This window comes from Marinomonas sp. S3726 (assembly GCF_000967665.1).
Classification (GTDB): Bacteria; Pseudomonadota; Gammaproteobacteria; order Pseudomonadales; family Marinomonadaceae; genus Marinomonas.
Genome location: NZ_JXYC01000041.1, coordinates 1 through 57,671 on the forward strand (window position 1 = coordinate 1; position 57,671 = coordinate 57,671).

Consider the following 57,671-nt stretch of genomic DNA (forward strand, 5'->3'; position numbering starts at 1 on the left):
TAATTCAAATAAATAGCAAAACGTACATTTTCTGATCTTTATTTAGTCAAATCGACAATTCTTAACTCTTTTGGAATAGAAAAGGAGACATTCTCTTCTTGGCCAGCCAATTCTTTCGGGCTTTCGCCACCTTCTTCCTCCAATCGCGCAATCACTTCTTGGACCAAGACTTCAGGCGCCGATGCACCAGCAGTAATACCGATACTATCTATACCTTTTAACCATTCGCATTTAATTTCAGCTGCATTATCGATTAGGTAGGCAGTTGTTCCCATACGCTCAGCCAATTCTTTTAGTCGATTCGAGTTAGAGCTATTTACCGAGCCAACGACCAATACTAATGACGACTCTTCTGCCAACTTCTTAACCGCATCTTGACGATTTTGAGTTGCATAGCAGATATCGTCTTTCTTAGGGCCGCGTATTAAAGGAAAATGCTCACGTAAAGAGTCAATAACAACGGATGCATCATCCATAGATAGCGTAGTCTGAGTGACAAAAGCTAACTTCTCTGGATTTTTAACTTTAAGCTTAGCAACATCTTCTGGGCTTTCTACCAAGTAGATATGCCCACCTTTACTATAGTCATACTGCCCCATGGTACCCTCAACTTCAGGGTGCCCATCGTGCCCAATAAGCACGCACTCCATACCATCACGAGAATAGCGCACTACTTCTAGGTGTACTTTAGTTACTAACGGGCATGTAGCATCAAACACTTTAAGGCCACGATTTTCAGCTTCAAGCCTCACAGCCTTAGATACACCATGAGCACTAAAGATAACCAAGTTATCATCAGGCACTTGATCCAGCTCATCAACGAAGACAGCTCCGCGCGCCTTTAAAGACTCAACCACAAATTTGTTATGCACAACTTCATGGCGAACATAGATAGGTGCCTCAAATAAATCTAGACAGCGATTAACAATATCAATCGCGCGATCCACACCTGCGCAAAAACCTCTCGGGTTTGCTAGCTGGATAGCAAAGCTCATACAGACTCCGATACAGATACTATTTTAACTCGATAAGTAAGTGTGCGACCTGCTAAAGGATGATTAAAATCTACTGTTACTTCATCTTCAGCAATTGAAGCAATCACACCAGGTAATTCATTCTTACCCACATCAGCAAAAGACACTATCATGCCTTCTTCAAGATCCATATCGAATTGGCTGCGCGGCATTGTCTGAACATTATTTGGATTATGCTGACCAAACGCTTTTTCAGGAGGCATGGTGAATTCACACTCATCACCTTCTTTCAAACCAAGCAAAACATCTTCAAATGCTTCCAGCAAGCTGCCATCACCAAACTTAAATTCAGCAGGCGCTTTATCAAAATTACTGTCAACTAACTGACCATCTTCTAATGCCAACTCAAAATGCATTGTGATCTGGCTTGTTTTTGAAATCATTATCATTTGCTCTTGTTCGTAAATTTTTTATTCAGATAGCCTTCTAGCAACATCACAATTACACCTAAAGTGATGGCCGAATCGGCAATATTAAAAGCGGGAAAGTACCAGGTTTGTTGCCAATGGAATTGTAGATAGTCAACAACATGACCGTAGGCAAGTCGATCATAAAGATTTCCTATCGCACCACCCAATATAAGAGTTAAAGATAAGGCCTCCCAGTAATTGGATGAGGCAATCTTTACTAATCGCCAGCTAATTCCAATCACAACCACAATAGCAATAATAGAGAAGAACCATCGCTGCCAGCCTCCAGCATCTGCAAGAAAGCTAAACGCTGCACCAGTATTGTACCTCAGGGTAATATCAAAAAAAGGTAGGACAGGAATTTCCTGCCCATATCGCAAGCTAGTATCGACCCATTGCTTAACCAGCCAATCTAAGCCAAAAATAACTAACGCCAGCGCCCACCAGCGCTGGAGTTGTTGCCATACAAAAGACTTGGTCATTAAGCGTAAAGGCGTTTTTCACCTTCTCCATCAGGCAAGTTACTGATACAACGATCACAAAGCTCAGGATGTGCCTCACGTTGACCCACTTCTTCCCTATGGTGCCAGCAACGCACACACTTCGCTTTTTCACTTAGCTGAACACTAACTTTAAGACCTTCCATCTCTGATGCGACAGCGTCATCACCACCTTGATCCAGTGGCTTCACAGTGACATTAGATGCAATCAATACGAACCTTAATTCTTCACCCAATACATTCAAGTTAGTCGTTAGTGCATCATCACAGTAAAGGGTAATTTCAGCACTCAAGCTTGCTTTGATCTTACCTTCACTACGAGCAGCTTCCAATACCTTATTAGTCGCCACTTTCGCTTCAAGGATCTGCTTCCAGAATTCTCGACCTTGCGCTTCACTACCGTCTAACTCAACTAAACCTTCATACCAAGTTTCTAAGAACACAGATTCGGCACGCTCACCAGGCATAGAGCGCCAGATTTCATCAGCAGTAAAACTCAAGATTGGAGAAATCCAACGAGTGAAGGCTTCCATAACATGGAACAAAGCCGTTTGCGCTGAACGACGGGCAAGACTGTTTTCTTGAGTTGTGTATTGACGGTCTTTAATAATATCCAAATAGAAACTGCCAAGATCTTCTGAACAGAAGTTCTGGATCTTTTGGTTTACTGTATGGAATTGGTAGTCGTTATAAGCCTGATCAATCTCTTTTTGCAATTGTGCTGCACGATCAACTACCCAACTATCCAAAGACAGCATATCTGCAGGCGCGACCATATCAGTAACAGGGTCGAAACCATTCAAGTTTGCCATCATGAAACGAGCTGTATTACGAATACGACGATAAGAGTCAGCAACACGCTTAAGAATCTCATCAGACACTGTCATTTCAGTTGTGTAATCTGTTGCAGCAACCCAAAGACGAATGATGTCAGCACCTAGGCTATTCATCACCTTCTGAGGAGATAAAACATTTCCTAAAGATTTAGACATCTTACGGCCGTCACCATCAACGGTGAAACCATGAGTCAAAACTTGTTTGTATGGTGCCACGCCACGAACAGCGATAGATGTCTTCAAAGAAGATTGGAACCAACCACGGTGCTGGTCAGAACCTTCTAAATAAAGATCAGCAGGGAAAGTTAGCTCGTCGCGTTGATCAATCACTGAATAGTGAGTAACACCAGAGTCAAACCAAACATCTAATGTGTCAGTAACCTTGCTGTATTTATCTGCATCGTCACCTAGCAGTTCCGCCGCATCTAAATCGAACCAAGCATCAATACCTTCTTTTTCTATACGCTTAGCAACCTCTTCAACTAGGCGAGTTGTTTCAGGGTGAAGTTCTTGTGTATCTTTATTGATAAACAAGGTAATTGGCACACCCCAAGTACGCTGACGAGAAACACACCAATCTGGACTGTTTTTTAGCATACCTTCAATACGATTCTGACCCCAGCTAGGCACCCAGCTTACGCCTTCTACCGCATCTAGCGCTTTATCCTGTAAACCTTCTTCGGTCATACTGATAAACCACTGTGGCGTTGCACGATAAATTAGCGGTGTTTTGGTACGCCAGCAATGTGGATAACTGTGGAAGATTTTATCTTGCTTAACTAATGCTTTGTTTTCTTCTAGGGCTTCAAGGATAGCGGCATCAACTTTATAAACATGCTGACCTGCAAAAGCACCCGCTGCATCAGTATATACACCACCATCATTGACTAGGTTAAGTGTGCCTAAACCGTTAGCACGACCAACATTAAAGTCATCTACACCATGATCAGGCGCTGTATGCACTGCACCAGTACCCGCTTCAGTGGTCACATGATCACCTAAAATCACAGGCACTTGGCGACCAGCAAATGGATGCTGCATTAACGTGCCATTTAGCACATCACCTTTAGCACGACCAACGATACGATATTCTTCAACACCGTAACGACCCATTATGCCTTCAACCATGTCTTCAGCTAGGATAAGACGCTCTTTACCAGTGCCAAGGTCAAGCTCAACCAAAGCATAGTTAAACTCTGCATGTAGAGAAACTGCTTGGTTGGCAGGTAATGTCCAAGGTGTTGTGGTCCAGATAACAACCGATACCTGACCTTCACCTTCAACATCTGTAAATTTAGCCAATACAGCATCTTGATCAGCAACAACAAAACGAACATCAAGAGATAAGGATGTTTTGTCCTGATACTCAACTTCAGCTTCAGCCAATGCAGAGCCACCAACCACACTCCAATAAACTGGTTTAAAACCTTTTACTAGGTGGCCATTATCAGCAATCTTGCCAAGCGCTCTTACTATATTAGCTTCCGTCTCAAAGTTCATGGTTAGATAAGGTTTATCCCAATCACCCATAACACCAAGACGAATAAAATCTTTCTTCTGTCCATTCACTTGCGTCAAAGCATATTCGCGACACTTAGCGCGGAACTCTTTATGAGTCACTTTAGTGCCAGCCTTACCTATCATTTGCTCAACTTTGTGCTCGATAGGCAAACCGTGGCAATCCCAGCCTGGGATATAAGGCGCATCAAAACCACTTACTGTTTTAGATTTAACAATAATATCTTTGAGGATTTTATTAACTGCGTGACCAATATGAATATCGCCATTCGCATATGGAGGACCATCATGCAAAATAAAAGATTTACGACCTTTACTGGTATCTCGAATTTTCTGATACAGGTCGATATCCTGCCAATGCTTAAGCATAGCTGGTTCACGTTTTGCCAAGTCTCCACGCATAGGGAAGTCAGTATTTGGCAAATTCAGAGTTGGTTTATAATCACTCATGGTTTTTCGATTTTTCCTCAAAGATCATCAGGGTGCTGATTATCAGGTTACTGATTTGCAAAGAAGTGCTGAGCGGCTTCTTTGTCACATTGAATTTGTTTAACTAGCTCATCTAAGCCAGACATTTTTCGCTCTTCTCGAATATAGTGGCAAAAATGCACCAACACATAATCATCGTATAAAGAGCTTTGATATTCGAATAAGTGCACTTCTAATATTGGTGTCACACCATTTACCGTAGGCCGACAACCTATATTGGCAACACCGTTATAAGCAACACCTTGTTTTACAAGCTGTACTGCATAAACCCCACTCATGGCAGGGCTCGCAATTTTCAAATGTACATTAGCCGTTGGAAAGCCGAGTGTACGACCTAACTTCTGACCATGAACAACACGCCCCGATAAAATGACAGGATGCCCCAATAAAGCTTCGGCTTTCACCATCTGCCCATGAGCCAAACTCTCTCTCACCAAAGAGCTGCTAATTCGTTCACCTTCATCAGACAAGACCGAAGGTGTATTTTCAACAGCAAACTGATGTCGCTGACCGAATTCATTTAAATAACTAAAATCACCTTGGCGATCACAACCAAAACGGAAGTCATCACCTACAACCAAATGTTGCACTGCCAAGCCGTTCTGCAAAATAGTCTGACAGAATGCTTCAGCATCTAATTCTTGAATCTTTTTATTGAAAGGCATGCACAGAACGTAATCTATACCTTGCTCTTGCAAAAAACGTAATTTATCCCGTAAACGGCTAATCCTTCCCGGTGCTTTCATACCGGCAAAGTATTCTCTTGGTTGAGGCTCAAAAATCATAATGCAAGATGGCACTTGATACTTTTGCGCCAACTCTTTTACTCGTTTGAGAATCGCTTGATGCCCAAGATGTACCCCATCAAAATTACCAATGGTCAATACACACTGACGATGTTGTTGTCGGATATTATGAATACCCCGAATTAACTCCATATTGCCCCATCAAAGAGAAAGACGTTTCGCTGAAAAAATAATCGAGATTATATAGCAGTTAATTGAGAGACGATAGCCATGCCCCGAAATCCTATTAGTATATAGGGACTGTTAGGCCAAATTACTCAAAAATCATTAGAACTAAGCGATAGCAAAGGATTAGGCTTTTAGCATTCTCGGCCTAAAACCACCTAAAAACAGTCCAGCAAAATAAACCAACACACCAACAATAACCACTAACGCAATTCGCCATACTCGCTCCAAATCAGGCAATTGAGTCCAATCAACTGCTAGAGCGTTGTGCCACAACAAAAGACCCGCCAAACAAGAAACGCCCAACAAAATAGCGAAACAAGGTTTAATCCAATCTGAGTTAAACTGATGCAGCGACCTTTTTCTCAAGCCGTGCCACAAAAGAAACGCGTTTAAAGCAGCAGACAGCGTTGTGGCCATAGCCAAACCAACATGCCCAAAAGGCCCAACCAAAATAAGGTTAAAAGCCATATTAGCCACCATAGCGATAATACCAATCTTCACCGGAGTTTTTGTATCTTGCCTTGCATAATAAGCTGGCGCCAGCACCTTAATGAGCATCATAAACACCAAGCCCACCGAGTAAGCCTGCAAACTCACTGCTGCCATAGAGACATCATGAACCGTTAGCGCACCACGATAGAAGATTGTCGCAATTAGAGGCTCAGCCAAAAGATAAAGCGCAAGCGAAGATGGCACAGCAATAAGTAGCACAGTCCTTAACCCCCAATCTAGAGTTGAGGTAAAGCGTTCAGATTCCTCACCAACAAAACTGCGAGATAACGAAGGCAAAATAACTGTACTTATTGCGATAGCAAAAATCCCAAGTGGCAATTCATATAAACGATCAGACAAGTACAACCAAGTAATACTGCCTGTTTGCAGAAAGGAGGCCAAAATTGTATCTAATAACAAATTGATTTGACTAACAGACACGCCGAACAAAGCAGGTAGCATAAGTTTAAAAATGCGCTTAACACCTGGGTGAGAGAACCCCAAGCTAGGCATAGGTAACAGATTAAGCTTAGCCAAGAAAGGCAACTGAAAAGCAAGCTGCAAGGCGCCTGCAGCAAACACACCCCAAGCTATCGCAGTTTCTTTCTGCAAAGCGTTATTTGCAAAAAACACAGTCGCAACAATCAAGGACAAGTTTAGAAAAATGGGGGTAATCGCTGGAATAGCATACTCATCATGACTATTTAGTATCCCACCTGCTAAAGCTGTTAAGGAAATAAACATGAGATATGGAAACGTAATAGTCAAAAGATCAGACGCTAAAGCTAGCTGCTCAGCATTATCAGCAAAACCAGGAGCAAATACATAAACCACCCAAGGGGAGAAGGCCATAAACAAGGCACTGACCAACAACAAGACCAAACCTAAAGAGCCAGAAACAGCAGAGACCAGCTCCTTTACGGCGGCCTGCCCTTGATTCACCTTATAGTCACTTAATACAGGTACAAAAGCTTGCGCAAAGGCCCCCTCTGCAAATAAGCGGCGCAGGAAGTTTGGAATTTTAAACGCGACATAGAAAGCATCAGCACTACCACTTGCCCCCAATACAAATGCTAAAGCAGCATCTCGCACCAAACCTAATACGCGCGACAGCATGGTACAGATGGAGACAAGAACACCAGATCTAAGTAAGGAAGCGCTTTTTTTAGCCACTTTTGATCCTGGCTTTTTTTCGAGGTTCGGTGATTCCATATCCATCCAAAACATGATTTTTTAAAATTTCAGCAAGGATAACACCTCAACACCAAAGGGAATAAGCAAAAAGCCACGCTAAATGTGATAAAAAGTACTCAACAGGGGGTTGTGGTAAAGTGAAAAGCTGGTAAAATTCGCCGCGAGATTTTCAAGTATTACTTGACATTTATTCCTCGAAGACGCAGAGTGCGTCTTCGTTTCATTTTAAAGAATTCAAAGGAGCCAGACAGTGGCAAATTCCGCCGGATCAAAAAAACGTGCACGCCAGGCTATCAAGCGTCGCGCTCACAATGGTGGCCTGCGCTCTATGGTGCGCACATACCTGAAAAAAGTAGATGCTGCTATTGAAGCAGGTAACCAAGCGGACGCTCAAGCAGCATTCGTTGCAGCAACGTCTCAAATGGACAAAGCTGCTGGTAAAGGTCTTTACCACAAAAACAAAGCGTCTCGTCATAAGAGCCGTTTAAGCGCAAAAATCAAAGCACTAGCTGCTTAATTGATTTTCAAGTCGCATTAAAAAAACCGGCATCAGCCGGTTTTTTTATGTCTGAAATATATGGCTAAGCCATATATTTTGGTACCAATACTAGCAACCATACCGAACCCGCTAATACCAAAGCTAAAAATACAGCAGCAGAGCCCATATCCTTCGCCCTTCCAGAGAGCTCGTGATACTCATCTCCCACACGATCAACAACAGCCTCCATTGCTGAATTAATCGTTTCAACTATGACCACAAGCCCAACTACAAAAATCAATAAAGCACGCTCAAGCCCAGTTTCACCAAAATACAAAGCGAATGGCAACGCAAGCAAGAATAGACAAATCTCCTGCCTAAAAGCCGCCTCATGCTTCCACTGAGCCTTCAATCCCTGAAACGAATAACCTGTTGCATCTATCACTCTCGTCAACCCAGTTTTACTCGGCTTTGCCATGCCTATTCCCCATTTAATTTAAACAATAACTAGATCATCACGATGAATTAACTCTGGCTCACCTTCATAACCCAACACTTCACCTATCTTAGAAGATGGCTTTCCTAGTAGCTTCAAAGATTCAGCCACAGAATAGTTAACCAATCCTCGCGCCACTATCTCACCCACCTCACTCACACAAACAACCATTTCACCACGAGTAAAGTCACCTGATGCGTCTTTCACACCTACAGGCAATAGACTACTCCCACCTGACTTCAGTGCCTTAACAGCCCCTTTATCTAGCGTTAGCGTCCCACGCGCCTTAAGGTGCCCAGCCAACCACTGCTTACGAGCAACCAACCTTTCTTGCTCAGGCTGCAACCAAGTACCCAGCAACTCTGCCTGCATCAAACGAGCAACCACATTCTGCTCTCGCCCAGAAGCAATCAAGGTATCTGCACCAGAACGTGCAGCCAAACTTGCCGCTTTCACTTTAGTTAGCATGCCACCACTCCCCAAAACACCAGCACCACCACTAGCCATAGACTCTAGTCTTTCATCAGACGCTAATGCATGTGAAATTAATGTCGCATCAGCATGATCTCTTGGATTTTTATCAAACAAGCCCTGCTGGTCAGTCAGTATAATCAAAAGGTCTGCCTCAACAAGATTGGCAACCAAAGCACCCAAAGTATCATTATCACCAAAGCGGATTTCGTCCGTCACAACAGTATCGTTTTCATTGACGATGGGGACTGCCCCTAAACTCAACAAGGTTCGCAACGCAGACCTAGCATTCAAATAACGACGACGATTAGACAAGTCATCATGCGTTAACAAAATTTGCGCTGTATGCAGGTCATGCTTCACAAAATGAGACTCATACACACCAACCAACTCCATCTGCCCCACCGCTGCAGACGCTTGTAACTCATTTACCTGAGTCGGCCTCTTCGTAAAGCCTAAGCGCCTCATACCAGCCGCGATTGAGCCAGACGAAACCAATACAACCTCTTTACCCATAGCGCGCAACTGAGCTATCTGCTCCACCCAATCACCAATTCGCCCTACATCTAAACCTTGCCCATCATTGGTCAGCAAAGCACTACCAATCTTCACTACAATACGCTGAGCTTGAGCAATTTTTTCTCTTGAAATATTTTGTGACATTCTCTTTTCGCCTTCCCCACCAAAGGACCAAAAAATAAGGCACCTTAACCAAAATCAAGATGCCTTATTTTCAAAACTTAATATCGAGCGAACACACCCTTAACGGACATATTCCACATCAACATCGTAATCATCATCATCGAAGTCGTCATCATCCTCTGCCGCCTCTTTAGCTGCATGCGCCTCGGCACGCTTAGCCATACGGTAAGAGTTAATTCGCTCTCGACCTTCTTCATCAATTTGCAAACGCATAGCTTCTTCTGCTTCACGCGCTTCTTCACTGTCTTCTAGCAACTGACGCATTTCATCCAGCTTCGTCATCAAATCCAAACACAGAACTTGAGTACCTTCCCCTGAAATTGCTGAAATACGATAGGTTTTGCCTTCCCAGCCCAATGCATCGATGACCGCCTGACAACGCTCTTCTAGCTCTTCAGCCGGCACCATATCGATTTTATTTAGTACCAACCAACGCTCACGCCCAGCCAATACAGGGCTAAACTGATGTAATTCATTCACTGCAACCTGAGCAGCTTGAGCAGGCGTCACTTCATCCCAAGGCGCCATATCAACCAAATGTAACAAGATACGGTTACGCACTAGATGCTTCAAGAATCGAATACCTAAACCCGCACCATCAGCAGCACCCTCAATAATGCCGGGGATATCCGCAATAACAAAACTTTGATGTTGCTTTACTTTCACAACACCCAAGTTAGGCACAAGCGTCGTAAAAGGGTAATCCGCCACTTTAGGCTTAGCCGCTGAAACAGAACGAATAAAAGTAGACTTACCCGCATTTGGCAAACCCAGCAAACCAACATCAGCTAAGACTTTCATCTCAAGCTTAAGGTTACGTTCTTCACCTTCAGTGCCTTTCGTTGTTTGGCGTGGCGCACGGTTAGTACTGGATTTAAAGCGTACATTACCCAAACCTCTATGGCCGCCTTGAGCCACACAAAGCGTTTCGCCATCATGAGTCAGGTCACCAAGAGTTTCACCTGTGTCTTCGTCAATAATAGTAGTACCCACCGGCACCTTTAGCGTCAAGTCAGCACCTTTGGCACCAGTACAATCTTGACCCTTACCACCTTCACCAGTTTCAGCTTGGTAGCGACGAGTGTAGCGGTAATCAATCAAGGTATTGAGCGCAGCATCTGCCTCTAAAAGCACACTACCACCATCACCACCATCACCGCCGTCAGGGCCACCTTTAGCAATAAATTTTTCACGCCAAAAGCTTAAACAACCGTTTCCACCTTTGCCCGCCCGTACATAAATACTGGCTTCATCAACGAATTTCACAGAATCACCTCTTAGGTGTGTATTACAGTATCAGTGATGCAAACAAGCTCGCACCACTCAAAAAATCTATTATATAATTTTTCCAAAAAAAAAGCCCCGCCACAGCGGAGCTCTTTCTTACTCGGTCGAGTATTAAGCTGCTACTACAGAAACTGTACGACGCTTAAACTTACCTTTCACTTCGAACTTCACTTGACCTTCAGTCACAGCGAATAAAGTGTGATCTTTACCGATCTTAACACCTGCACCAGGGTGGAATTGAGTACCACGCTGACGAACAAGAATGTTACCTGGAATCACAACTTGGCCACCGAAACGTTTAACACCTAATCGTTTCGACTCCGAGTCGCGACCGTTACGAGTACTACCACCCGCCTTTTTATGAGCCATAATCTACCCCTTAATTTTGAATTTGTTACGTATTAGCCAATCGCTGTGATTTTAACTTCAGTAAACCACTGACGGTGACCTTGACGCTTCATAGAGTGCTTACGACGACGGAATTTAAGAATCTTAACTTTGTCACCGCGGCCATGAGATACAACTTCCGCTGCAACTTTTACGCCTTCAACAACTGGTGCGCCAACTTTAACGTCGTCGCCATTGCTAACTAGTAGTACTTCGTTGAAATCAACGCTACCACCAGCTTCAACTGCCAGTTTTTCAACCTTAAGGACTTGGCCTTCTTGAACACGGTATTGCTTACCGCCGGTTTTGATCACTGCAAACATGTTTTTCTCCAATTAGATTTATCCGGCTACTGGATTTTATTTGACCTACTTCTAGTGGCCTAAATTTCAAAAAGCTCATGAATTGAGACTCAAGAACTCACCAAAATTTAATCACCATATGATAGGGAGCAAAATGTGGATAAATCGGACGCAGGATTGTACAAAATCACACCAGTAAAAACAAGACATATAGACATTTATCACGCATATTTTGAGATTTGGGTTGACCCTTTCCCCCTCCTTACCTAGCATGTGGCAATCTTGCGGTTTTCAGACCGAAAACTCGCTAGGAAAATAGCCAGCTTGGAAAAAATTTAATGTCGTCCAACTCTATACATGCGGTCGTTAATAACGAATTTAGTCTTGTTAATGACCACATTTTATCCCAGTTAAAAAGTGAAATTCCGCTCATCGAGCAAATTGGTTATTACATTATTAGCAATGGCGGTAAGAGATTACGTCCATTATTGGTGTTAATGGCTGCCCGCGCTTGTGGTAAACCTAATGACGCTAGCTATCAAGACAATATGGTCAAGATGGCAACCATCATAGAGTTTATCCACACAGCAACCTTGCTACATGATGATGTAGTCGATGAATCCGATATGCGCCGTGGTAAAAAAACAGCGAACGAAGAATGGGGCAACGCACCTAGCGTTTTAGTCGGTGACTTTCTTTATTCTCGCGCCTTTCAGATTATGGTTGAAGTTGGCAGCATGCAGTGTATGCAAATCTTGGCAGAAACGACCAACATCATCTCAGAAGGCGAAGTCCAACAGTTAATTAACTGTGGAGACCCTAGCACATCAGAAGAGAGCTACCTTAAGGTAATCCAATATAAAACGGCGAAACTGTTTGAAGGCGCAGCACTTTGTGGCGCGATAGTGGCAGATGCGAATAAAGAGCAACAGCAAGCTTTAGCGAACTATGGCACTTATGTTGGTACTGCTTTCCAACTTATTGATGACGTAATGGATTACACCAGCACAGCTGAAGAGATGGGTAAAAATGTTGGAGATGACCTTGCTGAAGGTAAACCAACACTACCTCTGATCTACACTATGCGAACAGCACCGACAGATGCAGCCAACAGAGTTCGTAATGCAATAGAAACAGGTGGCTTAGAGCAACTGGATGCCATCATTTCTGATGTGCAAGCATGCGGTGCTATTGAGTACACAGAGAAAGCAGCGCAAGCCCAAGCACAATTGGCAATCGATGCACTAGCTCCTCTTGATGACTCGCCATATAAAGTAGCTCTTATCGACTTAGCAAAAGCATCCGTTAATCGTCGTAACTAAGAAGATACTGCAAGGTTAAAGCCCAAAGAGCCAGCATACATTATGCTGGCTCTTTTTTATGCTCATTCAAAAGCACGTATCAAACCTGCCCAATAAGTGATTTCACTAGGGCTGCTATTTCATCTGGCCGTTCCAGCATAAAACAATGACCACCTTCAACTTCAAGCAAGTCAATATTCCGATTCACTTTTGCCGCATGGGCATAAGACTGCTTAAAAAAAGGCAAAGTATCTTTCCCTGCGATAATGGTTGTTGGTACTTGTAACTCTGTCAGGCTTTTCCAAAGACGTTTAGGGTAACTGGCAAAGATGGCAGATTCCATCCAAGGAGGACAAACCAAGCGACTACAGCCAGCTCCATCAACTTTGAGTGAGTTATCTAAATAACAAGACAAACTCTCGTCGGTCCAGCCTTTGAATGTACCTCGCCCAGTAAAGTACTTACGTGCACTTTCAATATTAGGCCAACTGTCCTTGCGCCTTTTAGCTTGTTTCACCATAGGTACCTGCGTCATTAAACCAGAGAAACGCATCCCTCTAATTAACCAAAGCATTTTTGGTGGAAAAAGAGCAGGATCAAGAATAATCAAACGATCAAAATAGTCAGGTAATTGAGCGGCCATTAGCATAGTCAGGCAACCACCAAAGCTGTGAGCAAAACCTATTTTGGGCTGACTCTTTGGCAAATGTTGTTGTGCTGCTTGCAAGCATCTTTCAGCTGTTTTATTCCAACCAACAAAACGCTTATCTACACCACTTAATCCATGCCCAGACGCATCTTGGGTAAAGATCTTATATTCACCCGCAAGCGGCATAAGCAGTTCAGCATAAGTTAAAGAAGCAAAGCCATTTCCATGTAAGAAATGTAATATTGGCTTACCGTCATCAACCTCTTGATCATTCTCACCATTTCGAACTAGAGACGTTTTTCCACGCAAAGACATATTCGCATCTATCTTATATTCCCATTGCATTAGCTCTGCTTGCCACGCTCTGATTTGGGCCAGTTTTGTACTCTCCATCTTCAACTCCAGCATCAAAAATAAGCCTAATCAGTACAATTTAGTGTCTAGATAAGGTAAAAAAACATCACAAAGTGAAATAACAAAAGAGAATGTAACATAAAACACTTTTGACAAAAAAGTTATATCAAAAAGAAAGGCGCACCCCTTAAAGATCAAAAAACACACACTAGTAAACCTCCATAAACATTTAATTCAGTAGTTTTTTTAACGAAATTGGTTTTTTTGCACTCAAACATTCATATTTTCGCCCTTAACCGATATAATTTGCCCGATTAAAAATTGATAACTGAACTACTGAAAAGTGGATAGACACTTAGGTCAACCTACTTAAAGTAGCAATAGGAATATAATGACTACTCAATCATCGTTTGAGAAAGACGAACTTTTAAAGTGCGGCCATGGCGAAATGTTCGGCGCAGGTAATGCACAACTACCTGTTGGCAACATGCTAATGATCGACAGAATCACCAACATAACCGTTGATGGCGGTGAATTTGGTAAAGGTGAAATCATTGCTGAGCTAGACATCAATCCTGATCTTTGGTTTTTCGATTGCCACTTCCCAGGTGATCCAGTAATGCCTGGTTGTCTAGGTCTTGATGCCATGTGGCAGCTAGTTGGCTTCTTCCTTGGATGGAAAGGCAATAAAGGACGTGGTCGCGCTCTAGGTTCAGGTGAAGTTAAATTCACAGGTCAAATCCTACCTACAGCAAAAAAAGTCACTTTCCGCATTACTTTAAAACGTGTTATCGAGCGTAAACTAGTAATGGGAATCGCAGATGGAAGCGTTTGTGTTGATGGTCGAGAGATCTACACAGCAACTGATTTGCGTGTCGGTTTGTTTACTTCAACTGACAATTTCTAAAGATTAAGAATAGAGAGGCACACCCTATGCGTCGCGTAGTTGTAACTGGTCTTGGTATCGTAAGCTGTCTTGGTAATGACAAAGAGAGCGTTTTAAACTCTTTGCTTGAAGGCAAATCTGGCATTCGTTTTGCGGATGATTACAAAGAAATGGGCTTCCGCAGTCACGTATGTGGCCGTATCGACCTAGATTCTGATGAAATGATCGACCGTAAAACTCGTCGTTTCATGGGCCCTGCTGCCACTTATGCTTATGTATCTATGCAACAAGCAATCACAGATTCTGGCCTAACAGAAGAACAAGTATCTAATGTTCGTACAGGTTTGATCGCTGGTTCTGGTGGTGCGTCCGCTGGTAACCTAGTTGATTCAGCAGACACATTACGTAATAAAGGCGTTAAACGTGTTGGCCCTTACCGTGTTACTCAAACTATGGGTAGTACAGTTTCTGCTTGCCTTGCAACACCATTTAAAATTAAAGGTGTTAACTACTCAATCACTTCTGCTTGTTCTACTAGTGCTCACTGTATCGGTAACGCTATGGAACTTATTCAGCTAGGCAAACAAGATGTTGTTTTTGCTGGCGGTGGTGAAGAAGAAAGCTGGACTCAAACCTGCATGTTTGATGCTATGGGTGCACTATCTTCTAAATACAATGACACACCAGAAGTTGCTTCTCGTGCATATGACGCTAACCGTGATGGTTTCGTTATCGCAGGTGGTGGCGGCATGCTTGTTGTTGAAGAACTAGAACACGCTAAAGCTCGTGGCGCTAAAATCTACGGTGAGCTAGTGGGTTACGGTGCAACATCTGATGGCTACGACATGGTTGCTCCATCTGGTGAAGGCGCTGTACGCTGCATGCAAATGGCTATGAGCACAACTGAGGGTGATATTGATTACATCAACACTCACGGTACAAGTACTCCTGCTGGCGACATGAAAGAGCTTCAAGCTGTGAACGAAACTTTTGGTGGCGACATCCCAAAAATCAGTTCAACTAAATCACTATCTGGCCACTCTCTAGGTGCAGCCGGTGTACACGAAGCAATTTACAGCTTACTTATGATGGAAAATGACTTCATCGTAGCGTCAGCAAACGTTGATGAGCTTGACGAAGCTGCTGGTGATATTCCAGTTGTTACTAAGCGCATCGATAATGCTAACCTTAAGCAAATCATGTCAAACAGCTTTGGTTTTGGCGGCACAAATGCCAGCCTAGTATTCAAGAAATACGAAGACTAATTCTGTAGTAGGCTTATACCTACACAATAAAAAAGCCGCTTATGCGGCTTTTTTATTGCTCGGATTTTATCAAACCAAAATTCTAGATAAGCATAATTAGCAGATATAATAAAAGGGAGTGACCCACTAGGTTCACTCCCTTTTTCTTATCTTGACGACAATCGCTAAATAAACCTACTTTGTCGTTACCTTAGCCATATTTTCTCGCATCCAGACTTCCATCTCTTCATGCATATCGCCAGTCTTTTTACCTTCTACTTCAATTGATTCACCTATGATGACATTGATAGTACCTGGTTGTTTTAGCCACTTCTTACCCGGCCAAATCTCACCCGCATTATGTACGATAGGTAAAATAGGTTTGCCCGCAGAAGTCGCTAGCATGGCAGCCCCCTTATTAAAGCTTTTCTCTTCGCCTGCTTTTACTCGCGTTCCTTCTGGGAAGATCAATACAGAACGCCCGCCCAATAGTCGCTCTTTACCTTGTTTCAAAATCTGCTTTAACGCATTTGATTTCTGGCTACGATCTATCGCGATTGGCTGAACCATACGTAAACCCCAACCAAAAAACGGCACCGACAAAAGCTCTTTCTTGAGTACCGTAGAAAGTGGCGTAACGAGTACTTGAAGAAAATAGGTTTCCCACTCACTTTGGTGATTCGCAACTATCACATAGGAACGACCTTTAACCAAATTCTCACGTCCCTGAACATTCACTTTCACACCGCAAAATATACGAAAGGCGAAGAGCAAAATAGCATTGTGAACATTCAAGACCTTTTGTCTATGTATACCTGGAAAGCACAGTGCAATCGGCGGAGCCACAACACCTGCAATCACGGTAGAGACAACATAGCTGATACCAAACAGCGTCGAGCCAACCCACGAACGAATGGATACACCTAAACTCATTCTTTGTAATACTCCTTACAGAAATCAGATCCTAACTCAGCAGCACCAATTATTAATGATGGTTAATCTACCAGCTGATTTTTTTGAATCAATGGGTTTGCATACATTTGTAGTAAAGTTTGCTTCAATTCAGGCGGACAATTAGCCATATAATCTGCAAATTCTTGGTCATCTATTGATTCACCATTTAGCATGGCGAGAGCACTCTTGTTACTAGAGTGAATTTCATAGTTCGCTATGATTTGACGATCAATTTCAGCCACTAAATCATCTGGGGTTTCAAAGTCTTCGGTAATTTGATCACCAAAGGTAATCACTACTTTCCCCTTTTTCCCAACAATACCGTTCTTAATACTGTCGATATCTTCGAATTCAGACTTTTCATAATTACCGGTTTCAGCTTTCTCATGAAGCTCGCCCGCTTTATCTAGACCGCAAGGATCATATTCATAAGAAATAGACACTGGCACAATATTCAAAGATTTCATTGCCTCAGCAAAGCTCATCTTTTTCTTCTTGCTCATGTAGAACATCTTAATGATGGCAGGGTCGGTCTTATCCAAACCATCTTTAGCACGCCCTTCTTTTTGTGCTATCCATAGGTTACACAAATCACTTTCAACCGAGTGATTGATGTAACCAGAAAGCTGAGTAAAAGCCGCCATCATTTCACGCACACCATTTGCTGAGCGTTTTACAATGAAGCTTTTGTTCAAACGCATCAGATCAGAGACAAATGGTCGACGCAGCAAGTTATCACCAATCGCAATACGCACTGTGCTTAAGCCATTTAAGTACAGGCCATAGTTCACAAACGCAGGGTCCATTGCTATGTCCCTGTGATTAGAAACAAATAAATGACCTACGCTTTTGTCTAACTTTTCAATACCGCGATATTCAACCTCAGTTGTGGTTGTTTTAATCATTCTATCCATGTATCCCTTCACGATGGACTGGAAATCATGAACATTGTGGATTTTTGCCATTTGCTTTTTAAGGGCAAGTTTGACAAAGAATGACAAAGGCCCTTTAAACATTGCAGGCCAGTGCTTAAACCTAAAACCTATAATCGTATCGATAAAATCTTGTGTGTTAACTAAATTTGCCAGTACCTTAGCGACTTCATCGTCGTTATACGGGCGAATATCTTGAAACTGATCCATTAAGTTTTCCGCTAGTTGAAATGTTTATTAAAGAGTTTGAATGTCAAAATTTAACTCTTGTAAAACATCCTTGTTATTAGGTGAGCTTATGACAGCCACACTCTCATTTTCTTTTATCAAATAGGTTTTCGCGACTTCTTTTAGTTGCGCAATGCTAACGTTAAGAATGTCGGACCTAAAGGCTTCTCTTTGTTCTTTAGTACGTTTATGTAGCGCTAAGAAGTAGTCACCTTGGGCTTCGCCTGCTGGCGAGCCTGGCTTATCCATAGAACCGATCACACCTAAAATAGCTTCTTCTAAGGCAAGGTCTGAATGTTCTTCATTCAACAGCCATTCAATTGAAGCATCAAAGTCATCTAAGGTCTCAACTAAGCGAGGATCTCGATAGCTATAGAATTTAAACGCACCAGATGTCGGGTCAAAACTTGCGCCACCACCGTAAGCACCACCTTGCTCACGAATAACCCTATGTAAGAAGCCATTACGTAAGAAGCCGCCTAATACAGTCAAAGGCGCAATATGTGGGTGGATACCAGATACGGTTGCAAAAGACTTAGCACAGAAGTTAACCTGCGACGCAGTAAGCCAAGCGACCTTTTGGTTTTCATCAACAGCAGGAATAGAGAAACCTTGTTCGCACGCACCCGCATCAACACCTTGCCAGTTCGCCTTTAAAGACTCTAGCAAGGTGCTTTCATGTTGAGCTTCAGCCACCAGCAATAACTGCTTAGATGAGGTTAAAAGTTTTGCATGAATAGAAGCAAACACATCCATCATAGCCTGAACATTTGCTTCATCGTTCAAGGAATCATCTAGCGCTTTTAGTGCACGAATTCCTGTCATTCCACCCCAAGACTCTTGCTGCATATTGAAACCACTGGCACCACTTGATGCAGCCATCATGGCAAAAGAGTGACCTTGTCCCGTAATAGATTGTTCACGACGAGCACGACGCTGAGCAACAAGCTCACGTAAACGAGGCAACTCATCAAAGCGAGGCGCTAAGAAAGTCTGCTTTAAGATGTCACTCATATCAGAGAACTTATTAACCAGCGCTTTACTTGATAATACAAAGTAAGCGCCCACTTGCTGCTTATCATCTAGTAATGGGCGTATTGAGTTAGATGCTCCAATGCCACCACATACTTGCGCTTGCGCTTCTTGCACGGCAAGGTAGTTCTGCTCTCCAGAACCTAGCTCTGCAAGGGCATAAGAGAAGAGAGGCAACAGGTCTCGTTCTTTTTCAGTTAGTTCTGGCAGGTCTATAACCAATTGTTCGTACACAAGACCATTTGTACCCTGCGGATAAAAGGTCACAGGGATATCGGCTGAGATTTTTTTGCTTTCGTAACTAGGAAGCTCTGCTGGCACATCCTCTAGACCAACCTTAGGCAAGATGCTCATATCATCTACTTGTGATTGCCTTGCTTGAAGCGCCAAACTCAAATCAATCACATCTTGCTTATCTTGATCACTTAAAGACGCTTTGATTAAAGCAAGACGATCTAATTCGGCTTGGTTACGACGGCCTTCCAATTCAGTATCTGGGCTTAAGGTCAGAGTTACTCTATGCGCATTACTTAACAGTAGATCTTTAATTAATTGGCCAATATAGCCAGGAGATTGAATACGCTCACGTAATTCACGAATCACTGGCTCAACATCTAACTGAGCAATGACATCACCTTCATGCACCGCTGTTGAAAGCCCTGACAAGATGATTTGCAGACCATAAGGATAACTATCACCACCGATTTCACGTTGATGTAGTTCCAATTGATGCAGCATGGCTTCAACCATTTCTTGAGCAACACCCTCTTCGGCAATTTGCTCAAGCGCATCTAAAACAAGCTTTTCAACTTTAGCGTTATCTTCTTTACGTACACCTTCAAGGCCACACATAAAGCTCATTTCTTTATTGCTATCTTCTAAGCCACAAAGAGGAGAAGGCGCATTACCTAAATCCGTATTTTCTAAAGCACGGCGCAAAGGTGAAGCACTGTTATCTAATAAGACATTAGATAAAAGCTCAGCTTCATACTGTTGGCTCAAGTCTGTACTTTCACCTAACAACCAACCTACAACAACATGGCTAGCATCTTCTTTCGCTTCATCAGCAGCATAGCCCTCTTCAACCCGAACCGGAGAGAAATAACGCTTAGCATTATCTACGCTCACTTTTTGATCTAGACGCTCAAAGCGCGATAGCACCTTGTCTTCGAATTCAGTTTGTAATTCAGCGGCTGGTAAATCACCAAATGTCATAAAGACAGCATTGGTTGGATGGTAATGGGTACGGTAGAAGCTGAGTAAATCATCATAGGACAGATCAGGAATATCTGTCGGCTCACCACCAGAGTTAAAGTGATAGGTATTATTTGGAAAAAGGTACTTAGTCAGGGTTTGCCAAAGCACAGAGTTGGTTGAACTCATAGCCCCCTTCATTTCGTTAAATACAACACCTTTAAACGTTAAATCAGACTCTGAGTTTTCCATTTCAGCAAACTCAAGGCGATGCCCTTCTTGGGAGAAGTCTAGTTTATCCAAGCGCGAGAAGAAGACGGCATCAAGATACACATCAAGTAAATTTTTAAAGTCTTTTTTGTTTTTACTGGCAAAAGGATATGCCGTCCAATCAGATGAAGTGAAGGCATTCATAAAGGTATTTAATGAACGGCGAATCATCATGAAGAAAGGGTCACGAACAGGGAAACGCTCGGAGCCACAAAGTGCAGTATGCTCTAGAATATGTGCCACACCTCGAGAGTCTGTTGGCACAGTTTTTAGGCCAACAAGAAAAACGTTCTCATCATTATCAGAGGCAATATGGAAATGCTTGGCACCGGTTACCTTGTGCTCAAACTCAATCACTTCAACATTTAATGCATCGATAAACTCTTTACGCACTAGGGTAAACGCTGGGTGATGCGCTGTATGTGTTGTCATTATCTACCTCTGAATTGAAAAAGACTAAATAGGGCCAGCATGAATGTAAGTGCTCCCCTCTATATGAAAATTAAATCCATTAACTTCTTGTGGTCTAAGCAAATTGCCAAGATTATAGCAAAAATGTCGTATTTACTGCACGAACAAAGACAGGCTTAGAATAAAACAGGTGAAATAACAGGAAAAATTACCAGATAACGACACTGATAAGTTAAGAATTAACGCTTTTGATGTTGCTCCCAGGCTTCAAGACGTGCTTTTTCGCTCTTCTTAAAAAGAATATAAACGGCGCCTAAACCACCATGGTATTGTTGAGCGGTATGAAACGCCATGACATCACCCATGTCTTTAAGCCACTTATTAATGTAGCTCTTAAGCGTTGCTTGATTATCTGGCGTACGATCGCCTTTACCATGCACCAAAATAGCAACGCGAATATCATTGCGCATACAGTCACCCACAAATTGATACACCAATTCTCGGGCCTGATTTACCGTCCTTCTATGTAAATCTAAACGGGATTCTATGCCATATTTCCCTTGGCGTAAGCGTTTAAAAACCCCTTCTTGTACACCATCTTTTTTGTAGGCAAGTACATCGTTGATGTCGACTTTTTCCACATAGTCTGCAGATAAGTGATTGCTGTCTTTTTCAGGTTCGATTGTGGCGGCTTTTTTGCGCTCACTAAAATCTACACTCGGCCCTTTTTTGCCAAGATAGACTTCATCTTTTCGCATTTGTTTTATGCCCGCAACTTCTTCCGCGAACAATGAAAAATCATCTTCTTCCACAACAACCTCAACCACTACCAAGATAACAATGAGCTTTCGTTTCAACTCTATTGTCGCTTTATACACTGCCTTCACCAGCACTTATATACAAGTATACAGGCTAGGGAACCTGCGAATAAGTCCACCCGCCTCAGCATGTGAATAAAAGCGCCTAGATTTATGGCGAGGAGCGCAACTTAATAGTCATTCTATTGATAAGCTCCTCAACGTCAAGATAGGGCTTTTAGACCACGCCCTTCGGGTCTTACAGAAAAAGTAACACCCTGCGTTATCCCTTTTTGAAAGGTGCCTACATTACTTCAAAGTGATGCCTTGATTGGTACTTTTTCTGAAAAGACTGAGAAGAGGTGACTTAATCGCAGGTTCCCTAGATAAAAGCGGGATTGTAGCGCTTTTTTGAAATTTACACGATGTATAAGCTCACGTAATTATTTTAAAACCTAACGAATTGATTAAGAAAGCAAATTTAAATCCGTCGTAAAACAGTGCTTGACAGCAGCAAGAGTTAAAATATATTTTAAATATATTCTATAAATATAAACATATTTGGTGCTAACTATGAGCTATTGCCTCAACCTCCCTGCTGACTATAAAACCGACTTACCTTGCTTTGGTGACTATGACGTTATTGTCACTGGCGCAGGCCCTGCTGGTATCGCAGCAGCAGTCACCGCTGCCGAACTGGATCTCAAAGTGCTTATCATAGAGCGCTTAGGCTTTTGTGGTGGTGCAGCTGTCGCAGGCTTATCAGGTACAGTCTGTGGTTTATATAAGTCTGTTGAGAACCCAAGTGAGGTACAAGCAGAACAACTTGTATTTGGTTTCGCAGGGCGTTTTTGTGATGCCTTGCATGCAGCAGGTGGCTTAACTGAGCCTCAAATATACGGAAAAACCTGGGTTGCTACTCATGATTGTGCTAAATACAAAAAAGTCGCTACTGACATGCTTCGCCAACCAAACATTTCTGTCCTTTATCACACTCAAGTTGTTGATGTAATTTCTGAAAAAGACACAGTTACCGGCCTAGTACTTCATACAAAATCTGGCTTTACCTCTGTATCAGCGAAACGCTTTATCGATGCCAGTGGTGATGCAGACTTGGTATTCAAGTTGGGGCAAAAAACTCGTAAGGGTCAAAACGGCATCATTCAAAACCCAACAATGATGTTTAAAGTCGGTAATGTGGATATGGAGACTTACCTAAACTATTGGGGTGAGAACACTATTTCCCCCCCAAAAGTCGTTAGCATGCTTGAAGCAGAAGATGACCTACTGCGTAAAAAAGTTTGGCTATTCCCTACAGTAAACCCAGGTGAGCTTCTCGTTAATGCCACGAAAATCACAGGTTTTGACAAACGTGCTTTGGATGTTACTGACCCTGTCGATCATACAGAAGCCGAGCAATTCTCAATTTATCAAGCTGAGGCTTTTTTCAATTTTATGAAGGCAAATTTGCCTGGCTGTGAAAATAGCTACTTTATTGATTACGCCACCGAAGTGGGTGTTCGACAAACTCGCTCCATCGATGGTGTTAAAACTTTAACCAATCATGATGTTGTCTCAGGCGCAAAATTCTCAGATGCCATGGTGAAAAGCGCTTGGCCGATTGAATTGCATTATGGCGACAAACCAAGAACTGAATGGCTAGTGGATGACTACTATGAAGTTCCCTTTCATACCTTAGTGCCTAAAGAAGGCAAAAACCTCATTGTTGCGGGCCGCTGTTTAAGCAGTGAACACGAAGCACTAGCAAGCTGTCGTGTCACAGCCCAATGCTTTGAATATGGAAAAGCAGCAGCCCTCGCTGCACATATATCGATTATGGAAGCGCTTGATTTTCAAGCGATCGACGGTAACCGAATCGCCCAACTGATGCAGCAAGCTTAACGCTTTCCAAGCCAGTCAGGGTAACCACTAAATAATAACAATATGTTGGAAAAATTATGAGCGTGTCTTCTCAAAACCTCGGGGCATCAAACACCCAAACTCAAACTGCGAGCGTTGAAACCGATCGCAGAATGCAGGTCATTAGTTTAATGATCATTGTTGCTATGGCATTACCTATTATTCTCTTCCCAGAGTCTGCTAAAACAACCATCAATGCGCTTTTTAAATGGATGACAAACAGCTTTGATTTTGCTTTTCTCGGCATAGGCCTTGGTGCACTTATTTTCTTATTGGCATTGGCTTTTTCTCGCCATGGCAATATCAAGCTAAGTGCAGATAAAAATGCAGAAGCGGAGTTCTCGAAAGGTGCATGGGGAGCCATGGTTTTTCTAGCTGGTATTGCGTCGGGTCTTTTACTTTGGGGCGGCACTGAGTGGGGCTACCATTATGCTTGGACTCCTTTTGGTATCGAAGCTAAAACCACTGAAATGTACACAGTGGCGCAAGGCTACGGCATATTCCATTGGGGCCCGACTGCATGGGCACTTTACTGTGTGCCGACAATTGCTATCTCATATATTTATTATGTGCGTCAAAAACACATCTATAAGGTGAGTGAATCATGCCGTGGTGCATTAGGTGACCTTGTCGACGGACCTCTTGGTACCATTATCAATTACACCTTCATCTTTGGGGTATTAGGTGCAGCAGCCACCTCTCTTGGCCTAGGCACCCCTATGATAAGCAATGCTTTAGCAGAAGTCTTAGGAGTAGCCGGCGGCACTTATATGGACATCTCTGTCATTCTTATTTGTACTGCAATTTTCTCTGTAAGTAGCGGTCTTGGTCTTTCTCAAGGTATTAAACGCCTAAGTACTTTCTCAACGTTATTAACGCTTGCCATTGTTGCTTATGTATTTGTCGTAGGGCCAACAAAATTCATCCTAGGTTTAGGCATGGATTCTTTAGGCTATATGGCTGAAAACTATATCAAGATGAGCACTTGGACTGACAGTGTCGAGAAGAGTGGTTTCCCTCAAGCTTGGACTGTTTTCTATTGGGCTTGGTGGGTAGCGTACGCACCATTCATGGGTATGTTTGTGACGCGTATTTCTCGTGGTCGTACTATCCGTGAAGTTATCTTTGGTATGCTGGTTTATGGCTCTTCTGGTTGTGCCCTTTTCTACATAGTTCTAGGCGGATACGGTATTAATCTACAAATGGAAGGCATACTTCCTATGTCTGAACTGGTCAATACAAAAGGGGTTGCGGTTGCCATTATTGAGCTATTCAAAACATTACCAGCAAGTGGCTTGGTACTGATTGCACTGGCGGCTTCAGGCATAGTATTACTTGCAACAACCTTTGACTCAGCCGCCTATGTTATGGCTTGTGCCACAACAAAAGAGCTAGGTGAAGGCCAAGAACCAGAACGTTCTAATCGACTATTCTGGTGTTTTGCTATCGCCGTATTACCACTGACTTTAATGTTCCTAGGTGGGCTAAAAAGTATGCAAACTGCATCAGTATTGGTTGGTTTACCTGTTATGGGAATCTTAGTACTTATGATGATCACCACCAGCAAATATATCAAAGAGGATAACGCCTAATATGTCTGCGCCTATTGTGAAAAAAATTGAGCTTTTCGCGATAGGCCCAAATGGAAAGAAGATCAGTTGGTCTTCTTTTCTAGGGCCTATGAGTGAAGCAATGATAGTAACTCGTCTTACTTTTGATAATGGTCTAGAAGGTATCGCAGGGCTGACCACTTATACAGAACATGAATTTGACCAAACGGCGTATCATAGCGCTTCTTTGATGGCACCTTTTATTCTAGGTCGTCATTTGGATGAGATACCTGAAATTCATCAAGATATGCAGGGGAAATATGTGCCACTTAAACATATATCCAGCTCCCTATTTGATATTGCGCTACATGATGCTAAAGCTAAATCTCTCGGCTTACCTATCTATAAGATGCTAGGAGCAGAACAAGAAAAAGTTCGTGCTTATGCGTCTAGCCCTGTATTCAGTACCATAGAGGCATACCTAGATTATTGCCACGAGATGCTAGCACAAGGCTTTAACGCCATTAAAATTCATCCCCCTTGTGTTTATCAAACCGATAGAGAGCTAGTTGAAGCGCTACAAGCTGAGTTTGGCAGTAAAAATATTGGTTGGAGCCTTGATGTTGACGCCAATTACAGCCTAGAAGAAGCCATTAAAATGGGACAACTACTTGATGAATACGAGTGGGAATTCTTCGAAGAACCCCTGCCTGATTCAGACTTCACTGGCTATCAGGTATTGGTTTCACGTCTTAATTTAGATGTTATCAGCGGTGGTAATAGCCTCCCTCACCCTTCACTTATTGAGTATGGTTTGAAAGAAGGTTGCTGGGATAGAAGCCGTTTTGATGTTACAAGCATTGGCGGTTTTACTAATGCCAATAAAGTGATGCAATTTACCAAGGGGCTAAACCGAATAGCGGAAGTGCAGTCATGGGGTTATACCCTAACTCAAGCAGCTAACCTTCATATTATGCTAGCCCACAATAACTGCCATTATTTTGAACAAGCTGCCCCTTATGAGAAATATGAGTTTGGTGCTAAACAAGTATTTAGACCTGATACAGATGGTTATATCCAAGCCCCAACTGAAGCAGGGTTAGGAGTAGAGTTAGATTGGGAGCAGATCGAGCCTTTCATCTATCAAAGCAAAGAGTTCAATCTTTAGGTTAAGTTCATGCTAAATCGTATCGAGAAAATTGACGTTTATTGCTTACAAGACCCTCAAGCGGACTTTGTTCGTTTTGAGGGTAGCTACCAAAATGTTGTGGTTGTTGTTACAGCAGACAATGGCATGTATGGCATAGGTGAAAGCGACTCACCTCCGCAAATGATTAAAGCTCTCATTGAAGCGCCAAGCTATAACCATCTATCTCAAGGTCTTGCCGCTTTGTTAATAGGCGAAGCCCTAGATGACCCGAAACGTCTTTGGCAAAAAATGTATCAAGGTAGTTATTGGCATGGACGTAATGGCGCTGCTATTCACGCTATTAGTGCGCTTGATATTGCTATTTGGGACCTATTTTCACGCCTCAATAAAGCCCCATTACATCATTACTTTGGTGAACGTAAGCATAAAAGATTACCTGCCTATGCCACCATTTATCCTTTAGCGGATACCGAAGACGGCATCAAAGCTCAAATCATGCCCTTGTTAGAAAAAGGTATGAAGCGAATTAAAATTTGTGTTGAGCCTTGGTGGAGCGACTTTGATAAAACGCGATCCAACCTTAATTATCTGAGACACCTAGTTGGTCGAGATATAGAATTAATGCTAGATGTGGCACTAGAATTCAATTCGTTAGCACAATTAAAACCCTTCCTTAGTACCTTAGAGGCATTAGATTTTAAATGGATAGAAGCGCCATTTAACTTAGAAAACCTTGAAGATCACATTGCCTTAAAACAGCTAACTCATATTCCGATAGGTGTTGGTGACCTTGGCATGACAACCTGCAAAGAGTTTCTACCCTATTTAGAAAAACAGGCATTTGATATCGCTCAACCGGATATCACCCTATTCGGAGGAGTCAGCGAAGTCATCAAGCTAAGGGGTTTAATGAATAAACAAAACAAACGTATCGTGCCTCATGCCTATAACACAGACATCACAATTGCAGTAAACAGCCACTTTTTATCAACCCAGAACAAACAAGAGCCTCTTGAATATTCCACCAGCCCATCTCTGTTGCGCCAACACCTAATCAAAAATCCTTATAGCATTGATCAGGATGGCATGGTTACAATAGATAAAGAACAAGATGGCCTTGGCATTAAGCTAAACTGGGATATTATTCAATCATGCACAACCCGTTAGAGAAAAGAACGAAAGCAGAAGTTGCAGCAGAGAAGTTAGAAGAAGCAATTGTCGATTGCCTCATTGAACCGGGCTCTGTTATGACAGAAACCGAAATCAGTGAGTTTCTCAACTTAGGTCGTACACCGGTACGTGAAGCCTTGATGAAGCTGGCCAATGAAAACCTAGTCCGCTTATCCCGTGCTGGCGTTGTCATTCCTGAGCTTAATCCTATAACTATGCTCAAACTGCTGGAGCCAAGATCTCTAATTGAAAATCTATGTATTGATAAAGCCATTGATAGAATGAACGAAGCTGACAAGAGGGAAGTGGAAAAGGTCATCATGACTCTCACCCAGCTCGATGCTGAAGACAGAAATGGTTTTATGGATGTCTTACGCCAAATGCACCATATCTTGGCTCAATCTTCTAAAAATGAGTTTATTCTTGCCTCGATCAAAACCACCCAAGCGCTCTCACGACGCTTTTGGTGCTACTACGCCACAGCGAAGGACCAAGCCTACTGTACAGACCTTTATATCAGACAGATGAACGCCCTACTTCTCTCGGATAAAGACACTGCCTTGAATGCATCGGCAGAATTAATTAGCTACCTGCAGGACTTTACTAAAGCTCAGTTAGAAGCCTTCAAGTCCACTAATTAATTGATAGAACTTAGCCTACAGACTCAATTTCACCAAGATAATTCACGGAGACGAATATGACCCAGCAGCAAACCGCCGACGAGTTTCTTATTTGGCTAAAAGGACAAATCCCGCTGATTAATCATATGGGCTTTGGTGATCTTGTTTATGATGGTCAGTCACTGCAAATGCCAGCGGCATTAACACCTAATGTGAATGATAAAGGTACGGGCTTTGGTGGTTCTCTTTCTACGGTTGCAACCTTATGTGGTTGGGCACTGGCTACTCTCTACCTACGTGAACAAGGTCGAGATTGTGATGTTATGATCCGAGATAGCCAGATCAACTATCTCGCCCCTATCACAGATGATTTTTATGCCGAGACTTGCCTGCCGGATGAAACAGACTTAACCACATTTATGTCTTTCCTCGACAACAAAGGCCGTGGTCGTCTCAATCTAGAAATCGAAGTCAAACAAGGTGATCAGGTCGCCATGACTTTCAAAGGTGCTTATGTAGCTGTGGAGAGAAAGCCAAATTAGCATGGTTTGATATCTGCCTTATTTAAAACACTTTGCTAACAACACTCTCTTACCTTGTTTACTTCTTAAATATTTCAAACACAAAAAAGCCCCGTTAATTTAGCGAGGCTTTTTAATTCAATTAAAGCGAAGCGCTCTAGTACATAAAAAACAAAGAAATATCATTTAATCATTAAGTTAGTTATACAATACTTTCTCTCATTAAATATCCAGATACTTCCCCTTGTTCAATTAAATAATCCAGAATAACCAATGTATTTGACATTAGTTCAGGAGAGCTGCGTACTTTACTTCTTTCTCTATACATAAACTTTCTCATGTATGCATTCAAATAATATAAAGTATTATCATCTACATCTGATTTCGATGACTTATTTTTGATTTTTATAATTTTAGCTAGCCAGGCAATCCCTTGAAGCGCATATCTACCACCAATACCATTTAATAACATTGCAAACGAATACAATGTTGATGGATCATTTGAAAGTTTATCGGCCATTTCATTAAAGAAACGGGCATCTTTTTCTCTAAACGAGTTCCAGTTTTTTGCATCTTGCTTCCACCAAGGTAGTGCAAACAAATAATTCTTTACTACTTTTTCAAAACGATAGTTTAAGCGATCAGATTGAGCTAATTGAATAATCTTAGGTTTAAATAAACCCCAGATCATCCAAAAATTTTCACATGAAGCCTGACCATCTTGGCTTGAAATTATTTCCTCTAACAAATCTGCTGCCCCTTCAGATACATTAAAGTTATCTACAAACGGATTTAGAATCTCCGGAATATCAGAAGGTTGTGCTGACAATATATAGATAGCAAACTTTTTGAGAAAATCGTGTCTACTTTGATAATCATTGGAGTAACTTCTATCATCTCCCAGAATAGTATTCACTGATGTATTTACTAACCATTTAAAAGAATCAAGTGCCCACTTTCTAGTGTCATTAGGTAGTAAATAAATAGCCACCGATTTAGTATGTAAGTCAAGTTTGGAATAGTCAGAATTACTAAGCTTCGCAATATTGTTTGCTTCAACAAAGTTTAAAATTTCTTTATTTTCTTCAAATAGCCTTTGCCATATTCCAGAAATGTCAGGGTGTGCAAACTTTTCCAGCTCAAAACACTCTTTTCTTATAGTGCCTATAAGTGCAATGTAACGAGGAAATAAAGTTAAATACCCCCAAAAAATGGCTTGAACATCTTCATCAAACTTATTCCATAATTGTACTATTGCCATAACAGAAAAAGCACTAAACCTTTGAGTCCCAATCACCGCTATAGTGTCAGTTCTCATTAGCCCTGCAATGAGTATCAATTTGTAAATAGGTATATTTTCAGGGGCGATCTCGAATAGATCAGAGATTAAAATAAAGCACCCATCCATCCCATCGCTTATTTGATATCGATAGTTATAATCGAAAAGCTGCTTCAGTTGGTCCTCGACTATACTTAGACAAAAATTCAGATCATCTTCACCCAATTCAGAGTGATGATACTTAATCAAGGCTGCTGAGGCATATATATGTGTTGCACGGTTAAAATGTATAAAGTTTTCCGAAGGTGGGTTTTCTTCGTCAGATAATATTACAACAAGATCTTTTAAGTCAGATAATGCATTTATTGGGTTTAATTCATATTGCTCGTATTGTTTAAAGTCTTCGCTTTTGTCAAGTTTGCTTCTTGACCAATTGATTAGTGGGAAAAACTTGAAATCCTGCTGCTGTTTTTCCTGATGCCTTTCAGACATATCTTTTAGATCAGGAGCTAACTCAGGATTAAAGTTAATAGCAACTTTATCTTCAGCCCTCTCTGTAGTTATTTCCATTTTTCGCCTATCCATCCTAGCTAAACTCATACGCCACAATTTTGAGTTTTCTGAATCTTTCTCTTCTTCTAATTCGTCATAATACCTATCAAGCAACGCCCATATCGCTTTTTGTCTACGTTGAACTTCAGTCTCTTCAACTACACCTTTCTTACCAAATAATTGATAATAAAAACACAGGTTTTCAAGCGAATTTGTCCTATGCTCAGCATCACATGCTTTAACTCTTTCGTTGTGAAACATTTTCCCATGCTGCATACCGCCAGTCATATTCTCTAGCATCTTTAATTGGCCTTTATGCTGGCTATCAAATACTAATCTTGCAGTATCACAATGAATAAATTCTTTAACTTCAAATAAAATTTTTGCGACATTAAATAGCTGCTCTTTTTTTGCAAGAACAATGCTAGATACAACACCACATATTGCTGAGGAGTTAGTATTCTTCAGCATATATTTGAGCCAAGCTTCTAGATCATCTCCCCCAAAATGCTCCGCATTTTCTAAAAAAAACTTTTCTAATGCCATCAATATTGATTTGATAAGATTAGGTGTATTCCCTGCACCACGATATGCCCCCCAGAACTGTTGATCTAAAAAAACTTTAGTCGTCTTATCGCCTATGGTTAATTCATGCTTGTCAAACTTATCCTCACCGCAGTGATTAACTAAATTTAAAGTCACTTTATTTATAAATTTCAAGATAAAATCTACTGTTGCTTTTAGACTACAACGAAGCAACGTAAAAATTGGCGTTTGGAGTGCACTATCAGGGTGGTAGTTAAAATCGTAATCGTCTACAACCCCAAATATATGCTCTGCCTCTTTATGCGATCTCGAAAAGGGATCTAATTGATGTTCTTTGAGCCAGCAAGCATTTGCAAGTTGCAATGTTTTATCAGGGAGAGCTTGTGCTATATGCAGACCATTTAGCTCATTTAATATTACTTTTGAAAGGTGTTCATACGGAGTTTTGGACTTTTCTCTTGAAGTACATACTTCATCAATTACTAGAGCAAGTTCTGTTTTAATTTCACTTGATCCATAAGCAATTGTTTTAATTACCGAGTCAATAAATTTGCCTCTTCCAATATAGGAACCTTCAGATTCAAGCCATTTGTAATATTCAAGGCATAACAAACTAGCCTTACGGGTAGCTTCTCCTTGTTTTACTGAACCATTCCATTCGCTTAATACAGGAATAAAAGTTTTTAAATTTTCTAAACCGATAATTTCTTTTTTATCGAAAATAAAGTTTATAAAGGCAGACCAGCCTGCACCTTTAGGCATAGTAAAATATGCGATATCGCTTTGCTTGAGGCCTAAAAGGTCAAACATTGAATTATCAACTTCTTTACAAGCAATACGCAGAATAAAATTAATGCGATGCAGTAACTCTAAACTATTTTGCAAAAGCTCGGATTCAAAATTATCAAAAAAAGTTGACGAATAGTCTGACAACAAAATCGCCGTGATGATCTCATCCTTCCAGATTGGCTGAATTGCATTATCATCTATTGCATTTTCTATAAAAGTTTTTATTTCTTTTTCATTTATAAATAGTTGCTCTGATATCCATAAGCGAAAGCTTCTTCTGATAGCAAGGGAGTGCCCTAATGAGGAAAAAAATTCTGTAGCAGACACTCTGTTTTCAAATAAAATGCCTATAAACTTTTCTAAAGCCCATTCTTCATATATATCGTGGCTAATAAAGTATTTAGTATCTTTTTTGCCTAGAACTTCATCACTTAATAACGCATCAGCTGCATCTATATCGATACTATCTACAGGCAAATAAAATTTGCCTGAATTGGCCCTGTGTAAAGCAAGCTCATTAAAAATCTTCTCTCTTCTGGTCTCTCCAGACTTAATTTTCTTATTCCATAAATATTTTTTAAACCCCGTATAATCCAATGATTGTTTTGTATCACCATCATAAAATTTGAGAAATGCACTTAGGTAAAAAGGCAATTTCAGCAAGCCACGTAACCTTGGGTCACTTGGGATTTTAAATGAGTGCTCAGTAGCAAGTATGTCTAGCTCACCTTCTGTTAACTCAGACACATAAAGCTTATTAGGTACTACGCCAAGAACATCTAGACAAAGATGATTGAGATCATCAAAATAATTGTCTCTCGTTGTGAAAATTATTCTCCATCCGAATTCAACAGCTAGGTCAATAAACTCTTTGATAGGTTCCTGATTATTTAAATCCATCAATTTTTCTGCTGAATCAATAACTAATACTTTTTTTCCACTATCGCCAAAAAAACTCAAGAAATCATTTATAGACTGGCCTCTAGTTAGGTCATCTAATCGCTCGACTTCAAATTCATTAGCCTTGAACGCAAAAATAGGTTGTGTATTACTTGAGGCTTGATAGAAATTTTTGACCTCAACAGTCTTACCTACTCCACCTTTACCACACACTATTGAGACTTTGGCAGATGACTCTTTTAACGAAGCCAAAACACTCTTTCTTTCAATAGATATCTCGTTTCCTTTGAAAAGGATGCTCTGTTTAATACTTTTTAATATAGATTGTGTATGACGTTCCTGGATACATATAAGATCAAGTAAAGAGTTATCACTGATAAAAAAATATTTACTTAGCCCTGCACAGTCCTGACATACAAAAGGAGATTCGAAATAGCTAGCTGCTCGCCACTCTAGAGTTATTCCTAATTGAATCGCTTTAGCTTCTATTTCCTGTTGGGCAACGGATTTTTTGGATTTTCTAGTTGGGTTATTTTTCCGAGGAAAAGCTTGCCCCCACTCTTGATTTGTATACAAAAGCAACTTTGTAAGTTTTGGGTAGTCACGTTTGGCTTTTTCTATGGTTTCAATTAACTCTGCTTTATTACTTGATAAAGTTGTCTCGTAAAACTTAGACTGAAAACCTAAACAATAACCGTCAAAAGTAACAGGATTAGTTTCTATGGCAGACTGATTTTTATACCTAAAGACACCGTATGGTTGGTTAGTTTCTTTACAAAACAATAAATAGCAAAACCATTCGAAATGGAACTGAGGGTTTTCCGAAAATTTAGCTTTGAATATGTCCCAGTTTGGTTTAATCATGCAATTACACTCCCTTGTATTCTATCTATGCCGTAGCATTCTATTCTTAATTCTCAAGCTAACTTTTTTATATCAAAGACTATTCGAAGATAATTAATACCTTTTCTTAAATTACTTTAATGCTAAGAAAATATACCCGTACTAAATGTTGATTTTGATAGGTCAATTTTTTTTAAAATTAACGCTTTAATTACACTTCACTCTTACAAAAAAGCCCCGCTAATTTAGCGAGGCTTCTTCAAATCTGAATTCAGATAACACATTCCTTAGAACGGTTTTCTAGAAAGACTCTCTAGAAAGGGATGTCATCATCAAAATCATCAAAGCTTGGAGCCGCTGGCTTAGGTGCTGGTGCCGCTGGGCGTTGTTGAGCCTGTTGTTGTGGCGCACGCTGTTGAGGCGCAGCTTGCTGTTGATTTTGCTGTGGAGCAGCTTGTTGTGGTTGCTGGCCCCAGCTACCAAAAGATTGCGGCTGAGCTTGTTGCTGCTGCGGCGCTTGCTGTTGGAAACCATTATTTTGAGGCTGTTGGTTTTGCTGCGGTGCTTGTTGTTGCGGTGCACGCTGCTGGAAACCATTATTTTGTTGAGGCGCTTGTTGCTGAGGTGCTTGCTGGAAGCCACCTTGGTTCCCCATATTGTTCATTGCTGGCGCTTGTTGTTGCTGTCCGCCAAAACCACCGTTTTGTGCATTGTTGTCAAAACCACCTTGGCCAGCTTGATCGCCACGACCATCTAGCAATTGCATTTCGTTAGCAATGATTTCTGTGGTGTAACGTTTAATGCCGTCTTTTTCCCACTCACGTGTACGAAGAGAACCTTCAACATACACTTTAGAACCTTTCTTGATGTAGTCACCGGCAATTTGACCTAGGCGGAAGTTACCACGGTCCATAAAAGAAACACGGTGCCACTCAGTACGCTCTTGCATTTGACCTGTTGTCTTGTCTCTCCAGCTTTCTGTTGTTGCTAGGCTGACATTTGCAACCGCGCCACCAGAAGGCATATAACGTACTTCTGCATCATTGCCCGCATTACCGATCAAGATGACTTTATTTATTCCACGTGCCATGACGTTCTCCAAGTTTTCCTATTCGTTTAGCGTTTTATGCACTTGCTGTTTGCAGCAAATGGACGCCAAATTCGTTTTTTCTAAATTCGTTTTAGGCCAAGGCCAAATATGTGCCCTAGTTTACACTGAAACAGTGGGTGCTAGCTGCAGTAATTTATCTTTATCTAAGAGTTTTTTATCCACCTTGAGATAAGCCGTTTTTTCGTCGCTAAAGATTTGCATGTCTTCTACTCCATCCACATCAGATAAGTCATTGGCGAGTTTATCTATTTGGGAAGAATCTAAGTGCTGCAAACTAAATGCAAGGCTGGTTAGGTGACGTGTTGGTGCTTGTCTCGTTGCAAGGAAGGTCCAAATAAACATAATCACGGCCACGGTCACAAAGAGTGTTTGGCTAGAATAATTTTGTAGTATCCAACCACCGCCAATACCGCCAACAAAAGCACCTAAGAATTGGTGAGTTGAGAAAATGCCCATGGCTGTACCACGAAAGCCCACAGGAGATACTTTACTAACCAAAGATGGCAAGGTGGCTTCTAAGGTATTAAAACCAACAAAATACAGCCAAAGGGTAATGGCGAACAAGCTAACAGAAGAGCTAAAGCCCATCAATAAGGTACCAAACGCCAACATTAGAATGGCATAGCTAACCACTTGCTTCATTTTACCTTTCGCTTCAGCCACTATCACCATAGGTAACATGCCAACAAAGGCAAGCCCCATTACTACCAGATACAACCAGCTGTGATTTGCCAGCGCTAAATCAAACTTAGTTAGCAGCAAGCTAGGAATACTTACAAATAACGCAGTTAAGCTGGCATGTAGTATAAAGATACTCATATTCATAAAGCGCAGTGGCTTATTAGCAAAGACTTGCGTTAGAGCGTGTAAGGAAGGCGTGGTATCTCGTTTAAAGGTGTGTTGCTTCACATTAGGAACAGCGAACAAGATTAGCCCCATGCCGATCACAGAGAAAGCCAAAGACAAATAGAATAAACCTGCTAGCCCTATCATGGAAAATAGCCAAGGCCCCATTACCAGTGACAGCATAAAAGACACGCCAATACTGATGCCCACAGTCGCCATAGCCTTGGTACGATTTTGTTCTCGGGTGACATCACTTAGCAAAGCCATCAAGGTACTCGCTATCGCACCAGCGCCTTGAATTGCTCGACCAACAATCAAGCTTGTCATGCTATCGGCATTAGCACAGATTAAGCTACCTAAAGCAAAAATTGTCAGGCCAATCAAAATAATAGGTTTGCGCCCTATTTTGTCTGACATCATCCCCATAGGAATTTGTAACAAAGCTTGGGTTAGTCCATACACCCCAATCGCGGCACCTATTAGTGCAGCATTAGCGCCAGTTAAGTCGTCCGCAGCAATGCTGATAATAGGCATAATAAGAAATAAGCCCAGCATTCTAAACAGGTATACGCTGGCCAAAGCCAGGACAGATCGACGCTCAAGTGCATCCATAAATAGGGAGACCAAACAAAATTAATGACAAAGGTTGGCAATTTTACAAAAAATACCGTTGAAGCTCCATTTGAACTACTGTAAAAATAGACAGTAATTTAAGATGAGTAGTAGATTAGTTGATAATATTCACTCTTTTACGACCTGTGTGATGCGCAAGTACTGTTTTTAGCCTCACCCATCTCTCTAACATTCGCACTTTTGAGCATAATAGGCACAAGATTAATGGATACCATTACTATACGTGGGGCACGTACTCATAATCTAAAAAACATAGATTTAGATATTCCTCGCGACAAACTCGTTGTGATTACCGGCTTATCTGGTTCAGGTAAATCATCACTGGCATTTGATACATTATATGCTGAAGGACAGCGTCGCTATGTAGAGTCTTTATCAACTTATGCAAGGCAGTTTCTCTCCATGATGGAGAAACCCGATATTGATCATATTGAAGGTTTATCCCCAGCGATTTCTATTGAGCAAAAGTCTACTTCCCACAACCCTCGCTCGACAGTGGGAACCATTACTGAGATCTATGACTATCTTCGCCTACTATTTGCTCGTGCAGGCCAACCACGCTGTCCAGAGCATGGTGAACCACTAGAAGCTCAGACTATCTCACAAATGGTAGATAAGGTTATCTCCTTACCTGAAGACAGTAAAATGATGCTACTCGCCCCTATCGTAAAAGATAGAAAAGGTGAGCACTTACATACTATCAGTGATCTATTATCAAAAGGCTTTATTCGTGCACGTATCGATGGCCTTGTAGTAGATCTAGATGACGCTCCTGCGTTAGAAAAGAATAAAAAGCATACAATTGAAGTCGTCATAGACAGATTCAAGGTTCGCCCAGACTTACAACTACGTTTAGCTGAATCTTTTGAGACTTGCCTAGCATTATCAGATGGCATTGCGATGGCAGTGAACATGGATGATGAAAAAGATGTGCATATCTTTTCCAGCAAATTTGCTTGTCCAGTTTGTGGATATAGTTTGACAGAGCTTGAGCCAAGACTCTTCTCCTTCAACAACCCAAATGGTGCTTGTGGTACTTGTGATGGCCTAGGCACGCATCAATTATTTGATCCTGAACTTATCATTGTTGATGACACTCTTACTCTGGCGGAAGGCGCTATTCGCGGTTGGGGACGTAGAAGTATCTTTTATTTCCAACAATTAAACGCCTTAGCAGATCATTATGGTTTTGATATCGAACTGCCTTATAAAGATATTCCAGATAAATTCAAAAAACGCATTCTGGAAGGTTCAGGTAAAGAAGAGCTGTCATTCACTTACATTAATGACAGAGGCGACAAAATAAGTCGCTCGCATCCATTTGAAGGTGTCCTACCTAACCTAAAACGTCGTTATCACGAGACAGAATCAGATAGCGTACGCCAAGATCTAACTCAGTATATTAGCGTGCAACCTTGTCCTGACTGCAAAGGTTCTCGTCTAAATAAAGCGGCACGTAATGTCTTTATAGAAGAGCAAACCCTGCCAGAAATCACAGTCATGCCTGTGGCAGCTTGTTTAGAGTATTTTGAGAACCTGCAACTCGCTGGTGCGAAAGGTGAAATTGCTAGCAAAATACTAAAAGAAATTCGCGATAGATTAACCTTCTTGGTTAATGTTGGTTTGGATTATCTCACCCTTGATCGTAAAGCGGATTCCCTTTCAGGTGGTGAAGCACAAAGAATACGCTTAGCAAGCCAAATAGGCGCTGGCCTTGTTGGTGTCATGTATATCTTAGACGAGCCTTCTATCGGCTTGCATCAAAGAGACAATGAAAGACTCATTGCTACCCTAACTCGCTTAAGAGATTTAGGGAATACAGTAATAGTGGTAGAACATGATGAAGATGCTATTCGTGTTGCTGACTTTGTGGTTGATATCGGCCCAGGTGCAGGTGTTCATGGCGGTCAAGTTATCGCTCATGGTACGCCGCAGGACATAATGAATAATAAGAATTCGATTACAGGTAAGTACCTAAATGGCACTTTAGGTATAGACCTACCTGCAACACGTATTCCTGCTAAAAATAACGAGTACTTGGAACTTTCTGATGCTACTGGTAACAATTTGAGAAATGTTAATCTCAAAATACCAGCAGGAGTAATGACCTGTGTAACAGGGGTGTCTGGTTCAGGTAAATCAACTCTTATTAACAGCACCTTATATCCATTAGCTGCAACAGCACTTAATGGTGCAACGACTCTTAAAGCCTCTCCTCATGGAGAAGTGAAAGGTTTAGACCTATTTGATAAGTGTGTAGACATAGACCAAAGCCCAATTGGTAGAACACCAAGGTCAAACCCTGCAACCTACACTGGCATCTTTACACCAATGCGAGAGCTATTCTCGGCGACACAAGAGGCAAGATCTCGTGGTTATAAGCCAGGTCGCTTTAGTTTCAACGTAAAAGGTGGCCGTTGTGAAGCCTGCCAAGGTGACGGTGTAATTAAGGTAGAGATGCACTTCTTACCTGATGTGTATGTGCCTTGCGATGTCTGTAAAGGTAAACGTTATAATCGTGAAACCTTAGAGATTAAATATAAGGATAAGAACATACATGAATGTTTAGAAATGACTGTAGAGGATGCGAGAGGCTTCTTTGACGCTATCCCATCTATTGCTCGTAAACTTCAGACACTAATAGATGTTGGACTTGGCTATATTCGCCTAGGACAAGCAGCAACCACACTTTCTGGTGGCGAAGCGCAAAGGGTTAAGCTTTCTAAAGAACTTTCTAAACGAGATACAGGCAAAACCTTGTACATCTTAGATGAGCCAACAACAGGTTTACATTTTGAAGATATCAAACAGTTATTAAAAGTTCTGCATAGGTTGCGAGACCATGGTAATACCATAGTCGTGATCGAACATAACTTAGATGTGATTAAAACAGCTGACTGGATTGTTGATCTCGGCCCAGAAGGTGGTAGTGGTGGTGGTTATATCATTGCCGAAGGCACACCAGAAACAGTTGCTATGGAAACAAAGTCCCATACCGCTAGATTCTTAAAACCCTTGTTAAAGATGGACTAAAAAATAGAAGTAACTAAAAGACCTCCTCCGGGAGGTTTTTTTATGCCTTTAAAACTCATAGATAATGAAGTTAAAGCCATAAGGTAAGTCTTAAACAAAATTTAGAGCAAAAAAAACCGGACTATAAAGTCCGGTTTTTCATGTTACATACTCGGCTTATTCAGCTGAGTCTGCCGCTTCGTCAGCAACTGGTCTGTCGACCAATTCAACGTAAGCCATTGGTGCATTGTCACCAGCGCGGAAACCACATTTTAGAATGCGGATGTATCCACCTGGACGAGCTTGGTAACGAGGACCAAGTTCGCCAAACAATTTACCTACAGCAGCTTTGTCACGTGTACGTGCAAAGGCTAAACGGCGGTTCGCAACGGAGTCAACTTTAGCCATTGTGATCAATGGTTCAGCAACTCGACGAAGTTCTTTGGCTTTCGGCAACGTAGTTTTAATAACTTCGTGCTCAAATAAAGAAGCAGCCATATTTTTGAACATCGCTTTACGATGCGAGCTAGTACGGTTTAAGTGACGACCACTCTTACGATGACGCATTTTAAATTCCTTACCGAACTACGGTGGTCAGGGAACAATGACCTAGCGAGCTAGTACCTTGCTGTCGTCTTTCAAACTAGCCGGTGGCCAATTTTCCAAACGCATTCCCAAAGACAAACCACGCTGTGCTAAAACATCTTTAATTTCAGTCAACGACTTCTTACCTAGGTTAGGCGTCTTAAGAAGCTCAACCTCAGTACGTTGAATCAAATCACCGATGTAATAAATGTTCTCTGCTTTCAAACAGTTAGCACTGCGAACGGTCAACTCAAGATCATCAACCGGGCGTAGTAATATTGGATCAATCTCATCTTCTTCTTCTTCAACAACTTGCTCGCTTTCGCTCTCAAGAGCAACAAACACAGCGATCTGTTGTTGTAAGATAGTAGCCGCGCGACGGATTGCTTCTTCTGGATCGATAGTACCGTTAGACTCGATGTCAATGACAAGCTTGTCTAGGTCAGTACGTTGCTCTACACGAGCATTATCGACGCTGTAAGAAACACGACGCACAGGGCTGAATGAGGCATCCAGTTGCAAGCGACCGATAGGACGAGTCTCATCATCACTTGCAATACGAGCATCAGCAGGCTCATAACCACAACCACGAGCGACTTTGATCTGCATATTTAGTTCTGCAGTATCATCTAAGTGCGCAATTACGTGATCAGGATTCGAGATCTCAGCATCTGCAACAAGCTGAATATCGCCAGCTGTTACAACACCAGGTCCCTTTTTACTTAAAGTAAGAGTTGCTTCATCTTGCCCGTGTAGAGCGATCGCAACTCCTTTAAGGTTAAGAAGAATTTCAATTACATCTTCTTTAACCCCTTCAATGGCGCTGTATTCATGCAATACACCGTCGATTTCTACTTCAACAATTGCACAACCAGGCATTGAAGATAAAAGAATACGGCGTAGCGCATTACCTAAAGTATGTCCAAAACCACGTTCAAGCGGTTGAAGAGTAACTTTAGAGCGTGTTTTACCTGCTTCTTGTACTTCAATGTTGCGTGGGGTTAACAATTCGCTCACTGAACGCTGCATAGATCCACCTATATCTAATCCTAATAGCCAGAACTTACTTAGAGTAAAGTTCGACGATTAGGTTCTCATTAATTTCAGCTGATAAATCGCTGCGCTCTGGAGCCGCTTTGAATACAGCTTCCAGTTTAGTCGCATCAGTTTCTACCCAATGTGTAGAAGTGCGATTTTTAGATAGCTCAATTGCATTTTGAATACGCAATTGCTTCTTAGCTTTTTCACGAACAGAAACAACATCACCAGCTTTAACTTGGTAAGATGCAATGTTTACTGTTGCGCCGTTAACTTGAATGCCTTTGTGAGCAACAAGCTGACGAGATTCCGCACGTGTCGCACCGAAACCAGCGCGATATACTACGTTATCCAAGCGAGACTCAAGAAGTTGCAGAAGGTTTTCACCAGTTGCACCTTTACCACGAGCCGCATCTTTGTAGTAGTTACGGAATTGCTTTTCTAGTACGCCGTAGATACGACGAACTTTTTGTTTCTCACGTAATTGTAAGCCGTAATCAGAAAGACGACCGCGACGTGCACCGTGCACACCAGGAACTGTCTCTGCTTTACATTTCGACTCAAGAGCGCGTGAACCGCTCTTCAATTGCAAGTCGGTACCTTCACGACGAGACAACTTACAAGTTGGACCTATATAACGAGCCATGTATCTGTCTCCTCAGTTAAACGCGACGTTTTTTCGGTGGACGGCAACCATTGTGTGGAATTGGCGTCACATCCGTAATGTTATTGATACGCAGACCTAATGCATTTAATGCACGAACTGCGGACTCACGACCAGGACCAGGGCCCTTGATCATAACGTCAACGTTCTTAAGACCGAACTCTTGAGCAACAGCACCTGCGCGTTCAGCAGCAACCTGTGCAGCGAACGGAGTACTCTTACGTGAACCGCGAAAACCAGAACCACCGGCAGTCGCCCAAGACAAAGCATTGCCTTGACGATCGGTGATAGTCACGATTGTATTGTTAAAAGACGCATGTACATGAGCAACACCGTCGACAACCGTCTTTTTGACTTTTTTCTTGGTATTGCGCGTAGCTGGCTTAGCCATATTGCACTTTCCTATTTAATGCTCAGCTCTAATTACCTGTAACTAGAGCGAAACGCGTTAAGATTACTTACGAATTGGCTTACGAGGGCCTTTTCGTGTACGAGCGTTCGTTTTGGTACGTTGACCACGAACTGGTAAGCTGCGGCGATGACGAATTCCGCGGTGGCAACCCATATCCATCAAACGCTTGATAGACATGCTTAGCTCACGGCGAAGGTCACCTTCTACAGTATACTTAGCAACTTCGCCACGTAACTGGTCTAGCACTTCATCGCTTAGAGATCCGATTTTAGCAGACTCTGCGACACCTGTTGACGCGCAGATAGCGCGAGAACGTGTGCGACCAATTCCGAAGATGTAAGTCAGAGAAATGACCGCATGTTTATTGTCAGGAATATTGACACCGGCTATACGAGCCATTCAACTTTACTCCGTTGTTAGGATGATAATTCATCACTTGCTTTCATAAGGGCGGCTGATTATGCCTAACTCTAGGCGAAAAATCAACCACCTTCCCATCATCGAGCGAACCCGACTCTAAATTAACCTTGACGCTGTTTGTGACGAGGCTCAGAGCAGATCACTCGAACTGAACCGTTACGACGAACGATTTTACAGTTACGACAGATTTTCTTTACAGATGCACGTACTTTCATGTTCAACTCCAACCTATGCTTAGCGCATTAGGCCATTTGGACCATAACCAGTCAGATTAGACTTTTTCATTAATGACTCATATTGATGACTCATCAGATGACTTTGTATTTGTGTCATGAAGTCCATAACCACAACTACTACGATCAGTAACGATGTACCGCCAAAGTAGAAAGGCACGTTCCAGAACACAACAAAGAACTGAGGCATCAGGGACACTAGCGTGATGTACAAAGCACCAAACAGTGTTAATCGAGTCATTACCCCATCAATATATCGAGCGGTATGATCGCCTGGACGAATACCCGGCAAAAACGCACCGGATTTCTTTAAATTATCTGCCACATCTTTAGGGTTGAACACCAATGCTGTGTAAAAGAAGCAAAAGAATACAATTGCTATAGCAAACAACAGCACATATAGAGGTTGCCCAGGTGCTAGAGCCAACGACATACCTTGAAGCCATTCCATACCTTCACCTTGACCAAACCATTGGCCAATCGAAGCAGGAAACAACAAGATACTTGAAGCGAAGATTGGTGGGATTACACCCGCCATATTCACCTTCAATGGTAGATGACTCTTTTGTGCAGCAAACACTTTTTTGCCTTGCTGACGTTTTGCATAGTTAACTGTAATGCGACGCTGTCCACGCTCGATGAAAACAACGAATGCGATGGTCGCAATAGCTAAAATGCCAATCAACAATAAGGCAAGGATATTTATATCGCCTTGACGAGCCGATTCGAATGACATACCAAGAGCAGAAGGTAGCCCAGCCACGATACCTGCAAAGATAAGAATGGAAATACCATTACCAATACCTTTTTCAGTAACTTGTTCACCCAACCACATAAGGAAGACAGTACCAGCAACAAGAGTAATAACTGCAACAGCATAAAACTCTAAACCAGAACTGAATGATATTCCTTGACTGGCTAGGCCAACAGCCATACTGGCTGATTGGACTAACGCAAGAAGGACGGTGCCGTAACGGGTATACTGAGTAATCTTACGACGCCCAGCTTCACCTTCCTTCTTAAGCTGCTCTAGCTGCGGGCTAACTACCGTTAACAACTGCATAATAATAGAAGCAGAAATATAGGGCAGAATACCAAGAGCAAAGATACTCATTCGTTCCAATGCCCCACCTGAGAATACGTTAAATAGACTCAGGATTGTGCCTTCATTTTGATCAAATAGTGCTGACAAACGATCTGGGTTAATACCCGGAACCGGTATATGAGCACCTATTCTGTATACAATAATTGCTAAGAATACGAAACGAATACGCGACCAAAGTTCGCCTAAACCGTTTTGCATTCCAGCTGGTAGTGAACCACGCTTAGCCATCTATTCCTCGATTTTTCCGCCAGCTGCTTCGATAGCTGCACGAGCACCTTTAGTCACTTTAAGACCACGAACGGTAACAGCTTTGTCGATAGAACCAGACAAGATTACACGTGCAGTTTTAATTTGATGACCAATGATGTCAGCGCCTTTCAAAGAAGCTAAATCTACAACTTCAGCATTTACTGCTGCTAGTTCATTCAAACGAATTTCAGCAACAAATTTAGCTTGACGTGAAGTGAAGCCAAATTTCGGTAGACGTTTCTGTAAAGGCATTTGACCACCTTCGAAACCAGGACGTACTGAACCGCCAGAACGAGACTTAAGACCTTTATGGCCGCGTCCGCCTGTTTTGCCCAAGCCGCTACCCATACCACGTCCGCGACGTTTGGCAGTAGGCTTGCTACCTTCGGCAGGTCGAATAGTATTCAAGAACATTTTATTCTCCTACCACTTTAACCATGTAATAAACTTTATTGATCATGCCACGTACAGCTGGAGTATCTTCCAACTCGCGACGTTGACCAACTTTACGTAAACCCAAGCCATTAACGCTTGCACGATGTTTCGGAAGACGACCGATCGGGCTACGGGTTAGTTCTACTGTGATGGTATTTTTAGCCATTTCACATTACCCCAAAATTTGATCGACTGACTTGCCGCGTTTCGCTGCAATCTGTTCAGGAGAGTTCATATCTTGCAAACCTTTAATGGTTGCACGTACAACGTTTACTGGGTTTGTAGAGCCGTAGCACTTAGCCAATACGTTGTGTACACCAGCGATTTCAAGAACCGCACGCATCGCACCACCGGCAATTACACCAGTACCTTGAGATGCAGGTTGCATGTAAACTTTAGATGCGCCGTGAACAGCTTTAACAGGATACTGAAGAGTATCGCCGTTCAACTGAACAGTAACCATGTTACGACGAGCTTGCTCCATCGCTTTTTGGATAGCTTGAGGCACTTCACGCGCTTTACCGCGACCAAAGCCTACTTTACCATTTCCGTCACCAACCACTGTTAGCGCTGTGAAAGAGAAGATACGACCACCCTTTACAACTTTAGCTACACGGTTGACTTGTACTAGCTTCTCTTGGAGGTCGCTAGTTTGTTGATCATTAACTGCCATTTGCTACCCCTTAGAACTCTAGACCGGCTTCACGGGCTGCGTCAGCTAAAGCTTGTACGCGACCATGGTATTTGAAACCAGAGCGATCAAAAGCGACCGCAGTGACACCTGCTTCTTTTGCACGTTCAGCAATCAAAGCGCCGACTTTAGCAGCCGCATCTTTGTTACCAGTTGCAGAAGAACGAAGGCTTTCGTCCAAGGTAGATGCGCTAGCTAGCACTTGGCTACCAGAAGCCGAAATAACTTGAGCATACATGTGACGCGGTGTGCGGTGAACAGAAAGACGATTCGCACCCAACTCACGAATATGCAGACGTGCGCGTTGTGCGCGACGAATTCGAGATTGTTTTTTAGTGTTCATGATGTCTACCTATTTTTTCTTAGCTTCTTTACGACGAACATGCTCATCAGCGTAACGAACACCCTTACCTTTATAAGGCTCAGGAGGACGGAAACCGCGGATTTCTGCAGCCACTTGGCCAACAGCTTGCTTGTCGACGCCTGAGATTACAACTTCAGTCTGACCGTTAACAACAGCGCTGATACCTTCCGGTAGGTCGTATTCTACAGGGTGAGAGAAACCAAGAGTTAAGTTAAGTACTGTACCTTTAACGGCAGCACGGTAACCAACACCTTGAAGCAATAATTTCTTCTCGAAACCTTGGCTAACACCAACAACCATGTTGTTGACCAAAGAACGAGTAGTACCTGCTAAAGCACGGCTCTGTTTTGCACCATCACGAGGAGCAAAAGTAATAACCTTATCTTCAACAGTTAGTTCAACGCTTTGATGCGCATTCAACTCTAAAGAACCTTTACCACCTTTAACTACAAGGTTTTGGCCTTTAAGAGTTACATCTACACCAGCAGGAAGCGTCACGGGACTTTTAGCAACACGAGACATACTAACTCCTAGAATACTGTGCAGATTACTTCGCCACCGATGCCTGCAGCACGTGCAGCACGATCGGTCATCACACCTTTAGAGGTAGAGATGATAGCAACGCCAAGACCAGCTTCTACTTTAGGTAGATCAACTGATGACTTGTATTGACGAAGACTTGGGCGAGAAGCGCGTTTAATTTCTTCGATTACCGGCTTACCTTCGAAATACTTAAGTTCGATAGTAAGAGTCGGTTTTGTTTCTTCAGTTACAGCGAAATCGGTTACATAACCTTCTTCACGTAGAACAGAAGCAACAGATACCTTCATTTTTGATGAAGGCATGCTCACAGATGTCTTAGACGCCATCTGTGCATTACGAATACGTGTGAACATATCCGCAAGTGTATCTTGCATACTCATTGAAGAGCTCCTAATTAAAAACCATTGTGCAGCAAATAGAGCTCGCGCATAGTACACAGCAGCAGACAGAATGTCCAGAACTAATCCAGACACCCCACCCACTGCCGTGTATTATGATCGTGATCTACTTGCTTACCAACTAGCTTTCTTCAAGCCTGGTACGTCACCGCGCATAGCTGCTTCACGTAGTTTGATTCTTGACAAACCAAATTTACGATAAACACCATGTGGACGACCCGTTACTTGGCAACGGTTACGCTGGCGTGAAGAAGATGAATCACGTGGAAGAGCTTGCAACTTAAGAGTTGCTTCCCACTTTTCATCATCCGATGCATTCACATCGCTAATTATTGCTTTTAGAGCTGCACGCTTTTCAGCGAACTTAGCTACTAATTTAGTGCGTTTTGCTTCGCGTTGAATCATTGAGATCTTTGCCATGATTCCTACCTCTTATTTCTTGAAAGGGAAACTAAAGGCTGCTAACAAAGCACGACCTTCCGCATCGGTACGAGCAGTCGTTGTGATGGTAATATCCATACCACGTACACGGTCTACTTTATCGTAATCGATTTCTGGGAAGATAATCTGCTCTTTAACACCCATGCTGTAGTTACCACGACCGTCGAAAGACTTAGGATTAAGTCCACGGAAGTCACGGATACGTGGAATTGCTACATCAACCAAACGGTCGAAGAAGTCCCACATACGCTCACCACGTAGCGTAACTTTACAACCGATCGGGTAACCGTCACGGATTTTAAAGCCTGCTACTGATTTACGAGCCTTAGTCACTACAACTTTCTGGCCACTAAGTGCTTCAAGGTCATTTACCGCATTTTCAAGAAGTTTCTTGTCTGCGATAGCTTCACCAACACCCATATTCAATGTAATTTTTGTGATTTTAGGCACTTCCATTACATTCTTGTAGCTAAACTCTTCAGTTAGAGCTGCTACAACTTGATCTTTATAAACTTGCTTAAGTCTCGCCATGGCTATAATTCTCGCTCTTAGGCGTCGATCGCTTCACTGTTAGATTTAAAGATACGTACCTTAGTACCATCTTCATTCACTTTAAAGCCGACGCGATCCGCTTTACCAGTAGCACCATTAAAGATAGCTACGTTAGAAACCTGGATAGGTGCTTCTTTCTCGACGATACCGCCAGTAGACCCTTTCATAGGGTTTGGCTTCTCGTGTTTCTTCATCATATTGATGCCAGAAACAAGAACTCGGTTTTCGTCTACAATTTTAACAACTTTACCGCGTTTGCCTTTATCTTTACCGGCAATCACAATAACTTCGTCGTTACTTTTGATCTTACGCATTTACGTCCCCTCCCTCTTACAGCACTTCAGGTGCAAGAGAAATAATTTTCATAAATTGCTCTGAACGCAATTCACGGGTAACAGGGCCAAAGATACGTGTGCCGATCGGTTGACCTGCTGCATTCAATAGAACCGCTGAGTTTACATCAAAACGGATTACTGAACCATCAGGACGACGAACACCTTTCTTAGTTCTAACTACTACTGCGTTAAGAACTTGCCCTTTTTTAACACGACCACGAGGGATCGCTTCTTTAACAGTGACCTTAATAATGTCACCGATACCAGCGTAACGACGATGTGAGCCACCCAGTACTTTAATACACTGAACACGCTTTGCGCCGCTGTTATCTGCAACATCAAGCATCGATTCTGTTTGAATCATAACTGCTCTCCAATAAAATTAGATAACAAGTCTCACGATGGGGCAGCTTAGATAGCTGCCGCTTTGTTAACAACTTGAACCAGGTTCCAAGTTTTAGACTTGGAGTAAGGACGTGTTTCCACAACCTTTACTGTGTCGCCAATGCGACATTCGTTGTTCTCATCATGAGCGTGTAATTTAGTAGAACGACGAATGAACTTGCCGTATAGAGCGTGTTTCTCAGTACGTTCTACTAGTACTGTGATGGTTTTATCCATCTTGTCGCTTACTACTTTACCAGTAGCTGTGCGAGCTTGAGTTTCTGCATTTGCCATTAGTTACCTGCCTTATCATTTAGCACGGTTTTAACACGTGCGATATTGCGGCGAACTTGAGGAAGCAAATGAGTTTGCGTTAGCTGGCCAGTAGCCTTTTGCATACGCAACGTGAATTGCTCTTTTAGCAGTTCAATCAAGCTTTCCTGTAGCTCAGCTACAGACTTTTCTTGTAAATCTTTTGCTTTCATCTACATCACCGTACGCGTCACGAAAGTTGTGGCCAGAGGAAGCTTAGCGGCTGCTAGTGCGAAAGCTTCGCGAGCTAGCTGCTCTGAAACACCCTCAACTTCATAAAGCATTTTACCAGGTTGAATCTGTGCAACCCAGTATTCTACGTTACCCTTACCTTTACCCTGACGAACCTCTAGAGGTTTCTGAGTAATCGGCTTATCAGGGAAAACACGAATCCAGATTTTACCACCACGTTTGATGTGACGAGTCATTGCACGACGCGCCGCTTCAATTTGACGAGCCGTAATACGACCACGTGCTGTGGATTTCAAACCAAATTCACCAAAGCTAACTTGGTTACCGCGTAATGCAAGACCACGGTTACGGCCTTTCTGCATTTTACGGAACTTAGTACGTTTCGGCTGCAACATATGCTACCCCCTACTTAGACTTCTTCTTTTGTGCGCCTTTGTTAGCTCGCACTTGCTCAATACCGCCCAAGATTTCGCCTTTGAAGATCCACGTCTTAACACCAATGATGCCGTAAGTTGTGTTTGCTTCATAAGTAGCGTAGTCAATGTCAGCGCGTAGAGTGTGTAATGGTACACGACCTTCGCGGTACCATTCTGCGCGTGCAATCTCTGCACCACCCAAACGACCACTTACCTGAACCTTGATACCTTTTGCGCCTGCGCGCATTGCGTTTTGTACTGCACGTTTCATAGCACGGCGGAACATTACGCGACGCTCTAGTTGACCAGCGATGTTCTGAGCAACAAGTTTAGCGTCTAATTCAGGCTTACGAATTTCTTCGATGTTGATGTGCACTGGCACACCCATCATGTCAGAAACTGCGTTACGTAGCTTCTCTACATCTTCACCTTTCTTACCAATCACGATGCCTGGACGGGCTGTGTGGATAGTGATGCGTGCAGATTGAGCAGGACGTTGAATCTCGATACGAGAAACAGAAGCCTGAACTAGTTTACCTTCTAAGTACTTACGTACTTGAAGATCGTTTAATAGCAACTTAGAGTAGTTTTGATTATTCGCATACCAAGTAGAAGTATGGTCTTTAACTATCCCTAGGCGTATTCCAGTTGGATGAACCTTCTGACCCATTGGGTTTCTCCTAATTAGTCAGCGACTTTAACTGTAATATGACAACCGCGCTTCAAGATGCGATCTGCACGGCCTTTAGCACGTGGCATGATGCGCTTATACGTTGTAGCTTCGTCAACGTATACAGTTGAAACACGTAGGTCATCTATATCAGCACCTTCGTTATGTTCAGCATTTGCAACAGCTGATTCTAGTACTTTTTTAACTAGTACTGCTGCTTTTTTAGGGCTGAACGCCAAGATGTCAAGCGCCTCGCTAACAGATTTGCCGCGGATTTGATCTGCAACCAAACGGGCCTTCTGCGCTGAGAGGCGAGCACCTTTTAATGAGGCTTTAACTTCACTCATATTTATTACCCCTTATTACCGTTTGGCTTTCTTGTCCACGACGTGACCGCGATATGTGCGGGTCGGAGCGAACTCACCCAATTTATGACCTACCATGTCTTCAGTTACTAGAACTGGGACGTGTTGGCGACCATTATGGACAGCGATAGTCAACCCTACAAATTCAGGGAAGACAGTAGAACGGCGAGACCAAGTTTTGATTGGACGTCGATCATTCTTTTCTACCGCAGCCTCTACCTTTTTCAACAAATGAAGGTCGATGAAAGGACCTTTTTTTAGTGAACGTGGCACAGTCGTTTCCTCTTATTACTTAGTACGACGACGTACAATAAGTTTATCGGTACGCTTATTACTGCGTGTCTTGTAACCTTTGGTTGGCATACCCCAAGGACTAACTGGGTGGCGACCACCTGAGCTACGACCTTCACCACCACCATGTGGGTGATCTACCGGGTTCATCGCCGCACCGCGAACGGTAGGACGAACACCACGCCAGCGACTAGCACCAGCTTTACCTAGCACGCGTAAGCTATGCTCGGAATTGGATACTTCACCAAGAGTTGCACGACATTCAGTCAATACTTTACGCATTTCGCCTGATCGTAGACGAAGAGTAACGTAACGACCTTCACGAGCAACAAGCTGAGCAGAAGCACCAGCAGAACGTGCTACTTGAGCACCTTTACCTGGCTTAAGCTCGATACAATGCACAACACTACCAACAGGAATATTTTGCAATGGCAAAGTGTTACCTGGCTTGATAGGTGCATCAGCACCGTTAGAAACAGTGGTTCCTGCTACCATGCCTTTAGAAGCAATGATATAACGACGTTCACCGTCAGCATATAAAACCAATGCTATGTTTGCAGAACGGTTTGGATCATATTCCAAACGTTCAACTACCGCTGGGATACCATCTTTGTTACGACGGAAATCAACCATACGGTAATGCTGCTTATGACCACCACCTACGTGACGCGTAGTGATGCGACCATTGTTGTTACGACCACCAGATTTGCTCTTCTTAGAAAGAAGTGGTGCATATGGTGCGCCTTTGTGTAGATTTTCACCTACAACTTTAACAACGTGACGACGGCCTGCAGACGTTGGCTTACATTTTACAACAGCCATTGACCTATCTCCCCTTATTCAGCTAAGAAATCAATTTCTTGGCCTTCAGTCAAACGTACGTACGCTTTTTTAACGTCGTTACGCTTACCAAGACCACGAGCAGTACGCTTAGTCTTACCTTTTTGGTTCAAGGTACGAACAGTGTCTACTTTGACTTCAAATAGAGCTTCGATTGCTTGTTTAATTTCAGTTTTTGTCGCATCACCAACTACACGAAAAACATACTGACCATTGCCTTCAGCAACGATAGTAGCTTTTTCAGAGATGTGTGGTCCTAACAAAACCTTATAAATACGTTCGCCGATCATGCTAATGCCTCCTCAACTTGCTTAAGAGCACCAACAGTCACCAACACTTTGTCGTAAGCAATCAAGCTAACTGGATCGATAGACGCCGCATCGCGTACATCAACATTTGGAATGTTACGTGCTGCTAGGAAAAGATTCTCATCTAATTCAGCAGAAACGATTAAAGCATTCTCAATATTCAATTCAGCCATTTTAGCTTTGAAAAGCTTAGTTTTTGGAGCTTCCAAACTAAGTTCTTCAACTACAACAAGACGGTCTTGACGTACTAGCTCAGACCAGATGGTGCGCATTGCTGCACGATACATCTTCTTGTTCACTTTTTGTGAATGGTCTTGTGGACGAGCAGCGAAAGTTACGCCACCGCTACGCCAGATAGGACTACGAATAGTACCTGCACGAGCGCGACCAGAACCCTTTTGTTTCCATGGCTTGCGACCACCACCGGCAACATCAGAGCGAGTTTTTTGAGCACGTGTACCTTGACGAGCACCAGCCAAGTAAGCAGTAACCACTTGGTGAACTAGGGCTTCGTTGTATTCACGAGCAAAGGTAACTTCTGAAACTTCTAGAGTTCCTTCAGTTCCTGTTAGATTCAAGTTCATTGTCTACCCCTTCTAGCGAGCTTTAACAGCTGGTTGAAGAATAACATCACCATTAGTCGCGCCAGGAACTGCTCCTTTCACGATGATTAGGTTACGTTCTAAATCAACGCGAACCACTTCTAGTGATTGAGTAGTTACTTGAGCTGCGCCCATGTGACCCGCCATTTTTTTGCCTTTCCAAACACGACCAGGTGTTTGACATTGACCAATGGAACCAGGTGCACGGTGAGACAATGAGTTACCATGGGTTGCATCTTGCATACTGAAATTATGACGCTTGATTGCACCCTGGAAGCCTTTACCTTTTGATTGACCAATAACGTCAACAGTAGTAATAGACTCGAAATCAGCAACAGTTAGCTCATCACCAACATTGATTTCTTTTTCGTCACCAGAAAGACGGAACTCCCATAAACCACGACCTGCTTCAACTTTCGCTTTTGCAAAGTGACCTGCAGCTGCTTTATTGACGCGACTCGCACGGCGAGAACCAACAGTTACTTGAACAGCTGTATAGCCATCAGTATCTGCAGTTTTTACCTGAGTTACGCGGTTCGGTTCTACTTCGATGACGGTTACTGGCACGGATACACCATCTTCATTGAAGATACGTGTCATTCCGGCTTTGCGTCCGACTAATTGAATAGCCATTTTATACCTCGTTTGCCAGTTGTGTAAGGGGCTATCACCCGCTACGGCTGATCATTCCAGATCATTCCACTAATGTGCATAAGCCGATTGATACCAATCGGTTCTCGCACCCCAATCTTTAAGGATTAACCTAAAGAAATTTGTACTTCCACGCCTGCCGCAAGATCTAGTTTCATTAGAGCGTCAACAGTTTTTTCTGTTGGCTCAACGATGTCTAGAACACGTTTGTGTGTACGGATTTCATATTGATCACGCGCATCTTTGTTTACGTGAGGAGAAATCAGTACTGTATAACGTTCTTTGCGAGTAGGAAGTGGAATAGGTCCACGTACTTGCGCACCTGTACGTTTCGCTGTTTCCACAATCTCTTGTGTTGAAGCATCAATCAGACGATGATCAAACGCTTTCAAACGAATACGAATTTTTTGGCTTTGCATTTCCAACTCCAAATACAGTGTTTTTTTGACAACAAAATCTCAATAACTAAGCTGCCTTCCTCTTTTGAGGACGGCGAATCTTATCGATTTGCAAACTGGTTGTCAAGTAACCAATTTAACAAATCATTTTATGCTCATCTTGATTCCACATAAAAAAGGGCCACCCTTTCGGGCAGCCCTTTGAAACCATTAATATTTTACTATTTAACTAGTAAATTATTTGATGATTTTAGCAACAACACCAGCACCAACTGTACGGCCACCTTCACGGATCGCGAAACGTAGACCTTCGTCCATCGCGATTGGGTGAATTAGGGAAACAGTCATTTGTACGTTGTCACCAGGCATTACCATTTCAACACCTTCAGGTAGCTCACAAGCACCAGTTACGTCAGTTGTACGGAAGTAGAACTGTGGACGGTAACCTTTGAAGAATGGAGTATGACGACCACCTTCATCTTTGCTCAATACATATACTTCTGCTGTGAAGTCAGTGTGAGGATTGATAGAACCAGGCTTAGCCAATACTTGACCACGCTCAACATCTTCACGCTTAGTACCACGTAGAAGTGCACCAATATTCTCACCAGCACGACCTTCGTCAAGAAGCTTACGGAACATTTCAACACCAGTACATGTAGTAGTTGTTGTTTCTTTAACACCAACGATTTCTACAGCATCACCAACGTTAACGATACCACGCTCAACACGACCAGTTACAACAGTACCACGACCCTGAATAGAGAATACGTCCTCGATAGGCATGATGAATGCACCGTCGATAGCACGCTCTGGCTCTGGGATGTATTGGTCTAGAGTTTCAACTAGCTTCTTAACAGCAGTTGTACCCATTTCGTTGTCATCTTCGCCGTTCAATGCCATTAGAGCAGAACCAGGGATGATTGGAGTGTCGTCACCAGGGAATTCGTATTCAGAAAGAAGATCACGAAGTTCCATGTCAACCAACTCTAGCATTTCAGCGTATTCTTCAGAATCCGCACCGCCACAGTCTTCAGCTAGTAGGTCAGCTTTGTTTAGGAAAACAACGATGTAAGGTACACCTACTTGACGAGAAAGTAGGATGTGCTCACGTGTTTGAGGCATAGGGCCGTCAGTTGCACCACATACCAAGATAGCACCGTCCATTTGAGCAGCACCAGTGATCATGTTTTTAACATAATCGGCGTGTCCTGGGCAGTCTACGTGTGCGTAGTGACGGATTGTTGAATCATACTCAACGTGTGAAGTCGCGATTGTGATACCACGCTCACGCTCTTCAGGAGCGTTATCGATACCAGCGAAATCAACAGCTTCACCACCGAAAACTTCAGCACATACACGAGTAAGTGCTGCAGTTAGAGTTGTTTTACCGTGGTCAACGTGACCGATTGTGCCAACGTTTACGTGTGGCTTATTACGTTCAAACTTAGCTTTTGCCATGATACATACACCTTATAAGATCTGTAGGTAGATGATTAATATTCTTTATTGATGATCGCATCTGCCACACTTGACGGCGCTTCAGCGTACTTCTCAAATTCCATTGCATAACTTGCACGACCTTGCGACAAGCTACGTACATCGGTAGCATAACCGAACATCTCACCCAAGGGCACTTCTGCTCGAATTACTTTACCAGACGGAATGTCATCCATCCCTAATACCACACCACGACGACGATTCAGGTCACCCATCACATCCCCCATGCAGCTTTCAGGAGTAACAACCTCCACCTTCATAACAGGCTCTAAAAGACAAGCATCGGCCTCAACCGCGCCCTTCCTTAGTCCCTGAGATGCGGCTATGTGAAAAGACATATCACTTGAGTCAACATCGTGGAATGAACCACCGACCAATACAACCTTCAGCCCCAAAATTGGAAAGCCGCCGATTACACCGTTCTTCATTTGCTCGGATACACCCTTCTCTACCGCTGGGATGAATTCCTTAGGGATTTCACCACCAACAATCTCGTTGACAAATTCCAACCCTTCTTCAACAGTCGGGATAAGTTTCATTACAACGTGACCGTATTGTCCTTTTCCGTTAAATTCACGGATGAACTTTTGGTCAATTTCAACTTCTTTACGAAGCTTTTCACGATACGAGACTTGAGGGTTACCAATGTTCGCCTCAACCTTGAATTCACGCTTCATACGTTCAACAAGGATATCTAAATGCAGCTCACCCATACCAGATATAATGATTTGCCCAGTCTCTTCATGCACTTCTACACGAAACGATGGATCTTCTTGCGCCAACTTAGCTAACGCAACATTCATTTTATCCTGATCAGCTTGTGATCTCGGCTCTACTGCAACTGAAATGACCGGCTCAGGAAAGTCCATACGCTCCAATACAATGGCCTTATCTGGGTCACACAAGGTGTCACCAGTTGTAATATGCTTAAGGCCAATTATTGCAGCGATATCACCCGCCCGAACTTCTTTAATCTCTTCTCGATTATTCGAGTGCATTTGAACCATACGACCAATACGTTCACGCTTTCCTTTAACGGAATTATAAACAGCATCGCCAGAATTCAATACACCAGAGTAAACGCGAACGAAGGTTAACGTACCTACGAATGGATCAGTAGCAATCTTAAAAGCAAGCGCAGCAAAAGGTGCTTTATCGTCTGCTTCTCGATCATCTAATGTTTCACCATCCTCTAGCGTACCCTCAATAGCCTTCACCTCTAATGGTGACGGCAGATATTCAACCACTGCATCAAGTACAGCCTGAACACCCTTATTCTTGAAAGCTGAGCCACAAGCTACCAAGACTATTTCATTAGCTAGCGTTCTAGCACGCAAGCCCATCTTGATATCTTCGACAGACAATTCACCTTCTTCAAGGTACCTATCCATCAACTCATCATTTGCTTCAGCCGCAGCCTCAACAAGCTTTTCACGCCACTCTTCTGCAGTATCAAGTAGACCAGCAGGAATCTCTTCGTATTCGAAGGTCATACCCTGATCATCTTCATTCCACATAATAGCTTTCATTAATATCAAATCGATAACGCCTTTAAAGTCGTCTTCAGATCCAATATTAATATTAATAGGCACAGCATTTGCTCCAAGACGCTCCTCAAGCTGCTCAACTACATTAAAGTAATTAGCACCAACTCGGTCCATCTTATTAACAAACACCAATCGCGGAACTTCGTATTTATTGGCTTGACGCCATACTGTTTCAGTTTGAGGCTGAACACCTGAAGATCCGCAAAGTACGACAACAGCACCATCCAACACTCGCAAAGAACGCTCAACTTCAATAGTGAAGTCCACGTGCCCAGGCGTATCAATTATATTGACTCTGTGTTGATCAAACTGCTTACTCATCCCACCCCAAAAACAGGTAGTGGCAGCAGATGTTATGGTAATACCGCGCTCTTGCTCTTGTTCCATCCAGTCCATGGTGGCAGCACCATCATGAACCTCACCAATTTTGTGGGATAGACCAGTATAGAAAAGAACGCGTTCAGTTGTCGTCGTTTTACCAGCGTCAACGTGTGCACAAATACCAATATTGCGATAGCGATTGATAGGTGTTGTACGTGCCACGATTTACTCTCCGAATTTTTAGAAACGGTAATGCGAGAACGCTTTGTTAGCTTCTGCCATGCGATGAACGTCTTCACGTTTCTTAACAGCAGAACCTTTATTTTCAGCAGCATCTAAAATTTCGCCAGCTAGACGAAGTGCCATTGATTTTTCCCCACGCTTACGTGAAGACTCAACCAACCAACGCATAGATAGAGCTGCACGACGTGCAGGACGTACCTCAACAGGTACTTGGTAGGTAGCACCACCAACACGGCGAGATTTCACCTCAACCATAGGCTGGATAGATTCTAGTGCTTTTTCGAAGATAGCCATTGGCTCTTCTGTTTTTGCGCGAGTTGCAACAGTTTCTAGTGCATTGTAAACAATGCTCTCTGCTACAGACTTCTTGCCACTAACCATTACATGGTTAATAAATTTAGCAAGAAGTTGGCTTCCATGTTTAGGATCTGGAAGTACTTCACGCTTTGCGACGACGCGTCTTCTTGGCATGTCTATATCCTTCTTCAGGTTAGTCCGAGACAAAACATTGTGCTCGGCCTTACTGTATTAAAATTTTTGTCTAATCGTTCAACTAAGTTAGTAAAAAACTTACTTAGGACGCTTAGTACCGTACTTAGAACGGCCTTGCTTACGATTTTGTACGCCTGAAGTATCAAGACTACCGCGAACTGTGTGGTAACGAACACCTGGCAAATCTTTTACACGACCGCCACGGATCAAAACAACACTGTGCTCTTGTAGGTTGTGACCTTCACCACCAATGTAGGAAGTTACTTCAAAGCCGTTAGTCAAGCGAACACGACATACTTTACGCAAAGCCGAGTTAGGCTTTTTAGGTGTAGTAGTATATACGCGTGTGCAGACACCGCGGCGTTGCGGACAAGCTTGTAACGCAGGTACGTCACTTTTTGCCACTTTAC

62 protein-coding genes (1 of these 62 running past the window's edge) are annotated in these 57,671 nt (G+C 42.6%); 11 read left to right on the top strand and 51 right to left on the bottom strand.

Going from position 1 to position 57,671, the window contains the following annotated elements; all coding sequences use genetic code 11:
* Window positions 1–38: 38 nt before the first annotated feature.
* The 6 genes from ispH to murJ all read right to left on the bottom strand — a co-directional run bounded on the left by ispH (window position 39) and on the right by murJ (window position 7,426).
* A complete protein-coding gene (gene ispH, locus TW85_RS23415) occupies window positions 39–995 on the bottom strand; it encodes a 4-hydroxy-3-methylbut-2-enyl diphosphate reductase (RefSeq protein ID WP_046019588.1) in 957 nt (318 codons plus the stop codon).
* Complete coding sequence (fkpB, locus tag TW85_RS23420; RefSeq protein ID WP_046019589.1) at window positions 992–1,423, bottom strand: FKBP-type peptidyl-prolyl cis-trans isomerase; 432 nt, start codon at window positions 1,421–1,423, stop codon at window positions 992–994. The genes ispH and fkpB overlap by 4 nt, the downstream gene beginning before the upstream one ends.
* Window positions 1,420–1,926, bottom strand: coding sequence for a signal peptidase II (lspA, locus tag TW85_RS23425; RefSeq protein ID WP_046019590.1), 507 nt, complete (start codon window positions 1,924–1,926; stop codon window positions 1,420–1,422). Before lspA ends, fkpB begins: the two co-directional genes overlap by 4 nt.
* Window positions 1,926–4,748, bottom strand: a complete 2,823-nt coding sequence (gene ileS / locus TW85_RS23430; RefSeq protein WP_046019591.1) for an isoleucine--tRNA ligase — start codon at window positions 4,746–4,748, stop codon at window positions 1,926–1,928. Before ileS ends, lspA begins: the two co-directional genes overlap by 1 nt.
* 47 nt (window positions 4,749–4,795) lie before the next feature.
* Window positions 4,796–5,725, bottom strand: coding sequence for a bifunctional riboflavin kinase/FAD synthetase (gene ribF / locus TW85_RS23435; protein ID WP_046019592.1), 930 nt, complete (start codon window positions 5,723–5,725; stop codon window positions 4,796–4,798).
* Between the two features lie 159 nt (window positions 5,726–5,884).
* A complete protein-coding gene (murJ, locus tag TW85_RS23440) occupies window positions 5,885–7,426 on the bottom strand; it encodes a murein biosynthesis integral membrane protein MurJ (RefSeq protein WP_343251992.1) in 1,542 nt (513 codons plus the stop codon).
* A gap of 271 nt (window positions 7,427–7,697) precedes the next feature.
* Between murJ and rpsT the strand changes: the two genes are divergently transcribed.
* Window positions 7,698–7,964, top strand: a complete 267-nt coding sequence (rpsT, locus tag TW85_RS23445; protein ID WP_009836308.1) for a 30S ribosomal protein S20 — start codon at window positions 7,698–7,700, stop codon at window positions 7,962–7,964.
* Between the two features lie 64 nt (window positions 7,965–8,028).
* On the opposite strand, the gene TW85_RS23450 is transcribed toward rpsT, so the two are convergent.
* The 5 genes from TW85_RS23450 to rplU form a co-directional block, all read right to left on the bottom strand.
* Window positions 8,029–8,403, bottom strand: coding sequence for a diacylglycerol kinase (locus TW85_RS23450; RefSeq protein WP_046019593.1), 375 nt, complete (start codon window positions 8,401–8,403; stop codon window positions 8,029–8,031).
* An 18-nt stretch (window positions 8,404–8,421) separates the two neighbouring features.
* Window positions 8,422–9,555 carry a glutamate 5-kinase gene (gene proB / locus TW85_RS23455; protein WP_046019594.1) on the bottom strand — a complete coding sequence of 378 codons (1,134 nt, stop codon included), beginning with the start codon at window positions 9,553–9,555 and terminating at the stop codon, window positions 8,422–8,424.
* A gap of 99 nt (window positions 9,556–9,654) precedes the next feature.
* Entirely contained in the window at window positions 9,655–10,860 is a 1,206-nt protein-coding gene (gene cgtA, locus TW85_RS23460) for an Obg family GTPase CgtA (protein WP_046019595.1), read from the bottom strand.
* A 132-nt stretch (window positions 10,861–10,992) separates the two neighbouring features.
* Window positions 10,993–11,250 (bottom strand): 50S ribosomal protein L27, encoded by a 258-nt coding sequence (gene rpmA / locus TW85_RS23465; RefSeq protein ID WP_009836263.1) that lies wholly within the window; start codon window positions 11,248–11,250, stop codon window positions 10,993–10,995.
* A 32-nt stretch (window positions 11,251–11,282) separates the two neighbouring features.
* A complete protein-coding gene (gene rplU / locus TW85_RS23470) occupies window positions 11,283–11,591 on the bottom strand; it encodes a 50S ribosomal protein L21 (protein WP_046019596.1) in 309 nt (102 codons plus the stop codon).
* Between the two features lie 317 nt (window positions 11,592–11,908).
* Between rplU and TW85_RS23475 the strand changes: the two genes are divergently transcribed.
* Complete coding sequence (locus tag TW85_RS23475) at window positions 11,909–12,892, top strand: polyprenyl synthetase family protein (RefSeq protein ID WP_046019597.1); 984 nt, start codon at window positions 11,909–11,911, stop codon at window positions 12,890–12,892.
* A gap of 79 nt (window positions 12,893–12,971) precedes the next feature.
* On the opposite strand, the gene TW85_RS23480 is transcribed toward TW85_RS23475, so the two are convergent.
* Window positions 12,972–13,913: an alpha/beta hydrolase gene (locus TW85_RS23480; protein ID WP_052702395.1), complete on the bottom strand. Its 942-nt coding sequence runs from the start codon at window positions 13,911–13,913 to the stop codon at window positions 12,972–12,974.
* Window positions 13,914–14,265: 352 nt separating this feature from the next.
* Here TW85_RS23480 and fabA point away from each other — a divergent pair, with 352 nt between their 5' ends.
* Together fabA and fabB are read left to right on the top strand one after the other, a co-directional pair.
* Window positions 14,266–14,781, top strand: a complete 516-nt coding sequence (gene fabA / locus TW85_RS23485) for a bifunctional 3-hydroxydecanoyl-ACP dehydratase/trans-2-decenoyl-ACP isomerase (RefSeq protein WP_046019598.1) — start codon at window positions 14,266–14,268, stop codon at window positions 14,779–14,781.
* Between the two features lie 26 nt (window positions 14,782–14,807).
* A complete protein-coding gene (fabB, locus tag TW85_RS23490) occupies window positions 14,808–16,025 on the top strand; it encodes a beta-ketoacyl-ACP synthase I (RefSeq protein WP_046019599.1) in 1,218 nt (405 codons plus the stop codon).
* 174 nt (window positions 16,026–16,199) lie between these two features.
* Here fabB and TW85_RS23495 read toward each other — a convergent pair whose 3' ends face one another.
* The 4 genes from TW85_RS23495 to smrA all read right to left on the bottom strand — a co-directional run bounded on the left by TW85_RS23495 (window position 16,200) and on the right by smrA (window position 21,903).
* On the bottom strand, window positions 16,200–16,937 hold the full coding sequence (locus TW85_RS23495; RefSeq protein ID WP_046019600.1) for a lysophospholipid acyltransferase family protein: 738 nt from the start codon (window positions 16,935–16,937) through the stop codon (window positions 16,200–16,202).
* Window positions 16,938–16,999: 62 nt separating this feature from the next.
* Window positions 17,000–18,100: a 1-acyl-sn-glycerol-3-phosphate acyltransferase gene (locus TW85_RS23500; RefSeq protein WP_046019601.1), complete on the bottom strand. Its 1,101-nt coding sequence runs from the start codon at window positions 18,098–18,100 to the stop codon at window positions 17,000–17,002.
* 27 nt (window positions 18,101–18,127) lie between these two features.
* Window positions 18,128–21,046 carry an insulinase family protein gene (locus TW85_RS23505; protein ID WP_046019602.1) on the bottom strand — a complete coding sequence of 973 codons (2,919 nt, stop codon included), beginning with the start codon at window positions 21,044–21,046 and terminating at the stop codon, window positions 18,128–18,130.
* A 218-nt stretch (window positions 21,047–21,264) separates the two neighbouring features.
* Complete coding sequence (smrA, locus tag TW85_RS23510; RefSeq protein WP_238326287.1) at window positions 21,265–21,903, bottom strand: DNA endonuclease SmrA; 639 nt, start codon at window positions 21,901–21,903, stop codon at window positions 21,265–21,267.
* Window positions 21,904–22,395: 492 nt separating this feature from the next.
* Between smrA and TW85_RS23515 the strand changes: the two genes are divergently transcribed.
* Genes TW85_RS23515 through TW85_RS23540 form a run of 6 tightly spaced genes read left to right on the top strand, consistent with a single transcriptional unit; the run spans window position 22,396 to window position 28,774 of the window.
* Window positions 22,396–23,724, top strand: coding sequence for an FAD-dependent oxidoreductase (locus TW85_RS23515; RefSeq protein ID WP_046019603.1), 1,329 nt, complete (start codon window positions 22,396–22,398; stop codon window positions 23,722–23,724).
* Window positions 23,725–23,780: 56 nt separating this feature from the next.
* Window positions 23,781–25,334, top strand: coding sequence for a BCCT family transporter (locus TW85_RS23520; RefSeq protein ID WP_052702396.1), 1,554 nt, complete (start codon window positions 23,781–23,783; stop codon window positions 25,332–25,334).
* A gap of 1 nt (window position 25,335) precedes the next feature.
* The gene (locus TW85_RS23525) at window positions 25,336–26,460 is read left to right on the top strand and encodes an enolase C-terminal domain-like protein (RefSeq protein WP_046019604.1); all 1,125 of its coding nucleotides are present in this window, start codon (window positions 25,336–25,338) and stop codon (window positions 26,458–26,460) included.
* A gap of 9 nt (window positions 26,461–26,469) precedes the next feature.
* Entirely contained in the window at window positions 26,470–27,609 is a 1,140-nt protein-coding gene (locus TW85_RS23530) for a mandelate racemase/muconate lactonizing enzyme family protein (RefSeq protein WP_046019605.1), read from the top strand.
* A complete protein-coding gene (locus TW85_RS23535) occupies window positions 27,594–28,253 on the top strand; it encodes a GntR family transcriptional regulator (protein WP_046019606.1) in 660 nt (219 codons plus the stop codon). The genes TW85_RS23530 and TW85_RS23535 overlap by 16 nt, the downstream gene beginning before the upstream one ends.
* Before the next feature lie 56 nt (window positions 28,254–28,309).
* Window positions 28,310–28,774: a YiiD C-terminal domain-containing protein gene (locus TW85_RS23540; RefSeq protein WP_046019607.1), complete on the top strand. Its 465-nt coding sequence runs from the start codon at window positions 28,310–28,312 to the stop codon at window positions 28,772–28,774.
* 181 nt (window positions 28,775–28,955) lie between these two features.
* Here TW85_RS23540 and avs4 read toward each other — a convergent pair whose 3' ends face one another.
* The 3 genes from avs4 to TW85_RS23555 all read right to left on the bottom strand — a co-directional run bounded on the left by avs4 (window position 28,956) and on the right by TW85_RS23555 (window position 36,231).
* A complete protein-coding gene (gene avs4 / locus TW85_RS23545) occupies window positions 28,956–33,683 on the bottom strand; it encodes an AVAST type 4 anti-phage nuclease Avs4 (RefSeq protein WP_046019608.1) in 4,728 nt (1,575 codons plus the stop codon).
* A 292-nt stretch (window positions 33,684–33,975) separates the two neighbouring features.
* Entirely contained in the window at window positions 33,976–34,752 is a 777-nt protein-coding gene (gene ssb / locus TW85_RS23550) for a single-stranded DNA-binding protein (RefSeq protein ID WP_046019609.1), read from the bottom strand.
* A gap of 120 nt (window positions 34,753–34,872) precedes the next feature.
* Window positions 34,873–36,231 (bottom strand): MFS transporter, encoded by a 1,359-nt coding sequence (locus TW85_RS23555; protein WP_046019610.1) that lies wholly within the window; start codon window positions 36,229–36,231, stop codon window positions 34,873–34,875.
* Between the two features lie 225 nt (window positions 36,232–36,456).
* Here TW85_RS23555 and uvrA point away from each other — a divergent pair, with 225 nt between their 5' ends.
* Window positions 36,457–39,285, top strand: coding sequence for an excinuclease ABC subunit UvrA (uvrA, locus tag TW85_RS23560; protein ID WP_046019611.1), 2,829 nt, complete (start codon window positions 36,457–36,459; stop codon window positions 39,283–39,285).
* A 156-nt stretch (window positions 39,286–39,441) separates the two neighbouring features.
* Here uvrA and rplQ read toward each other — a convergent pair whose 3' ends face one another.
* The 32 genes from rplQ to rpsL all read right to left on the bottom strand — a co-directional run.
* Window positions 39,442–39,831 (bottom strand): 50S ribosomal protein L17, encoded by a 390-nt coding sequence (gene rplQ, locus TW85_RS23565; protein ID WP_009836287.1) that lies wholly within the window; start codon window positions 39,829–39,831, stop codon window positions 39,442–39,444.
* Window positions 39,832–39,873: 42 nt separating this feature from the next.
* On the bottom strand, window positions 39,874–40,878 hold the full coding sequence (rpoA, locus tag TW85_RS23570; protein WP_009836288.1) for a DNA-directed RNA polymerase subunit alpha: 1,005 nt from the start codon (window positions 40,876–40,878) through the stop codon (window positions 39,874–39,876).
* A gap of 34 nt (window positions 40,879–40,912) precedes the next feature.
* On the bottom strand, window positions 40,913–41,533 hold the full coding sequence (gene rpsD / locus TW85_RS23575; protein WP_009836289.1) for a 30S ribosomal protein S4: 621 nt from the start codon (window positions 41,531–41,533) through the stop codon (window positions 40,913–40,915).
* A 16-nt stretch (window positions 41,534–41,549) separates the two neighbouring features.
* Window positions 41,550–41,942: a 30S ribosomal protein S11 gene (rpsK, locus tag TW85_RS23580; RefSeq protein WP_009836290.1), complete on the bottom strand. Its 393-nt coding sequence runs from the start codon at window positions 41,940–41,942 to the stop codon at window positions 41,550–41,552.
* Between the two features lie 63 nt (window positions 41,943–42,005).
* Complete coding sequence (gene rpsM, locus TW85_RS23585; protein ID WP_009836291.1) at window positions 42,006–42,362, bottom strand: 30S ribosomal protein S13; 357 nt, start codon at window positions 42,360–42,362, stop codon at window positions 42,006–42,008.
* Between the two features lie 122 nt (window positions 42,363–42,484).
* On the bottom strand, window positions 42,485–42,598 hold the full coding sequence (gene rpmJ / locus TW85_RS26075) for a 50S ribosomal protein L36 (RefSeq protein ID WP_055462823.1): 114 nt from the start codon (window positions 42,596–42,598) through the stop codon (window positions 42,485–42,487).
* A 19-nt stretch (window positions 42,599–42,617) separates the two neighbouring features.
* Complete coding sequence (gene secY, locus TW85_RS23590) at window positions 42,618–43,949, bottom strand: preprotein translocase subunit SecY (RefSeq protein ID WP_046019612.1); 1,332 nt, start codon at window positions 43,947–43,949, stop codon at window positions 42,618–42,620.
* A complete protein-coding gene (rplO, locus tag TW85_RS23595) occupies window positions 43,950–44,384 on the bottom strand; it encodes a 50S ribosomal protein L15 (protein WP_046019613.1) in 435 nt (144 codons plus the stop codon).
* A 1-nt stretch (window position 44,385) separates the two neighbouring features.
* Window positions 44,386–44,571, bottom strand: coding sequence for a 50S ribosomal protein L30 (gene rpmD / locus TW85_RS23600; RefSeq protein WP_046019614.1), 186 nt, complete (start codon window positions 44,569–44,571; stop codon window positions 44,386–44,388).
* Window positions 44,572–44,577: 6 nt separating this feature from the next.
* Entirely contained in the window at window positions 44,578–45,078 is a 501-nt protein-coding gene (gene rpsE, locus TW85_RS23605) for a 30S ribosomal protein S5 (RefSeq protein ID WP_046019615.1), read from the bottom strand.
* A gap of 10 nt (window positions 45,079–45,088) precedes the next feature.
* Window positions 45,089–45,439, bottom strand: a complete 351-nt coding sequence (rplR, locus tag TW85_RS23610; protein ID WP_046019616.1) for a 50S ribosomal protein L18 — start codon at window positions 45,437–45,439, stop codon at window positions 45,089–45,091.
* Window positions 45,440–45,448: 9 nt separating this feature from the next.
* Window positions 45,449–45,982, bottom strand: coding sequence for a 50S ribosomal protein L6 (gene rplF / locus TW85_RS23615; RefSeq protein ID WP_046019617.1), 534 nt, complete (start codon window positions 45,980–45,982; stop codon window positions 45,449–45,451).
* An 8-nt stretch (window positions 45,983–45,990) separates the two neighbouring features.
* Window positions 45,991–46,383, bottom strand: a complete 393-nt coding sequence (rpsH, locus tag TW85_RS23620; protein WP_036180589.1) for a 30S ribosomal protein S8 — start codon at window positions 46,381–46,383, stop codon at window positions 45,991–45,993.
* Between the two features lie 132 nt (window positions 46,384–46,515).
* Window positions 46,516–46,821, bottom strand: a complete 306-nt coding sequence (gene rpsN, locus TW85_RS23625; protein ID WP_009834612.1) for a 30S ribosomal protein S14 — start codon at window positions 46,819–46,821, stop codon at window positions 46,516–46,518.
* A gap of 12 nt (window positions 46,822–46,833) precedes the next feature.
* A complete protein-coding gene (rplE, locus tag TW85_RS23630; protein WP_009834613.1) occupies window positions 46,834–47,373 on the bottom strand; it encodes a 50S ribosomal protein L5 in 540 nt (179 codons plus the stop codon).
* 17 nt (window positions 47,374–47,390) lie between these two features.
* Window positions 47,391–47,708 (bottom strand): 50S ribosomal protein L24, encoded by a 318-nt coding sequence (gene rplX, locus TW85_RS23635; RefSeq protein ID WP_009834614.1) that lies wholly within the window; start codon window positions 47,706–47,708, stop codon window positions 47,391–47,393.
* 16 nt (window positions 47,709–47,724) lie between these two features.
* Window positions 47,725–48,093 (bottom strand): 50S ribosomal protein L14, encoded by a 369-nt coding sequence (rplN, locus tag TW85_RS23640; protein WP_046019618.1) that lies wholly within the window; start codon window positions 48,091–48,093, stop codon window positions 47,725–47,727.
* 47 nt (window positions 48,094–48,140) lie between these two features.
* Window positions 48,141–48,407 (bottom strand): 30S ribosomal protein S17, encoded by a 267-nt coding sequence (gene rpsQ / locus TW85_RS23645; protein WP_009834616.1) that lies wholly within the window; start codon window positions 48,405–48,407, stop codon window positions 48,141–48,143.
* Complete coding sequence (gene rpmC, locus TW85_RS23650) at window positions 48,407–48,598, bottom strand: 50S ribosomal protein L29 (RefSeq protein ID WP_009834617.1); 192 nt, start codon at window positions 48,596–48,598, stop codon at window positions 48,407–48,409. The genes rpsQ and rpmC overlap by 1 nt, the downstream gene beginning before the upstream one ends.
* Complete coding sequence (rplP, locus tag TW85_RS23655; RefSeq protein WP_009834618.1) at window positions 48,599–49,012, bottom strand: 50S ribosomal protein L16; 414 nt, start codon at window positions 49,010–49,012, stop codon at window positions 48,599–48,601.
* 10 nt (window positions 49,013–49,022) lie between these two features.
* Window positions 49,023–49,703: a 30S ribosomal protein S3 gene (gene rpsC / locus TW85_RS23660; RefSeq protein WP_009834619.1), complete on the bottom strand. Its 681-nt coding sequence runs from the start codon at window positions 49,701–49,703 to the stop codon at window positions 49,023–49,025.
* A gap of 14 nt (window positions 49,704–49,717) precedes the next feature.
* Entirely contained in the window at window positions 49,718–50,050 is a 333-nt protein-coding gene (gene rplV, locus TW85_RS23665) for a 50S ribosomal protein L22 (protein WP_009834620.1), read from the bottom strand.
* A gap of 15 nt (window positions 50,051–50,065) precedes the next feature.
* Window positions 50,066–50,341 carry a 30S ribosomal protein S19 gene (rpsS, locus tag TW85_RS23670; RefSeq protein WP_009834621.1) on the bottom strand — a complete coding sequence of 92 codons (276 nt, stop codon included), beginning with the start codon at window positions 50,339–50,341 and terminating at the stop codon, window positions 50,066–50,068.
* A 15-nt stretch (window positions 50,342–50,356) separates the two neighbouring features.
* Window positions 50,357–51,181, bottom strand: coding sequence for a 50S ribosomal protein L2 (gene rplB, locus TW85_RS23675; RefSeq protein WP_046019619.1), 825 nt, complete (start codon window positions 51,179–51,181; stop codon window positions 50,357–50,359).
* A 14-nt stretch (window positions 51,182–51,195) separates the two neighbouring features.
* Window positions 51,196–51,489 (bottom strand): 50S ribosomal protein L23, encoded by a 294-nt coding sequence (gene rplW, locus TW85_RS23680; protein WP_009834623.1) that lies wholly within the window; start codon window positions 51,487–51,489, stop codon window positions 51,196–51,198.
* Window positions 51,486–52,091 carry a 50S ribosomal protein L4 gene (gene rplD / locus TW85_RS23685; RefSeq protein ID WP_009834624.1) on the bottom strand — a complete coding sequence of 202 codons (606 nt, stop codon included), beginning with the start codon at window positions 52,089–52,091 and terminating at the stop codon, window positions 51,486–51,488. The genes rplW and rplD overlap by 4 nt, the downstream gene beginning before the upstream one ends.
* A gap of 12 nt (window positions 52,092–52,103) precedes the next feature.
* A complete protein-coding gene (gene rplC, locus TW85_RS23690; RefSeq protein ID WP_046019620.1) occupies window positions 52,104–52,742 on the bottom strand; it encodes a 50S ribosomal protein L3 in 639 nt (212 codons plus the stop codon).
* A gap of 125 nt (window positions 52,743–52,867) precedes the next feature.
* Window positions 52,868–53,179 (bottom strand): 30S ribosomal protein S10, encoded by a 312-nt coding sequence (gene rpsJ, locus TW85_RS23695; protein ID WP_009834626.1) that lies wholly within the window; start codon window positions 53,177–53,179, stop codon window positions 52,868–52,870.
* Window positions 53,180–53,395: 216 nt separating this feature from the next.
* Window positions 53,396–54,619: an elongation factor Tu gene (gene tuf / locus TW85_RS23700; protein WP_046019621.1), complete on the bottom strand. Its 1,224-nt coding sequence runs from the start codon at window positions 54,617–54,619 to the stop codon at window positions 53,396–53,398.
* Window positions 54,620–54,654: 35 nt separating this feature from the next.
* Entirely contained in the window at window positions 54,655–56,748 is a 2,094-nt protein-coding gene (fusA, locus tag TW85_RS23705; RefSeq protein WP_046019622.1) for an elongation factor G, read from the bottom strand.
* 18 nt (window positions 56,749–56,766) lie between these two features.
* Window positions 56,767–57,240, bottom strand: coding sequence for a 30S ribosomal protein S7 (gene rpsG, locus TW85_RS23710; protein WP_046019623.1), 474 nt, complete (start codon window positions 57,238–57,240; stop codon window positions 56,767–56,769).
* 99 nt (window positions 57,241–57,339) lie between these two features.
* Window positions 57,340–57,671, bottom strand: partial view of a 30S ribosomal protein S12 gene (gene rpsL / locus TW85_RS23715; RefSeq protein ID WP_009834607.1) — the 3' portion only. The gene runs 40 nt beyond the window's last position; the window shows 332 of its 372 coding nt (coding positions 41–372); its start codon lies beyond the right edge, outside the window — the gene reads right to left on this strand; its stop codon occupies window positions 57,340–57,342.

Bases quoted from the DNA above. Each gene is read 5' to 3' on its own strand.
- ispH (WP_046019588.1), bottom strand. From the start codon at position 995: ATGAGCTTTGCTATCCAGCTAGCAAACCCGAGAGGTTTTTGCGCAGGT.
- fkpB (WP_046019589.1), bottom strand. From the start codon at position 1,423: ATGATAATGATTTCAAAAACAAGCCAGATCACAATGCATTTTGAGTTG.
- lspA (WP_046019590.1), bottom strand. From the start codon at position 1,926: ATGACCAAGTCTTTTGTATGGCAACAACTCCAGCGCTGGTGGGCGCTG.
- ileS (WP_046019591.1), bottom strand. From the start codon at position 4,748: ATGAGTGATTATAAACCAACTCTGAATTTGCCAAATACTGACTTCCCT.
- ribF (WP_046019592.1), bottom strand. From the start codon at position 5,725: ATGGAGTTAATTCGGGGTATTCATAATATCCGACAACAACATCGTCAG.
- TW85_RS23450 (WP_046019593.1), bottom strand. From the start codon at position 8,403: ATGGCAAAGCCGAGTAAAACTGGGTTGACGAGAGTGATAGATGCAACA.
- proB (WP_046019594.1), bottom strand. From the start codon at position 9,555: ATGTCACAAAATATTTCAAGAGAAAAAATTGCTCAAGCTCAGCGTATT.
- rpmA (WP_009836263.1), bottom strand. From the start codon at position 11,250: ATGGCTCATAAAAAGGCGGGTGGTAGTACTCGTAACGGTCGCGACTCG.
- rplU (WP_046019596.1), bottom strand. From the start codon at position 11,591: ATGTTTGCAGTGATCAAAACCGGCGGTAAGCAATACCGTGTTCAAGAA.
- TW85_RS23475 (WP_046019597.1), top strand. From the start codon at position 11,909: ATGTCGTCCAACTCTATACATGCGGTCGTTAATAACGAATTTAGTCTT.
- TW85_RS23480 (WP_052702395.1), bottom strand. From the start codon at position 13,913: ATGGAGAGTACAAAACTGGCCCAAATCAGAGCGTGGCAAGCAGAGCTA.
- fabA (WP_046019598.1), top strand. From the start codon at position 14,266: ATGACTACTCAATCATCGTTTGAGAAAGACGAACTTTTAAAGTGCGGC.
- fabB (WP_046019599.1), top strand. From the start codon at position 14,808: ATGCGTCGCGTAGTTGTAACTGGTCTTGGTATCGTAAGCTGTCTTGGT.
- TW85_RS23495 (WP_046019600.1), bottom strand. From the start codon at position 16,937: ATGAGTTTAGGTGTATCCATTCGTTCGTGGGTTGGCTCGACGCTGTTT.
- TW85_RS23500 (WP_046019601.1), bottom strand. From the start codon at position 18,100: ATGGATCAGTTTCAAGATATTCGCCCGTATAACGACGATGAAGTCGCT.
- TW85_RS23505 (WP_046019602.1), bottom strand. From the start codon at position 21,046: ATGACAACACATACAGCGCATCACCCAGCGTTTACCCTAGTGCGTAAA.
- TW85_RS23515 (WP_046019603.1), top strand. From the start codon at position 22,396: ATGAGCTATTGCCTCAACCTCCCTGCTGACTATAAAACCGACTTACCT.
- TW85_RS23520 (WP_052702396.1), top strand. From the start codon at position 23,781: ATGAGCGTGTCTTCTCAAAACCTCGGGGCATCAAACACCCAAACTCAA.
- TW85_RS23525 (WP_046019604.1), top strand. From the start codon at position 25,336: ATGTCTGCGCCTATTGTGAAAAAAATTGAGCTTTTCGCGATAGGCCCA.
- TW85_RS23530 (WP_046019605.1), top strand. From the start codon at position 26,470: ATGCTAAATCGTATCGAGAAAATTGACGTTTATTGCTTACAAGACCCT.
- TW85_RS23535 (WP_046019606.1), top strand. From the start codon at position 27,594: ATGCACAACCCGTTAGAGAAAAGAACGAAAGCAGAAGTTGCAGCAGAG.
- TW85_RS23540 (WP_046019607.1), top strand. From the start codon at position 28,310: ATGACCCAGCAGCAAACCGCCGACGAGTTTCTTATTTGGCTAAAAGGA.
- avs4 (WP_046019608.1), bottom strand. From the start codon at position 33,683: ATGATTAAACCAAACTGGGACATATTCAAAGCTAAATTTTCGGAAAAC.
- ssb (WP_046019609.1), bottom strand. From the start codon at position 34,752: ATGGCACGTGGAATAAATAAAGTCATCTTGATCGGTAATGCGGGCAAT.
- TW85_RS23555 (WP_046019610.1), bottom strand. From the start codon at position 36,231: ATGGATGCACTTGAGCGTCGATCTGTCCTGGCTTTGGCCAGCGTATAC.
- uvrA (WP_046019611.1), top strand. From the start codon at position 36,457: ATGGATACCATTACTATACGTGGGGCACGTACTCATAATCTAAAAAAC.
- rplQ (WP_009836287.1), bottom strand. From the start codon at position 39,831: ATGCGTCATCGTAAGAGTGGTCGTCACTTAAACCGTACTAGCTCGCAT.
- rpoA (WP_009836288.1), bottom strand. From the start codon at position 40,878: ATGCAGCGTTCAGTGAGCGAATTGTTAACCCCACGCAACATTGAAGTA.
- rpsD (WP_009836289.1), bottom strand. From the start codon at position 41,533: ATGGCTCGTTATATAGGTCCAACTTGTAAGTTGTCTCGTCGTGAAGGT.
- rpsK (WP_009836290.1), bottom strand. From the start codon at position 41,942: ATGGCTAAGCCAGCTACGCGCAATACCAAGAAAAAAGTCAAAAAGACG.
- rpsM (WP_009836291.1), bottom strand. From the start codon at position 42,362: ATGGCTCGTATAGCCGGTGTCAATATTCCTGACAATAAACATGCGGTC.
- rpmJ (WP_055462823.1), bottom strand. From the start codon at position 42,598: ATGAAAGTACGTGCATCTGTAAAGAAAATCTGTCGTAACTGTAAAATC.
- secY (WP_046019612.1), bottom strand. From the start codon at position 43,949: ATGGCTAAGCGTGGTTCACTACCAGCTGGAATGCAAAACGGTTTAGGC.
- rplO (WP_046019613.1), bottom strand. From the start codon at position 44,384: ATGTTCTTGAATACTATTCGACCTGCCGAAGGTAGCAAGCCTACTGCC.
- rpmD (WP_046019614.1), bottom strand. From the start codon at position 44,571: ATGGCTAAAAATACCATCACAGTAGAACTAACCCGTAGCCCGATCGGT.
- rpsE (WP_046019615.1), bottom strand. From the start codon at position 45,078: ATGGCAGTTAATGATCAACAAACTAGCGACCTCCAAGAGAAGCTAGTA.
- rplR (WP_046019616.1), bottom strand. From the start codon at position 45,439: ATGAACACTAAAAAACAATCTCGAATTCGTCGCGCACAACGCGCACGT.
- rplF (WP_046019617.1), bottom strand. From the start codon at position 45,982: ATGTCTCGTGTTGCTAAAAGTCCCGTGACGCTTCCTGCTGGTGTAGAT.
- rpsH (WP_036180589.1), bottom strand. From the start codon at position 46,383: ATGAGTATGCAAGATACACTTGCGGATATGTTCACACGTATTCGTAAT.
- rpsN (WP_009834612.1), bottom strand. From the start codon at position 46,821: ATGGCAAAGATCTCAATGATTCAACGCGAAGCAAAACGCACTAAATTA.
- rplE (WP_009834613.1), bottom strand. From the start codon at position 47,373: ATGGCGAGACTTAAGCAAGTTTATAAAGATCAAGTTGTAGCAGCTCTA.
- rplX (WP_009834614.1), bottom strand. From the start codon at position 47,708: ATGCGTAAGATCAAAAGTAACGACGAAGTTATTGTGATTGCCGGTAAA.
- rplN (WP_046019618.1), bottom strand. From the start codon at position 48,093: ATGATTCAAACAGAATCGATGCTTGATGTTGCAGATAACAGCGGCGCA.
- rpsQ (WP_009834616.1), bottom strand. From the start codon at position 48,407: ATGGCAAATGCAGAAACTCAAGCTCGCACAGCTACTGGTAAAGTAGTA.
- rpmC (WP_009834617.1), bottom strand. From the start codon at position 48,598: ATGAAAGCAAAAGATTTACAAGAAAAGTCTGTAGCTGAGCTACAGGAA.
- rplP (WP_009834618.1), bottom strand. From the start codon at position 49,012: ATGTTGCAGCCGAAACGTACTAAGTTCCGTAAAATGCAGAAAGGCCGT.
- rpsC (WP_009834619.1), bottom strand. From the start codon at position 49,703: ATGGGTCAGAAGGTTCATCCAACTGGAATACGCCTAGGGATAGTTAAA.
- rplV (WP_009834620.1), bottom strand. From the start codon at position 50,050: ATGAGTGAAGTTAAAGCCTCATTAAAAGGTGCTCGCCTCTCAGCGCAG.
- rplB (WP_046019619.1), bottom strand. From the start codon at position 51,181: ATGGCTGTTGTAAAATGTAAGCCAACGTCTGCAGGCCGTCGTCACGTT.
- rplW (WP_009834623.1), bottom strand. From the start codon at position 51,489: ATGATCGGCGAACGTATTTATAAGGTTTTGTTAGGACCACACATCTCT.
- rplD (WP_009834624.1), bottom strand. From the start codon at position 52,091: ATGAACTTGAATCTAACAGGAACTGAAGGAACTCTAGAAGTTTCAGAA.
- rplC (WP_046019620.1), bottom strand. From the start codon at position 52,742: ATGGCTATTCAATTAGTCGGACGCAAAGCCGGAATGACACGTATCTTC.
- rpsJ (WP_009834626.1), bottom strand. From the start codon at position 53,179: ATGCAAAGCCAAAAAATTCGTATTCGTTTGAAAGCGTTTGATCATCGT.
- tuf (WP_046019621.1), bottom strand. From the start codon at position 54,619: ATGGCAAAAGCTAAGTTTGAACGTAATAAGCCACACGTAAACGTTGGC.
- rpsG (WP_046019623.1), bottom strand. From the start codon at position 57,240: ATGCCAAGAAGACGCGTCGTCGCAAAGCGTGAAGTACTTCCAGATCCT.